The 56,160-nt window shown below is 62.3% G+C and carries 55 protein-coding genes and 1 tRNA gene (1 of these 56 only partly in view); 24 read left to right on the top strand and 32 right to left on the bottom strand.

Going from position 1 to position 56,160, the window contains the following annotated elements; translation table 11 throughout:
- Nucleotides 1–335, bottom strand: the 5' portion of a protein-coding gene (locus VFO93_RS14995) for a hypothetical protein (protein WP_325135203.1). 88 nt of this gene lie to the left of the window's left edge; only the first 335 of its 423 coding nucleotides appear in the window; the start codon lies at nt 333–335; its stop codon lies beyond the left edge, outside the window.
- 66 nt (nt 336–401) lie between these two features.
- Nucleotides 402–1,181, bottom strand: coding sequence for a lipoyl(octanoyl) transferase LipB (gene lipB / locus VFO93_RS14990; protein ID WP_325135202.1), 780 nt, complete (start codon nt 1,179–1,181; stop codon nt 402–404).
- A gap of 129 nt (nt 1,182–1,310) precedes the next feature.
- On the opposite strand from lipB, the gene VFO93_RS14985 reads away from it, so the two are divergent.
- Complete coding sequence (locus VFO93_RS14985) at nt 1,311–1,670, top strand: YraN family protein (protein WP_325135201.1); 360 nt, start codon at nt 1,311–1,313, stop codon at nt 1,668–1,670.
- Between the two features lie 62 nt (nt 1,671–1,732).
- Here VFO93_RS14985 and VFO93_RS14980 read toward each other — a convergent pair whose 3' ends face one another.
- Both VFO93_RS14980 and VFO93_RS14975 read right to left on the bottom strand, forming a co-directional pair.
- Entirely contained in the window at nt 1,733–2,815 is a 1,083-nt protein-coding gene (locus VFO93_RS14980; RefSeq protein ID WP_325135200.1) for a hypothetical protein, read from the bottom strand.
- A gap of 245 nt (nt 2,816–3,060) precedes the next feature.
- On the bottom strand, nt 3,061–3,864 hold the full coding sequence (locus tag VFO93_RS14975) for a cyanophycinase (RefSeq protein ID WP_325135199.1): 804 nt from the start codon (nt 3,862–3,864) through the stop codon (nt 3,061–3,063).
- A gap of 159 nt (nt 3,865–4,023) precedes the next feature.
- Here VFO93_RS14975 and mgtE point away from each other — a divergent pair, with 159 nt between their 5' ends.
- Both mgtE and xrtX read left to right on the top strand, forming a co-directional pair.
- Nucleotides 4,024–5,406: a magnesium transporter gene (gene mgtE, locus VFO93_RS14970; protein WP_325135198.1), complete on the top strand. Its 1,383-nt coding sequence runs from the start codon at nt 4,024–4,026 to the stop codon at nt 5,404–5,406.
- Between the two features lie 73 nt (nt 5,407–5,479).
- Complete coding sequence (gene xrtX / locus VFO93_RS14965) at nt 5,480–6,529, top strand: exosortase X (RefSeq protein WP_325135197.1); 1,050 nt, start codon at nt 5,480–5,482, stop codon at nt 6,527–6,529.
- A gap of 5 nt (nt 6,530–6,534) precedes the next feature.
- Here the strand turns inward: xrtX and arfB are convergent, their stop codons facing one another.
- Both arfB and VFO93_RS14955 read right to left on the bottom strand, forming a co-directional pair.
- Nucleotides 6,535–6,939, bottom strand: a complete 405-nt coding sequence (gene arfB, locus VFO93_RS14960) for an alternative ribosome rescue aminoacyl-tRNA hydrolase ArfB (RefSeq protein WP_325135196.1) — start codon at nt 6,937–6,939, stop codon at nt 6,535–6,537.
- Nucleotides 6,940–7,003: 64 nt separating this feature from the next.
- Nucleotides 7,004–7,951 carry a ketoacyl-ACP synthase III gene (locus VFO93_RS14955; protein WP_325135195.1) on the bottom strand — a complete coding sequence of 316 codons (948 nt, stop codon included), beginning with the start codon at nt 7,949–7,951 and terminating at the stop codon, nt 7,004–7,006.
- Nucleotides 7,952–8,145: 194 nt separating this feature from the next.
- On the opposite strand from VFO93_RS14955, the gene VFO93_RS14950 reads away from it, so the two are divergent.
- Complete coding sequence (locus tag VFO93_RS14950; RefSeq protein ID WP_325135194.1) at nt 8,146–8,628, top strand: hypothetical protein; 483 nt, start codon at nt 8,146–8,148, stop codon at nt 8,626–8,628.
- Nucleotides 8,629–8,646: 18 nt separating this feature from the next.
- Here the strand turns inward: VFO93_RS14950 and VFO93_RS14945 are convergent, their stop codons facing one another.
- The gene (locus tag VFO93_RS14945; protein ID WP_325135193.1) at nt 8,647–8,865 is read right to left on the bottom strand and encodes a hypothetical protein; all 219 of its coding nucleotides are present in this window, start codon (nt 8,863–8,865) and stop codon (nt 8,647–8,649) included.
- A gap of 116 nt (nt 8,866–8,981) precedes the next feature.
- Nucleotides 8,982–9,054 (bottom strand) — tRNA-Phe (locus VFO93_RS14940).
- A gap of 173 nt (nt 9,055–9,227) precedes the next feature.
- Between VFO93_RS14940 and VFO93_RS14935 the strand changes: the two genes are divergently transcribed.
- From VFO93_RS14935 to VFO93_RS14910, 6 genes are all read left to right on the top strand, one after another.
- Complete coding sequence (locus VFO93_RS14935; RefSeq protein WP_325135192.1) at nt 9,228–10,610, top strand: (Fe-S)-binding protein; 1,383 nt, start codon at nt 9,228–9,230, stop codon at nt 10,608–10,610.
- A gap of 32 nt (nt 10,611–10,642) precedes the next feature.
- Entirely contained in the window at nt 10,643–10,981 is a 339-nt protein-coding gene (locus tag VFO93_RS14930; protein WP_325135191.1) for a hypothetical protein, read from the top strand.
- 34 nt (nt 10,982–11,015) lie between these two features.
- A complete protein-coding gene (locus tag VFO93_RS14925; protein WP_325135190.1) occupies nt 11,016–11,924 on the top strand; it encodes a (Fe-S)-binding protein in 909 nt (302 codons plus the stop codon).
- Nucleotides 11,925–12,187: 263 nt separating this feature from the next.
- The gene (locus VFO93_RS14920) at nt 12,188–12,676 is read left to right on the top strand and encodes a hypothetical protein (protein ID WP_325135189.1); all 489 of its coding nucleotides are present in this window, start codon (nt 12,188–12,190) and stop codon (nt 12,674–12,676) included.
- Between the two features lie 120 nt (nt 12,677–12,796).
- Nucleotides 12,797–14,710 carry an OmpA family protein gene (locus VFO93_RS14915; protein WP_325135188.1) on the top strand — a complete coding sequence of 638 codons (1,914 nt, stop codon included), beginning with the start codon at nt 12,797–12,799 and terminating at the stop codon, nt 14,708–14,710.
- A 185-nt stretch (nt 14,711–14,895) separates the two neighbouring features.
- The gene (locus VFO93_RS14910; protein ID WP_325135187.1) at nt 14,896–15,819 is read left to right on the top strand and encodes a DUF4476 domain-containing protein; all 924 of its coding nucleotides are present in this window, start codon (nt 14,896–14,898) and stop codon (nt 15,817–15,819) included.
- Between the two features lie 98 nt (nt 15,820–15,917).
- Here VFO93_RS14910 and VFO93_RS14905 read toward each other — a convergent pair whose 3' ends face one another.
- The gene (locus VFO93_RS14905) at nt 15,918–16,391 is read right to left on the bottom strand and encodes a DUF4293 family protein (protein WP_325135186.1); all 474 of its coding nucleotides are present in this window, start codon (nt 16,389–16,391) and stop codon (nt 15,918–15,920) included.
- Between the two features lie 98 nt (nt 16,392–16,489).
- On the opposite strand from VFO93_RS14905, the gene VFO93_RS14900 reads away from it, so the two are divergent.
- The 4 genes from VFO93_RS14900 (at nt 16,490) to VFO93_RS14885 (ending at nt 21,482) form a co-directional block, all read left to right on the top strand.
- Nucleotides 16,490–17,692, top strand: a complete 1,203-nt coding sequence (locus VFO93_RS14900) for an acetyl-CoA C-acyltransferase (protein WP_325135185.1) — start codon at nt 16,490–16,492, stop codon at nt 17,690–17,692.
- 48 nt (nt 17,693–17,740) lie between these two features.
- Nucleotides 17,741–19,384: a hypothetical protein gene (locus VFO93_RS14895; protein ID WP_325135184.1), complete on the top strand. Its 1,644-nt coding sequence runs from the start codon at nt 17,741–17,743 to the stop codon at nt 19,382–19,384.
- Nucleotides 19,385–19,444: 60 nt separating this feature from the next.
- On the top strand, nt 19,445–20,725 hold the full coding sequence (kynU, locus tag VFO93_RS14890; protein ID WP_325135183.1) for a kynureninase: 1,281 nt from the start codon (nt 19,445–19,447) through the stop codon (nt 20,723–20,725).
- A 79-nt stretch (nt 20,726–20,804) separates the two neighbouring features.
- Nucleotides 20,805–21,482, top strand: coding sequence for a hypothetical protein (locus VFO93_RS14885; protein WP_325135182.1), 678 nt, complete (start codon nt 20,805–20,807; stop codon nt 21,480–21,482).
- 75 nt (nt 21,483–21,557) lie between these two features.
- Here the strand turns inward: VFO93_RS14885 and VFO93_RS14880 are convergent, their stop codons facing one another.
- From VFO93_RS14880 to VFO93_RS14865, 4 genes are all read right to left on the bottom strand, one after another.
- On the bottom strand, nt 21,558–22,220 hold the full coding sequence (locus tag VFO93_RS14880) for a phosphatidylserine decarboxylase family protein (RefSeq protein ID WP_325135248.1): 663 nt from the start codon (nt 22,218–22,220) through the stop codon (nt 21,558–21,560).
- 303 nt (nt 22,221–22,523) lie between these two features.
- The gene (locus VFO93_RS14875; protein WP_325135181.1) at nt 22,524–23,816 is read right to left on the bottom strand and encodes a Glu/Leu/Phe/Val dehydrogenase; all 1,293 of its coding nucleotides are present in this window, start codon (nt 23,814–23,816) and stop codon (nt 22,524–22,526) included.
- A 339-nt stretch (nt 23,817–24,155) separates the two neighbouring features.
- A complete protein-coding gene (locus VFO93_RS14870; RefSeq protein WP_414653594.1) occupies nt 24,156–24,950 on the bottom strand; it encodes a phosphatidate cytidylyltransferase in 795 nt (264 codons plus the stop codon).
- A gap of 204 nt (nt 24,951–25,154) precedes the next feature.
- Nucleotides 25,155–26,123, bottom strand: a complete 969-nt coding sequence (locus VFO93_RS14865; protein WP_325135179.1) for a CPBP family intramembrane glutamic endopeptidase — start codon at nt 26,121–26,123, stop codon at nt 25,155–25,157.
- Between the two features lie 241 nt (nt 26,124–26,364).
- Between VFO93_RS14865 and dusB the strand changes: the two genes are divergently transcribed.
- Nucleotides 26,365–27,354 (top strand): tRNA dihydrouridine synthase DusB, encoded by a 990-nt coding sequence (dusB, locus tag VFO93_RS14860; protein ID WP_325135178.1) that lies wholly within the window; start codon nt 26,365–26,367, stop codon nt 27,352–27,354.
- Between the two features lie 177 nt (nt 27,355–27,531).
- On the opposite strand, the gene VFO93_RS14855 is transcribed toward dusB, so the two are convergent.
- Entirely contained in the window at nt 27,532–27,993 is a 462-nt protein-coding gene (locus VFO93_RS14855; protein ID WP_325135177.1) for a DUF4174 domain-containing protein, read from the bottom strand.
- An 81-nt stretch (nt 27,994–28,074) separates the two neighbouring features.
- Between VFO93_RS14855 and VFO93_RS14850 the strand changes: the two genes are divergently transcribed.
- Nucleotides 28,075–29,079: a DMT family transporter gene (locus VFO93_RS14850; protein WP_325135176.1), complete on the top strand. Its 1,005-nt coding sequence runs from the start codon at nt 28,075–28,077 to the stop codon at nt 29,077–29,079.
- Nucleotides 29,080–29,179: 100 nt separating this feature from the next.
- Here the strand turns inward: VFO93_RS14850 and VFO93_RS14845 are convergent, their stop codons facing one another.
- The 4 genes from VFO93_RS14845 to VFO93_RS14830 form a co-directional block, all read right to left on the bottom strand.
- Nucleotides 29,180–29,707 carry a hypothetical protein gene (locus VFO93_RS14845; RefSeq protein ID WP_325135175.1) on the bottom strand — a complete coding sequence of 176 codons (528 nt, stop codon included), beginning with the start codon at nt 29,705–29,707 and terminating at the stop codon, nt 29,180–29,182.
- Nucleotides 29,708–29,829: 122 nt separating this feature from the next.
- Nucleotides 29,830–32,061, bottom strand: coding sequence for a T9SS type A sorting domain-containing protein (locus VFO93_RS14840; protein WP_325135174.1), 2,232 nt, complete (start codon nt 32,059–32,061; stop codon nt 29,830–29,832).
- Nucleotides 32,062–32,680: 619 nt separating this feature from the next.
- Nucleotides 32,681–32,881: a hypothetical protein gene (locus VFO93_RS14835; RefSeq protein ID WP_325135173.1), complete on the bottom strand. Its 201-nt coding sequence runs from the start codon at nt 32,879–32,881 to the stop codon at nt 32,681–32,683.
- Nucleotides 32,878–33,222 (bottom strand): hypothetical protein, encoded by a 345-nt coding sequence (locus tag VFO93_RS14830; RefSeq protein ID WP_325135172.1) that lies wholly within the window; start codon nt 33,220–33,222, stop codon nt 32,878–32,880. Before VFO93_RS14830 ends, VFO93_RS14835 begins: the two co-directional genes overlap by 4 nt.
- 208 nt (nt 33,223–33,430) lie before the next feature.
- Between VFO93_RS14830 and VFO93_RS14825 the strand changes: the two genes are divergently transcribed.
- Together VFO93_RS14825 and VFO93_RS14820 are read left to right on the top strand one after the other, a co-directional pair.
- Nucleotides 33,431–34,438 (top strand): endonuclease/exonuclease/phosphatase family protein, encoded by a 1,008-nt coding sequence (locus tag VFO93_RS14825; protein ID WP_325135171.1) that lies wholly within the window; start codon nt 33,431–33,433, stop codon nt 34,436–34,438.
- 84 nt (nt 34,439–34,522) lie between these two features.
- Nucleotides 34,523–35,671, top strand: coding sequence for a cysteine desulfurase family protein (locus VFO93_RS14820; protein ID WP_325135247.1), 1,149 nt, complete (start codon nt 34,523–34,525; stop codon nt 35,669–35,671).
- Nucleotides 35,672–35,690: 19 nt separating this feature from the next.
- Here the strand turns inward: VFO93_RS14820 and VFO93_RS14815 are convergent, their stop codons facing one another.
- The 8 genes from VFO93_RS14815 to VFO93_RS14780 all read right to left on the bottom strand — a co-directional run bounded on the left by VFO93_RS14815 (nt 35,691) and on the right by VFO93_RS14780 (nt 44,381).
- Nucleotides 35,691–37,385, bottom strand: coding sequence for an ATP-binding protein (locus VFO93_RS14815; RefSeq protein ID WP_325135170.1), 1,695 nt, complete (start codon nt 37,383–37,385; stop codon nt 35,691–35,693).
- Nucleotides 37,386–37,523: 138 nt separating this feature from the next.
- Complete coding sequence (locus VFO93_RS14810) at nt 37,524–39,095, bottom strand: DndE family protein (RefSeq protein ID WP_325135169.1); 1,572 nt, start codon at nt 39,093–39,095, stop codon at nt 37,524–37,526.
- A 15-nt stretch (nt 39,096–39,110) separates the two neighbouring features.
- The gene (locus VFO93_RS14805; RefSeq protein WP_325135168.1) at nt 39,111–39,893 is read right to left on the bottom strand and encodes a hypothetical protein; all 783 of its coding nucleotides are present in this window, start codon (nt 39,891–39,893) and stop codon (nt 39,111–39,113) included.
- 199 nt (nt 39,894–40,092) lie between these two features.
- A complete protein-coding gene (locus VFO93_RS14800) occupies nt 40,093–41,094 on the bottom strand; it encodes an HNH endonuclease (RefSeq protein ID WP_325135167.1) in 1,002 nt (333 codons plus the stop codon).
- A gap of 9 nt (nt 41,095–41,103) precedes the next feature.
- Nucleotides 41,104–41,352 (bottom strand): hypothetical protein, encoded by a 249-nt coding sequence (locus VFO93_RS14795; RefSeq protein WP_325135166.1) that lies wholly within the window; start codon nt 41,350–41,352, stop codon nt 41,104–41,106.
- Between the two features lie 54 nt (nt 41,353–41,406).
- Complete coding sequence (locus VFO93_RS14790) at nt 41,407–41,835, bottom strand: hypothetical protein (RefSeq protein ID WP_325135165.1); 429 nt, start codon at nt 41,833–41,835, stop codon at nt 41,407–41,409.
- A gap of 11 nt (nt 41,836–41,846) precedes the next feature.
- Nucleotides 41,847–42,323, bottom strand: coding sequence for a hypothetical protein (locus tag VFO93_RS14785; RefSeq protein WP_325135164.1), 477 nt, complete (start codon nt 42,321–42,323; stop codon nt 41,847–41,849).
- A gap of 273 nt (nt 42,324–42,596) precedes the next feature.
- Complete coding sequence (locus VFO93_RS14780; protein WP_325135163.1) at nt 42,597–44,381, bottom strand: amino acid permease; 1,785 nt, start codon at nt 44,379–44,381, stop codon at nt 42,597–42,599.
- Between the two features lie 115 nt (nt 44,382–44,496).
- Here VFO93_RS14780 and VFO93_RS14775 point away from each other — a divergent pair, with 115 nt between their 5' ends.
- From VFO93_RS14775 to VFO93_RS14755, 5 genes are all read left to right on the top strand, one after another.
- Entirely contained in the window at nt 44,497–45,225 is a 729-nt protein-coding gene (locus VFO93_RS14775; protein WP_325135162.1) for a carboxypeptidase regulatory-like domain-containing protein, read from the top strand.
- Nucleotides 45,226–45,248: 23 nt separating this feature from the next.
- On the top strand, nt 45,249–45,737 hold the full coding sequence (locus VFO93_RS14770) for a hypothetical protein (protein ID WP_325135161.1): 489 nt from the start codon (nt 45,249–45,251) through the stop codon (nt 45,735–45,737).
- A gap of 25 nt (nt 45,738–45,762) precedes the next feature.
- Complete coding sequence (locus tag VFO93_RS14765; protein WP_325135160.1) at nt 45,763–46,260, top strand: hypothetical protein; 498 nt, start codon at nt 45,763–45,765, stop codon at nt 46,258–46,260.
- Nucleotides 46,261–46,305: 45 nt separating this feature from the next.
- Nucleotides 46,306–47,400 (top strand): lipocalin-like domain-containing protein, encoded by a 1,095-nt coding sequence (locus VFO93_RS14760; protein ID WP_325135159.1) that lies wholly within the window; start codon nt 46,306–46,308, stop codon nt 47,398–47,400.
- Nucleotides 47,401–47,609: 209 nt separating this feature from the next.
- The gene (locus VFO93_RS14755; RefSeq protein ID WP_325135246.1) at nt 47,610–48,233 is read left to right on the top strand and encodes a superoxide dismutase; all 624 of its coding nucleotides are present in this window, start codon (nt 47,610–47,612) and stop codon (nt 48,231–48,233) included.
- Nucleotides 48,234–48,328: 95 nt separating this feature from the next.
- On the opposite strand, the gene chrA is transcribed toward VFO93_RS14755, so the two are convergent.
- The 3 genes from chrA to VFO93_RS14740 form a co-directional block, all read right to left on the bottom strand.
- On the bottom strand, nt 48,329–49,621 hold the full coding sequence (chrA, locus tag VFO93_RS14750) for a chromate efflux transporter (protein ID WP_414653591.1): 1,293 nt from the start codon (nt 49,619–49,621) through the stop codon (nt 48,329–48,331).
- A gap of 177 nt (nt 49,622–49,798) precedes the next feature.
- Nucleotides 49,799–51,202, bottom strand: a complete 1,404-nt coding sequence (gene aspA, locus VFO93_RS14745; protein ID WP_325135158.1) for an aspartate ammonia-lyase — start codon at nt 51,200–51,202, stop codon at nt 49,799–49,801.
- Nucleotides 51,203–51,345: 143 nt separating this feature from the next.
- On the bottom strand, nt 51,346–52,320 hold the full coding sequence (locus tag VFO93_RS14740) for an isopenicillin N synthase family dioxygenase (RefSeq protein ID WP_325135157.1): 975 nt from the start codon (nt 52,318–52,320) through the stop codon (nt 51,346–51,348).
- A 371-nt stretch (nt 52,321–52,691) separates the two neighbouring features.
- Between VFO93_RS14740 and VFO93_RS14735 the strand changes: the two genes are divergently transcribed.
- Nucleotides 52,692–53,555: a hypothetical protein gene (locus VFO93_RS14735; protein ID WP_325135156.1), complete on the top strand. Its 864-nt coding sequence runs from the start codon at nt 52,692–52,694 to the stop codon at nt 53,553–53,555.
- Between the two features lie 115 nt (nt 53,556–53,670).
- Here the strand turns inward: VFO93_RS14735 and VFO93_RS14730 are convergent, their stop codons facing one another.
- Genes VFO93_RS14730 through VFO93_RS14720 form a run of 3 tightly spaced genes read right to left on the bottom strand, consistent with a single transcriptional unit; the run spans nt 53,671 to nt 55,994 of the window.
- Entirely contained in the window at nt 53,671–55,062 is a 1,392-nt protein-coding gene (locus VFO93_RS14730; RefSeq protein ID WP_325135155.1) for an NAD(P)/FAD-dependent oxidoreductase, read from the bottom strand.
- Between the two features lie 36 nt (nt 55,063–55,098).
- Nucleotides 55,099–55,509 carry a hypothetical protein gene (locus VFO93_RS14725; protein ID WP_325135154.1) on the bottom strand — a complete coding sequence of 137 codons (411 nt, stop codon included), beginning with the start codon at nt 55,507–55,509 and terminating at the stop codon, nt 55,099–55,101.
- A gap of 5 nt (nt 55,510–55,514) precedes the next feature.
- Nucleotides 55,515–55,994: a GAF domain-containing protein gene (locus tag VFO93_RS14720; protein WP_325135153.1), complete on the bottom strand. Its 480-nt coding sequence runs from the start codon at nt 55,992–55,994 to the stop codon at nt 55,515–55,517.
- Nucleotides 55,995–56,160 lie beyond the last annotated feature (166 nt).

Below are 56,160 nucleotides of genomic sequence, written 5' to 3'. Positions count from 1 at the left end.
TTGCGGTCGAAAATCTGGCGGTCGCGGTAGTAGCTCACCCAGTACTGGTTGGTGAGGTGAAACACGGCGGGGTCAATCAGCTCGACGGGCGTGGCCGAGTGCGGGCCAATTTCGGGAAAGTGGTAGCGCAGCGTGGTCGTGCGCACGGCCTGCCCGTCGGGCTGGTTGCCGTAGCCATCGGCCGCGATAATGACATTTTCGAGCGCGAAGTCATTGCTGTTCAGCAAAAACACCTGCCACGTGGGCGGGTTGCCTTCGTCAAACGGCGGGGTAGTGCTAGGCACTACCGCGATGGAAACGCCAACCACGGGCTCAAACGGAATATCCTGCTTCATAAGTAACTGGCTGCTAAAACGCTCGCAACAAGAAAGTTGAAAAATAAGGGCGGCCGCATTCGCGTGCTAGCCAGCCAGCTGCGCTCGCAGGTGCGCCAGCAGGTGCTCTTGCACCTCATTTAGGTCTACGGCGTAGCCTAGTTCAGCCTGCATCGAGGTCACGGCCTTGTCGGCGATACCGCAGGGCACAATGTAGCCGAAGTAGCTCAGGTCGGTGTTCACGTTGAGGGCTAGGCCGTGCAGCGTAACCCAGCGGCTGCACCGCACGCCCATCGCGCAGATTTTGCGGGGATTGGCCGCATCTTCTTCCCAGCCCAGCCACACGCCGGTGAGGCCCGCGATGCGCCCGGCGCGCAGCCCGTACCCGGCCAGCGTTTGAATTACGGCTTCCTCCAGCGCCCGCAGATACCAATGAATATCGGGGCGGAAGTTTTCAAGGTCGAGCAGCGGGTAGGCCACCAGCTGCCCCGGCCCGTGAAAGGTGATGTCGCCCCCGCGATTGATGCGGTGAAATGTGGCCCCGTGGGCCGCCAGGGCGGCTTCATCGAGCAGCAGGTGCTCGGGCTTACCGCTTTTGCCCAGCGTGTAGGTGGGCGGGTGCTGGCAAAAAAGCAGGTGGTTGGGCGTGGGCTGCGGCGGCAGGCCAGCGGCTTCGGCCTGGCGGTTAGTCGCCTTAATAGCCAGCGTATCAGCTAGTAGCTGCTCCTGCAAATCCCAGGTGGGCACGTAGGGCACCAACCCCAGGCGCTGCACCAGCAGCTCGGGCTGCCGCGCAGCGGGCGGCGGGCTGGCGGGTAGCGGCGCGCCGGCAGCGGCCGGGGCCACGCAGGCCGAATAAAATTCCATAGCAATACAGGGCGAAGGGTGGATAGCGAGCACTAATATTATTTTCGCAAAGGTACTTCGCACCGTAGGCTTTAGCTTGCGGCCGTTGCCCACCACTCAGCGGGCGCTTTTTCCACTCGCTGCGTTCGTATGCTCTCCTCTGCCCACGCGCTAGGCCAGGCCGGCGAGGCCGCCGCCGCCGACTTTTACCGGCAGGCGGGCTACACCATCCGGGCGCAGGGCTACCGCCACGGCCGCGCCGAGGTTGACCTCATCGCCCAGCGCGGCCAGGAGCTGCTAGTGTTCGTGGAAGTCAAAACCCGCTCGGGCGGCCAGTACGGCACGCCCGAAACCTTCGTTTCGGCCCGCAAGAAAGAACTGTTTCGGCTGGCCGCCACGCACTTGCAGGAAGAACTGGACTGGCGCGGCGACATCCGCTTCGACATCCTGGCCCTTACCCAGCTCAGCCAGGGCTTCCGCATCGAGGTGTTTGAGGACGCTTTTTATTAAGCTACACCCGTCATGCTTCGCTGCGCTCTGCATGACGGGTGTAGCCATTCACGCATCGCAAACTACCCGCCCGGCGTGGCGGGCACGGGGGGCGGCGTCACGGGCGGCTTGGGGTGGTAGCCGGGGCGGCGCTCAGCGGCTTTGCGCACAGGCGTGCGCGGGGCGGGCGCGCCGTGGCTGCCGGGGCGGCGCGGGTCGTTTTTGGTAGCGTCGGGGTCGGCTTCGGCGCGCTTGTCGAGGTTTTTTTCTTTGTCGTAGATGGGCGAGCCGCCATGGCTGTACTCGCGTATCAGCTCGGGCTCGGCTACTTCGGGCTCGTAGCCGCTTTCGTTGTACTGAAACACGTAGTGGCGGTAGCCTTTGTAGTCCCAATAGTTGGTCCACTCCCCTACCCGGCGGCCGTTTTCGAAGTGGCCTATCCACTCGCGTTTGCCGTCGGCGGTGTACTTCACGTAGTCGCCTTCGAGCTTGCCGTTCACGTAGGGCACCACCTCTTTTATCATGGTGTTGGCCCCGTCGTAATAGCTGATATTAGCATCGCGCGGGAAACCCATTTCGTAGTGGGTTTTGGCCGTGAGGCCGCCCTTGTTGTCGTATTTTTCCCAGCGCAGGTGCTTAGTGCCCATGGCGTAGTAGCCCTGCTCGATAACCTGGTTGTTGACCAGCCGCTTGAAAGGGCCATGCAGCACCTTGTCGGCAGCGGGGTCGAGCTCGCCATTGGCCGCGAAAATCTTCTTTTTCTTGGGATTGAAGTAGTACACGGCCGGCGCCATGGCGCTGGGCTGCTTGAAATTTTTGAGGTAGTAGAAAACGGTAATCACCTGGTTTTTGCCGGTGCCCGTCTTGAAGTAGCCGCGCTTGATGCGCTGGCCCAGAAATATCTTCTTCTTTTTGTTGGGCTTGCGCTGGGCGGCTTTTTCCTCTTCCTTGGCCTTGCGCTCTTCCTCCTTGCTGATAACGGCCTTGCGGCCGGCAATACTCAGCTTCGGGTTTTTCTTTTTGGTGGTCGTCAGGCTGTCGCCCGGTGTGCCGGTGGTAGCCTGCTCCTCCAGGCGCGAATTAAACGACACGGTTTTGCGGGTGCAGGCGGCCCCCAGCACCAGCATCCCCCCCAAAACGGCCCATCGGAACCCAAAGCGTAGCATAGAATACCTTATTAATAATAATCGCCAGCCCAAACGCAAATATATCCTGGTTTGGTGCCCGGGGTGGGGTGAGTGGATGAGTGGATGAGTGGGTGAGCGGATGCGCCTGTCATGCTGAGCGCAGCGAAGCATCTCGCGTGCAGCAGTAACTCATTCAATAACAACGAGGCGAGCGAGATGCTTCGCTGCGCTCAGCATGACAGGCGCACCCGCTCATTCACTCATTCACTCACCCACTCACCCACTCACCCACTCATCGCAAGCGTGTCGCCCGCCACCAGCAAGTCTACCCGCAGGCCGCGGGCGCTGAGGGGCTGGCCGGCAGCCAGGGTAGCGTGGTTGGTAGCCACGCCGTGGCGGACATCTACTACTACTACCACCTCGGTGCCGAATACCTCGGCGGGCTGGCCGGGGCGCAGGATGAGGCCGGTTTCTTCGGCCAAGCCCAGGCCCAGCAGTGCGGGGTGGGCCAGCACAGCGTGCATGAGGCGCGGGTAGCGGCTGCGCTCGATAAAGTGCTGGTCGATAAGCAAATCGGGCAGCAAGCCCAGGCCGGCAATCACTTCCACGCCGCCGCCCAGCAGGCTGCGCCAGCCCCGGCCGGCCACCAGCATTTGCGCGCCCAGCGCCGAGGCCCCAGCGCTGGTACCGGCCACGATAAAGCCGACATCGGCTCGGTGGCGCTGGGATAAAATCTCTAAGAACCGCGTGCCCAGCAGGCGCTCGGTCAGGCGCTCCTGGTCGCCCCCCGTGATGAAAACCAGTGCCGCCGCTTGCAGCCGGGCCAGGGTATCGGGCTCGTCGGCGGGGTGGTAGTCGTCTACCTGCAAGTGGCCTACTTGCGGGCAGCCCAGGTGCCGAAACACGCGGGCGTAGGCGGCGTAGGTCACGTCGGGCTGGTAGGCCGTGGCGGCGGTCAGTATCTCGATGGGGGCCGTGCGCTGGGGCAGCAGGCCGGCCAGCAGGTGCAGGGTCAGGTCGTCGGCACCGCCGCCCAGCAGCACAACGGTACCCTGGGGCGAAGCGACAGGCGCGGGAGCAGAAGTCAAGGCAACAAGGAAAGGAAGATGCGAAAGCGAAGTACGCCAAAAATGCCCGGTACGGCCGGATATGGCGGCGCTTGGCCGTAATTTTGCCGGGCGAACCGCCCCTTTGCCTAGCGAAACACAACCTCCGTTTTATTTAAAACCTCTAACCGGTTTTTACCCATGACTTCGCCCGAGACCGTAGCCCACATTACGTCGCTGATTCAGGAGGGCGAGTTTTTTAAGCTCAAAAAGCTGCTGCGCGGCTTTCAGCCCGCCGAGCTAGTCGAGCTGATTGAAAACGAGGATGAGCGCGAGCAGCTCATTATTTTCCGGCTGCTGCCGCTCACGCTGGCCACGCAGGTATTTGAGTTTCTGGACCTTGAAGTGCAGCGCCACTTCCTCGACAACCTGGCCCAGGACAAGATTACTGACATTCTCAACGAGATGTCGCCCGATGACCGCACGGCGCTGCTGGAGTTTTTGCCGGCCAATTTCGTGGCCGAGCTCGTGCAAAACCTGTCGGAGCCCGAGCGCCGCGTGACGCTGCAACTGCTGGGCTACCCCGAGTATTCGGTGGGCCGCCTGATGACGCCCGACTACATCGCCATCCGCGAAAACTGGACCATTCAGCAAAGCCTCGACTACGTGCGCCAGCACGGCGGGCAGTCCGAAACCCTGAACGTGCTCTACGTGACCGACGCCCGCGGCGTACTCATCGACGACATCCGCATCCGGGAGTTTCTCTTGGCCGCGCCCACTACCCGCGTGCGCGACCTGATGGACCACCGCTTCGTGCAACTCACTGTCAACCAAGACCAGGAAGAAGCCATCGACATCTTCCGGCGCAACGACCGAGGCGCGCTACCCGTGGTGAGCGCCGACCAGGGCATCCTGCTCGGCATCGTGACGCTGGACGACATTCTGAGCATCCGGGAAGAAGAAGACACCGAGGACATTCAGAAGTTTGGCGGCTCCGAAGCATTGGAAGAGCCCTACCTCACCATGCCGCTGCTGCGGCTGGTGCAAAAGCGGGCGGGCTGGCTGGTCGTGTTATTTTTAGGTGAATTGTTGACCACCTCGGCCATGCAGCATTTTGAGGGCGAGTTGGAGAAGACTGTGATTCTATCGCTTTTCCTACCGCTGGTTATCAGCAGTGGGGGCAATTCGGGCTCGCAGGCCACTTCGCTTATTATTCGGGCAATGGCGCTAGGCGAGTTTACGCTGGGCGAGTGGTGGCGCGTGCTGCGCCGCGAGCTGGCCAGTGGCCTTATGCTGGGTATTATTCTGGGCTTCGTTGGGTTTGCCCGCATCGCCATCTGGCAAAGCATCGACCCGATTTATGGCCCACACTGGTTTTTGGTGGCCCTTACCATTGGGGTGGCGCTGGTGGGCATCGTGCTGTGGGGCAGCATTGCGGGCTCGATGCTGCCGCTGATACTGCGCCGGCTGGGGCTCGACCCGGCCACGTCGTCGGCTCCCTTTGTGGCCACGCTGGTCGACGTGACGGGCCTCATCATTTACTTCACGGTGGCTTTGATGATGCTGCGCGGCACGCTTTTATGAGCGTAGCCGCCGGCCGCTGGTTATCTGTTTATTATCTTATTTTATCTAACAATTCATTTACTACCTATTCATTATGGCTGATTCTATTCTTACTGCTACCCCATCGGCCTCAGCGCGGCCGTTCTGGCGTTTTGGGCTCATTAGCGGGGCATTTCTACTCTGCTGGATGATTGGCGCGACCTTTGGCCTGGGCGGCGACAGCCCGCTCGACAACGCGCTGTGCCACCAGCTAGCCGTGGGTAGCACCTGGGCGCTACGCCTGCTGGGCTGGCAAGCCAGCGTGTCGGCTACTACCCCCAACCTCTTGCTGCTGCAAGGGCAGCCCGCCGTTATCGTAGGTGGGCCGTGCGATGGGCTGGTGCTGTACACGCTGCTCGTCGGCTTTGTGCTGGCCTACCCGGGGCCAGCGCGGCGGCGGCTGTGGTTTATCCCGATGGGCATAGTAGTACTGTGGCTGCTCAACGTGTTTCGCATCGTGGCCCTGGCGCTCAACCACCGCTACTCGCCCGATACGTTTGATTTCAACCACCACTACGCCTTCAGCGCGGTGGCTTATTCGGTGCTGGGCGGCCTCTGGCTGCTTTGGACGCGCCAGTCGCTGCCAGTTGCCACCGTGCCGGCCCGCCCCGGTGCCACGCAGCCCTGGCTCACGGGCCGCCTGGCGGCGGGCGGCGGGCTGCTGCTGGCCTTGGTACTGCTGGAAGTCTTCAAGGAACAAGCCATCGCGCGCCTGAGTGCGGCTTGGGCCGCCGGACTGGCCACTGGCCCCGGCTGGCTGCACCGGCTGCCCGGCGCGGCGGCCGGTGAGGTACCTAGCGCCATGAGCCACCTGCCGCTGCCGGTGGGAGTAGCGTACCTAACAATTTTTCTGACGTTTAGCCTATTAGGTCTGGCGCTGGTGCTACCCGGCCGCTCTTGGGCTACGGTGTGGCGCTGCTACGTGGGCATGGCGCTGGCGTGCGGGCTGCTGGCGCTGGCGGGCCGCGTAGGCGGCCTGCCAGCCGCCTACCGCTTGTTTCGGATGGTGCTCGATTTTATGACCTCGCTGCTGCCGGTAGCGGGGCTACTGGTGCTGCTGTGGCGGCCGTTGGCGGCCCCGGCACCCGCGCCTGCGGCCGACTAGCGGCGCTAGTCGAAGCGGCGGCGGTTAGCTTTCTTATCGCTCTGGCGCTTTTTGCCTTCGAGGCGCTGGCGCACGGCCCCGGCGCTGGGCCGGGTAGGGCGGCGCGGCTTGGGGCGGCGCACGCTTTTTTGCAGCAGTTCGTAGAAGCGCGCCAGGGCTATTTCCTTGTTGCGCAGCTGGCTGCGGTCGTCCTGGGCCACTACCAGCAGGTCGCCCTCGGTGGTGAGCTGATTGGCCAGCTTTTCCAGCAGCAGCGCTTTCTGGGTTTCATTTACTACCTGCGAGGCGGGCAGGTTCCAGCGCAGTTCTACCCGGCTTTCAACCTTGTTCACGTTTTGGCCGCCCGGCCCGCTGGCGCGGCTGGTCTGGTACGTGATTTCGGGCGAGAAAGCGGCGGCGGGCGGCAGCATGTGATTAATCGGCAAGTAGCACTGAGCAATAGTACGCGCCCAGTGCCAATGAGTGCAGCGGCTGCTACTTCTCCAGCAGCATGGCCCCGTAGGAGTAGCCGCCGCCAAAAACGGTGACGATAATCTTATCGCCTGCTTGCAGCGTGTGCCACACCTCGGCCAAGCCGATGGCCGAGCCGGCGCAGCCGGTATTACCCAGGCGGTCGATATTGTTGACGGCGCGGGCGGGGTCGAGGCCCAGCTGCTTCACCACGTTGGCCGAGATACGCAGGTTGGCCTGGTGAGGTATCAGGTACGTCAGCTCGCTCACCTTCAAGCTATTATTATCGAGCAGCTGTTGCGTAATGCGCGCCATGTAGGTGCAGGCCTGCTGAAACACGTCGCGCCCGAAGGGCATCACGATGCCTTTGTCCACGGGCTTCAGCGTCACGGCCTCATCGGCCTTGCCCATGGGGGCGGCCCCGCCGGTCATCACCTGCACCACGTGCAGGTCGGCGGGGGCTAGGCGCTCTTTGGTGAAGAGCAGCGCGGCGGCCCCGTCGCCCCAGAGGTGGCCCGCGATGGTATCCTCCTCGTTGTTGTAGGCGGTGTTGTGCTCGGTCACGACCACCAGCGCCCGGCTGGCTTTGCCCATGGCAAAGTAGCCTTCCACAATCTCCACGGCATTAAGCAGCGACGAGCAGGCCGACGAGATGCTGACTGTCGGTATCTCGTTGATGCCGAGGTCGCGCTGCACGGCGTGGGCCGCCGTGTAGATGGTATCGTGCGGCGTGTAGGTACCCACCACAATGAGGTCGATACCGGCCGGGTCGAAGCCGGGCGTTTCGGCCAGCAGGACGCGGGTAGCAGCCACGGCCATCGTGTTGGCGTTTTCACCAGGGGCAGCCCGGCGGCGCTCCCGGATGCCGGTGCGCTCGATTATCCAGTCGGAAGCTAGCCCGTTGAGCCGGGTGAAATGTTCGTTGGTGACAACGGCCGCCGGAATGTAGGCGGCCACGTGATGCAGGTACACGCAGCGGGTAGTGGGTGGTAGAATATCAGGACAAAGGTCCGACCAACAAACGTTCGGGTCCGAATAAAGACGCCAAAAGCCAGAATCTTGTACGTAGCAAAGGTAGGCTTTGGCGTGCGGCCCGGTACTAGCGGCCGGGTTTGCACGTTGGCACTCTACTTGCCGGGGCGGCGGCGGGGCTTACTTTTAGCATTATGCACATACGTTTTTGGAGTGGGCTGAGCGGACTGCTGGTAGCGGCCGCGCTGCCCGCCGCCGCGCAGAAATACAACACGGCCTTAGGTGCCCGCCTGGGCGGGGGCAACTACGGCATCACGCTGCAACAGCGGGTGGCCTCGCGGGTTACTATCGAAGGCATTGCCGGGCTGCGCGAGCGCGAATACAGCGGTACCGTGCTGGGGCAGTACCACTTCGGCATTCTGGGGCCCAGCCTCAATTACTACTTCGGGGCCGGCGGGCACCTGGGGCACAATAAGGACACCGGCAACTTCGGCGGCTTCGATGGCATGGTGGGCGTCGAGTACAAGGTGGCGTTTTTGCCCATCCTACTTAGCTTCGATTTCAAGCCTACCCTCGAAATCAACAGCGATGATTACGCGCGCTTCCCCACTGCTTTTTCGATTCGCTACGTGTTCATCAAGCGCAAGAGCGGGCTGTTCGAGCGCTTTCGCCGCTGAGCACGCAGCAGCCGGCCGCTACTCGCCCTTCGGGCGCAGGGCTGGCTGTAGCTCGTGCTCGTAGTAGCAGTCCCAATGCCCGTTGTCGAGGTGGTAAACGGGCACCTCGTAGGGCTGCCGGCCGGTGACACTAGGCACCAGTTGCCGGCCGCGCCAGACGACGCGCTGCATCGGGCTGCCGGGGGCCAGTTGCACAAAGCTGCCGATGACATACTGGAAGAAGGGACGCGGGCGCATAGGGCAAAGAAAAGCCTTGCTGGCGTGGGTTCATGCCTTTGACAACCCATAACTGCCGCTAAAAAATACCCTAAGATGCAAAAAAGCCTCTAGCGCAATGCTAGAGGCTTTTTTAGTGGCAACAGTTGGAATCGAACCAACGACACCAGCATTTTCAGTGCTGTGCTCTACCAACTGAGCTATGTTGCCGGGGTTTTCCGTGGGCCGTTGGGGTGGCTTGGGGGTGCAAAGGTACGCCAGATTGGTTACGACGCAAGTTTTTGCGTAATAATTTTTCAATGCCTTTCATCCGGCCCCTCTAAAGTAGTCGTCATGCCTACTAAATTGCGGCCCCATCCCACCCGCTAGCTTACCTTTACTTCATGTTGCAACCCATCCTTTTCGCGCTGCTGCTGCTGGCGGCGTTTGGCCTGTTTACCTGGCAGGTGCGCAAAATCCGGGCAAACATTCTCGTCGGGCGCGACCGCGACATGAGCGGCCACTTCGGCGAGCGCCTCAACAAGACGCTACTCGTGGCGTTCGGCCAGCAAAAAATGTTTAAGCGCGTTACGCCGGCCCTGCTGCACTTGGTAGTGTATGTGGGTTTTCTGGTCATCAACGTCGAGGTAATTGAAATTGTCATTGATGGCCTCTTCGGCACGCACCGCTTCCTGAGCTTTCTGGGGCCGGTGTACGATGCCCTAATGGCGACCAACGAGGTGCTGGCCGCGCTGGTAATCGTGGCGGTGGCGGCCTTTTGGTGGCGCCGCAACCACAACCCGCCCGTGCGCCGCTTCACCGGCCCCGAACTGCGGATGTGGCCCAAGCTCGACGCCAATATTATTCTCTACATCGAGGTGGCGCTGATGGTAGCCTTGTTCTTCATGAACTCGGCCGATATCCGGCTGCACCAGATTGAGGGTAAAGACTTACCCGGCACCTTCCCGGTCAGCCAGTTTCTGGCCGGCCTGCTACCTACCACCAGCGTGGGCACGCTGGAAGTGCTGGAGCGCGCCGGCTGGTGGATTCACATCACCGGCATCCTGCTGTTTCTCAACTACCTGCCCAGCTCCAAGCACTTCCACATCATCATGGCGTTCCCCAATGTGTGGTACTCGCGCCTGGTGCCGCAGGGGCAGTTCTCCAACGTGGAAAGCATCACCCACGAGGTGAAGGCCATGATGGACCCAAGCTACGAGGTGCCCGCCCCGCCCGTGGGCCCCGATGGTTCGGCACTGGCTCCTACCCCTTTCGGGGCCAAGGACGTGGAGGATTTGCCCTGGACGGCGCTGATGAACGCGTACTCCTGCACCGAGTGCGGGCGCTGCACTTCGGTGTGCCCGGCCAACCTCACGGGCAAGCTGCTTTCGCCGCGCAAAATCATCATGGACACCCGCGACCGGGTAGAGGAGAAGTACAACTCGCCGCTCATCTTCCATCCCAACGTGTACGGCGAGGAGGCTAAGCACGAGCCCATTACCGACCTGATGGAAGCCACGCTGCTGCGCGGCAAAGTGACGCCCGAGGAGCTCTGGGCCTGCACCACCTGCAACGCCTGCGTGGAAAGCTGCCCGGTGAACATCAACCCGCTGGAAAGCATTGTGGAGATGCGCCGCTTTTTGGTGCTGGAAGAGTCGGCCGCGCCCAACTCACTCAACGTGATGTTTTCCAATATCGAAAACAACGGCGCGCCGTGGGCTTTTTCGCCCTCCGACCGCCTCAACTGGGCCGACGAGCTGTACGTGGCCGAGAAGGCGACTGCGTAATCTTATTTCCTTTTGAAAATCTCCTCTGGCTTATGAAAGGTGAAGACCAAATTTTAGAATTATTGGCTGAAGTATTGCGTCGGCAAGACCAAACGCAGGAAAAGCTGCAGCGCATAACGGAAGAAATGCAGGATGTCAGGCAGGAGGTAAGCGAGGTCAGGCAGGAGGTACGAGAGGTCAAAAGCCAGTTGGGAACGGTGATAGAAAGCCAACAAGGGCATCAGCAAGCCCTGCGCCTTTTAGCTATCAACCAACAAAAGAGCCAGAGCGAGTTACAAAATATTGTGGATATCCTTGACTCTGTGGCGCGTATGCAACGCGATACTAACCGCCGACTCGACCGGCTGGAACACCCTGGCGATTTCGCATAATTCGTTGATTGTATACGCTTAGCTTTTGATTTAAATGACGCCGACCTCCTCCCCCGCCGCGCCCGCCAAGCGCCAGCTTACCGTGCCCACCGTGGCCGACCTCGCCGCGCAGGGCCGCGCGCCCGAAATTCTGTTTTGGGTAGGCTGCGCCGGGGCTTTCGACGACCGCTACAAGCGCGTGACGCGCGCCTTTGCCCGCATTCTGGAGCACGTGGGCACCGACTACGCCGTGCTGGGCCTCGAAGAAAGCTGCACCGGCGACCCGGCCAAGCGTGCCGGCAACGAGTTTCTGTTTCAGATGCAGGCTATGCAAAACATCACGACGATGAACGGCTACGGCATCAAGAAAATCGTGACCGCCTGCCCGCATTGCTTCAACACCATCAAAAACGAGTACCCGGCGCTGGGCGGCGAGTACGAGGTGATTCACCACAGCACGTACCTGCAACAGCTTATCAACGAAGGCAAAGTAGCGGTGAAGGGCGGCGAGAGTTTCCAGGGCCGCCGCATCACCTTCCACGACAGCTGCTACCTGGGCCGCGCCAACGACATCTACGAGGCCCCGCGCGACGTGCTGGCCGCTCTCGATGCCGACCTGGTAGAAATGAAGCGCAGCCGCGCCAACGGCCTGTGCTGCGGCGCGGGCGGTGCCCAGATGTGGAAAGAGCCCGAGCCGGGCAAAAAAGACATCAACATCGAGCGCACCGAGGAGGCCCTGGCTACCCTCGGCGGCCAGGCCGCCGCGCTCGACAACCTGCGCGGCGTCGAAACCGAGCGCACTGCGCCCAGCGAGCACAGCCTGCAAGGCGCCATCATCGCGGTGAGTTGCCCTTTCTGCATGACCATGATGAGCGACGGCGTAAAAAACAAGGAGCAGGAGGCTAACGTTCAGGTATTTGACCTGGCCGAGCTGATTGCCAGCGCCGAAGGCATCAACGCCTAACTGCAGGACATAAATCGCAGATTCAAACGGATTTTTAAGATTTAACGGATACGCCCGCTGCGCGGGCTGACTACCCGGCTGACACTGAATAGGGCGTCTCCCCTACTTTCTCGCACTTCGACTACTTTTACGAAGTAGCACTCGAAATATAAAAGGAAGTAAGATACCCGAACCAGTACCAACCGGGTAGTCAGCCCGCGCAGCGGGCGTATCCGTTAAATCTTAAAAATCCGTTTGAATCTGCGATTTATGTCCTGCGGCTTATGTATGTAGCTTTTGACCACCTGCCGCCCCACGCCCGGGTGTGGATATACCAGGCCAGCCGCCCGCTGGCCGAAGACGAGCTGATGGCCGTGTTGCCGCGCCTAGCCGCCTTTGCCGAGGAGTGGACCAGCCACGGCCGGCAGCTGGCTGCCTCGGCGCAGTTTCTGCACCGGCAGTTTTTGGTGCTGGGCCTCGACGAGGCCGTGGCTGGGGCCAGTGGCTGCTCTATCGACGCCTCGGTGCGCTTTGTGCGCGCGCTGGAGCAACAGCTTGGGATTGACTTGCTTGAAAAATCGCGCATGGCTTTCCTGGCCGATGGGCAGGTGCAGTTACTGACCCGGCCCGAGCTGCGCGCGGCCGTGGCCGCCGGGCAGGTTACAAGCGCCACGCCCTACTTTAATAATACCCTGAGCACCAAAGCCGAACTGACGGAGTGCTGGCCCGCGCCGGCGGGCCAAACGTGGCTGGCGCGCTATTTTGAAAATTGACAGAATAGTAATAATAAGCCTACGGGATAGCCATACAACCCCAAATTGTTGTATTATTGCCCGTCAAAACCTTACTATTCTCTTTTCGGGCGCATGGCTTTCACCTTTACCAATTTGCCAATGAGGAATCTTTCAATTGTGGGGGCGGCCGCCTGCTCGGTGGTGCTGCTGAGTGGCTGTGCTACTTCGGGCGGCCTTACCAAAGCAGACAAGCGCTTTGCGCAGGGTGAATACGAGCCCGCCATCGCGCTCTACAAAGCCGACGTAGCGAAGGGCAAAAATGCCGCCCAAGCCAATTTTCGCATTGGCGAAGCGCTCCGCCTCTCCAACCGCCTCGACCAGGCCGAGCCCTACTACAAGGCCGCCCTCGATGGGGGCGTGAAAAACGGCGACGCGGGCTACCACTACGCTGAAGCCCTGAAAGCCAACGGTAAATTTGAAGAAGCTGCCGCGCAGTTCAGCACCTACGCCCAGAGCGGCGGCAACAGCACCCTGACCGCCCAGGCCGCCAGCCAGGCCCAGAATGCCAGCGCCAGCAAGGCGCTGGCCAGCAAAGCCGCCGCCTACGACGTAGCCCCGCTCGACGCGGTGAACTCGCCCGAGTCGGACTTTTCGGCTTCGCGCCTGCCCAGCACCGGCGAGCTGGTGTTTGCCTCGGGCCGCGACGGCAAAACCTACCTCGGCAATGGCGGCAAGTTCCTGTCGCTCTACGCCCAGAAGTTTGACGACCCGGCGGCCATGACCGGCGGCACGCCGCGCAAGCTCGATGGCCAGTTCAACAACGCCAACGAGCACCAAGCCAGCGCTACTTACACCCCCGACGGCAACACGATGGTGTTTGCCCGCTCGAACGACGGCTCGAAAAAGGGCCTCAAGAGCGTGGATTTGTGGGTTTCGTACTTCCGCAACGGAGCTTGGACCACGCCCGAGCTGGCCAACATCAACGACCGCTCGGCCGATGACTTCGCGCCCGCTTTTGCCCCCGATGGCAAGACGCTCTACTTCGCCTCGGGCCGCCAGGGCGGCGTGGGCGGCAACGACCTGTACAAAGCTACGCTCGACGCCAACGGCCGCTTTACGACGCCCGAAAACCTTGGGCCGGGCATCAATACCGTGGGCAACGACAACTTCCCCGGCATCGCGCCCGATGGCACGCTCTACTTCTCATCGGACGGGCATCCCGGCTTCGGTAAGCTTGACATTTTCAAGGTTGAAGGCAACCAGGTGGCCAACCTCGGGCCAGCCGTGAACTCGGCGGGCGACGACTTCGCGCCTTTCTTCACCGGGCCGGGCATGGGCGTTTTCTCCTCCAACCGCGAAGGCGGCAAGGGCTCCGACGACCTGTACTCGTTCAAGCGCAAGCCGCGCCCCGTGGTGACGTACACGCTCGATGGCACGGTGCAGGCCTTCGACAGTGAAACCAACGCGACTACCCCGCTGGGCGGCGAAACCGTAACCATCACCAGCGCCAACGGCCGCAAGCAGGACGTGACGGCCGGCCCCGATGGCAAGTTCACGGCCAAGCTCGACTCGGCCCAGACCTACCAGTTGTTTGCCGACCGCGACCAGCACTTCATTGCGCGGGCCACGGCTACTACCGAGGGCCGCTACCCCACCGGCACCACCCAGCCGCAAACCGACGTTCGCATCCCGGTAACGCTGACGCTGAACAAGATAAACAAGAAGCCTATCGTCGTGCGCGATATCTTCTACGACTACAACAAGTTTAACATCCGGGCCGATGCCGCCGTGCGCCTCGACACGCTGGTGCAGACGCTGAAGGACAACCCCAAGATTCACATCGAGCTGAGCTCGCACACCGACCAGCGCGGCAAGGACGCTTACAACCTCAAGCTCTCGCAGAAGCGCGCCGAATCGGCCGTAGCTTACCTCGTGAGCAAGGGCATCAGCAAAGGCCGCCTCACGGCTAAAGGCTACGGCGAAACCCAGCCCATCGTGAAGAACCCGAAGTCGGAAGCTGACTACCAGCGCAACCGCCGCACCGAGTTTAAGGTTACGAGCGTAGATAAATAGTGCCTAGCTATTAGTGCTTGATAATTAGCTTTTTATTTACCAAATACCAAAAGCCAAGCACCAAGCACTAACAACTGAACACTACCAAAAAAGCCTCCGCCGTGCGGGGGCTTTTTTGTTGGCACGGCATTTGGAAATGACCTAAGTAACCCGGCGAAATCCCTTGCTGGCCCCAGGCTTATGTCATGAAAACGTTACGCTTTTTGCTCGCTACGGTGCTGCTTAGCTGGGTTGGGAATGCGGCGGCAATGGCCGCGCCGCCGGCCCCGCCCGCCAACGTCAACTTTGCATCGGAGCGCGGGCAGGCTTTTGGGCTGCTCCTCGATGGGCAGCCGCTGACGCGGCCCGTAGCCCGGCAGGTACACGTAGACCGCCTGGCCCCGGGGCAGCACTGGGCCGAGTTCAGCTTGCCCACGGCCTACGGGCCGCCCATGCGCTTCCGCACGCCGGTGTGGCTGGCCCCGGGCCTCGAAACGAGCTACGTGCTGGTGCTGCGCCCTAGCGGGCCGCGCCTGCGGCAGGTGGGCGCGGTGCCCGTGCCGGGCCCAGCCTACGGCGGGGGCTACTACGGGGGCGCTTACCCCGCACCGGGCGTTCCCCCGGGCGGCTACTACGGCAATCAGCCTAGCAACCAGCCTTATCCGAACAACCAGCCCTACCCCAATAACGCGCCCTACGGCGGCTACCCAGCCCCCGGCCAGGGCGGCGCGGCCCCCGCGCCGGGCGCAGGCTACCCCGGCGGCTACGGGCCGGGCACCGCGCCCGACCCCAACGCGGGCCGCTACGACCCTAACGCCCCCGCTGGCAACTACTTGTATCCGCTGCCGGCGGCCGACGTGCAAAACCTGGTGCAGGCCCTGCGCCGCCAGGCTTTCGACGATAGCCGCCTGCCAATCGTGAAGCAGGCGCTGGCCCAAAACAGCGTGCAGGCCGCCGAACTGGCCGAGCTCATCAATACCCTGACCTTCGACAAGACGCGCATCGAGCTGGCCAAATTTGGCTACGGCCGCCTCAGCGACCCCCAGAACTTCTACCGGGTGTACGACGCGCTCCGCTACCCGTCGAGCATCCGGGAAGTGCAGCAGGCTCTGGGCTTGCCGCAAAATTAACGTGACTTATTTTTAGTGCGCAACTGTTAGGTTATCAATAAAAAGCCCCGGCTGCCAGTGAGGCAGCCGGGGCTTTTTACGTGATTAGGTGGCGGCGGCTAGCGCAGGCGGTCGGCGCTGCGCACCAGCTGCTCGTCGCGGCGGATGAAGCGGCTGGCGAGCAGGTTGAGCAGCAGCGCCAGCGTGGGCAGATAGAAGGCGGGCAAAAACTGGCCTTCGAGCTTGGGATTGAGAGCGACCTCGCCCTGGCTGGAGAAGTAGAATTGCAGGCCAAACGCGGCCATGATGAACAGGATATTCAGCGAGCCTATCTGCGCCTGCCGGATGCGGTTGCGAAACTGAAAAATCTGGTACACGGCCACGGCGGCCGCTACCAGCGCCGCCACGGCGGTCAGCAAAACCGGAAACTTCGTCGCCGGGGCGTTCATGCCGACAGCCTGGAAGTTGAAGGCCGTGAGGGTGAGCTCCTGGTGGGTGAGGCCGTCGACCTTGTGCCAGAGCGGCAGCGCCAGCATGCTCAGCATCGACAGGGCCAGCAGCAATAGAAATACGCTTTGGATTCTTTGTATCATCTTTGTGGTTGTGAAAAATGGCCTTGACGCCCGCGCGCAGGCCCCTCAAAATTAGCTTTCAACTGGCGGACTTGCGCCGCCGCAACGATACTACCCGAATGCCGAATGCGTATATCGTGGATGCCGTGCGCACCCCGATTGGAAAATTTGGCGGCGCGCTGAGCAGCGTTCGCCCCGACGACCTGGCCGCGCTGGTGCTGCGCGAGCTGCTGCGCCGCAACCCCAGCGTAGATAAAAACGCCGTGGAAGACGTGATAATGGGGGCCGCCAACCAGAGCGGCGAAGACAACCGCAACGTGGCCCGCATGGCCGCGCTACTGGCCGGCCTGCCCGTGACGGTGCCCGGCAATACCGTGAACCGCCTGTGTGCCAGTGGTCTGCAAAGCATCGTGGATGCGGCTCGCGCTATCAAGGTGGGCGAGGGCGACGTGTATTTGGCCGGCGGGGCCGAAAGCATGACCCGCGCACCCTTCGTGATGGCCAAGTCGGCCACGGCGTTTGCCCGCGACTTTACGGCCCACGACACTACCCTGGGCTGGCGCTTCGTCAACCAGAAGCTGGCCAAGCAGCACTTTCCCTACACGATGGGGCACACGGCCGAAAATGTGGCTGCGCAGTACAATGTGAGCCGCGAAGAACAGGACGCTTTTGCTTTCGAAAGCCAGCGCAAGTACCACCGCGCGGCCGAAAAGGGCCGCTTCCGCAAAGAGCTGGTGCCCGTATTTTTGCCGCAGCCTAAGGGCGATACGGCGCTGTTTGACACCGACGAGCAGCCCCGCGTGTCGACCCTTGAAAAGCTGGGCACGCTGAAGCCCGCCTTCCAGCCCGACGGCGGCACCGTGACGGCCGGCAACTCGGCGGGCATCAACGACGGGGCCGCCGCCGCCCTGCTCGTGAGCGACGACGCCCTGGCGCGCTACAACCTCAAGCCCATGGCCAAAGTGCTGGCCTCGGCGGTGGTAGGCGTGGACCCGGCCATCATGGGCATGGGGCCGGTGCCGGCCATCCGCAAGGTGCTGGAGCGCACCGGCCTCAAGCTGGAAGACATTGACTTGTTTGAGATTAATGAAGCCTTTGCCTCGCAGAGCGTGGCCGTGGTACGCGAGCTGGGCGTCGACGTGAGCAAGCTCAACGTGAACGGCGGCTCCATCGCGATGGGCCACCCGCTGGGCTCGAGCGGGGCGCGCATCGTGGCCACTCTGGTGCACGAGATGCAGCGCCGCGAAGGCGTACGCTACGGCCTGGCGGCCATGTGCGTGGGTGTGGGCCAGGGTGTGGCCGTGGTGTTTGAGAAAATGTAATTTTTGGTACCTGGGCCCGGCGCAAGTCGGGCCTGTTTTTTTTGCTACTTGCCCGCTTTTTCGCTGCCCGCCCGCCTGCTGCCCGATAGGTATCGCCGCCTAATAGTAGGGCTGTTTTTTGGGCTGGTAGTGGCGCTGGGGCTATGGCGGGTGCCCGATTACGGTTCGTTTGTCGATGAAGACTCGTGCCGCGACAGCGGCCAGGTGTCGCTGGTATACCTCTACGGGCTGGTGCCGCCTAGCTGGCTGCCCGCCCGCGCCGCCGCGCGCCTGGCGGCTACGCCGCCCCACGCCCGCCTCGAAAACTACCGCGACCGCGACTACGGCGTGGCCTTTGAGCTACCTCTGGGGCTGCTCGACAAGCTGAGCGGCTATACCGACATGGGCGACATCATCCGGCTGCGGCACCGCTGCGTGTGGCTGGTGTGCTGCGCGGGGCTGCTGGCTTTTTATTGGCTGGCGGCGCACCGGCTGCGCAGCTGGCGCGCGGGCCTACTCGGGGCGCTGCTGCTGCTGCTGAGCCCCCGGCAGCTGGCCGATTTCTTTTACAACAGCAAGGATGCCGTGTTTCTGGCCGCCTACCTGGTGGCGGCGGCCACGGCGGTGGCGCTGGTGCGGCGGCCCACGGCGGCGCGGGCGGCGCTGCACGCGCTGGCCTGCGCGCTGGCCATCGACATTCGCCTGATGGGCATAGTAGTGCCCGCGCTCACGCTGGCGTTGCTGGCCTTGCGGGTGTGGCACGGCGACTACCGGGCCGAGCGGGCCCGGGGCGCGGTGCTGCTGTATGGGCTGCTGCTACCGGCATTGGTAGTGGCGTTCTGGCCCTACCTGTGGGCTGCCCCGGCCGAGCGCTTCTGGCAGTCGCTGCTCAATATGAGCCGCTTTCGCTGGGAAGGCCTCCTGCTATATCGAGGGCAGCTGGTGTGGAGCACCGCGCTGCCCTGGCACTACCCCCTGGTGTGGCTGGGTTTGACCACGCCGCTGCTTTACCTGGCGGGCCTGGGGCTGGCGCTGGGGCTGCTGGGGCAGCAGTTGGCGCGGCGCGGCTGGCGCCTCTATGGCAACGACGGCGAGTGGCAGGACTTGCTGTTGTGGGGCCTGGGCGCGGGGCCGTTTGTGGCTGTCATTTTACTACATTCGGTGCTGTACGATGGGTGGCGGCAGCTGTATTTTGCCTACCCGCCGCTGCTGCTGCTGGCCTTACGCGGGCTGGTGGCGGCGTGGCGCTGGCAGCCGCCCGCCGCGCTGGGCGCGGTGCGCTGGCGCGCGGCGCTGGGGCTGCTGGTGGCTGCCTCGCTGGCTTTCACCACGCGCACAATGGCGCAGCTGCACCCGCTCGAAAATCTGTATTTCAACGCCCTGGCCGGCAGCAACCCCGAGCTGCGCTACGAATACGATTACTGGGGCCTGAGCTTTCGGCAGGGGCTGGCCTGGGTGCTGCGCCACGATGCGCGGCCTCACATTCGGGTGCGTACCAGCCTGGGGGCTACCGATGTGCTAAACTGGTATTTGCTGCCGCCCGCCGACCGGGCGCGGCTTGTCATTCAGCGCGACACAACGGGGCCGGCCGAGTATTTTATGACCAACTATCGCTACCATCCGCAGCCCTACGCCGGCCTCGGCGCGCCCGTGTACTCGCTGCGCGTGGAGGGCGAAGGGCGGCGGGTGTTAGACATTTTTCAACTGCGCTAATTGCTGGTCGGGCGCGGGCCGCGCCCGGCTGCCGATACTTGCATAATTTTTCCCACCTCCATGATTTACGATTCCTCCCCCGCCTTTGCCGCCGCCCAGGACGCGGCCGACCCGCTGGCCCGTTTCCGCCAGGAATTTCTTTTCCCGCAAGGCCCCGACGGGCAGCCGATAGCGTATTTCTGCGGCAACTCGCTGGGTTTGCAGCCCAAGGCTGCCCGCGCCGCCGCCGAGCGCGAGTTTCGGGCCTGGGAAGAGCGCGCCGTGGAAGGCCACTTCACCGGCGAGCAGCCCTGGATGACCTACCACGAGGCTATGGCCGACGCCACGGCCCGCGTAGTCGGGGCCAAGCCCGATGAGGTGGTGGTAATGAACACGCTGACCGTAAACCTGCACCTACTGCTGGTTACGTTTTACCGCCCCACCGCCACCCGCTACAAGGTGCTGATGGAGGCCGGCGCTTTCCCCAGCGACCAGTACGCGCTCGAAAGCCAGGCCCGCCTGCACAACCTCAACCCCGCCGACGCGATAGTGGAAATCGCGCCCCGCCCCGGCGAGCATACCCTGCGCACCGAGGACATCGAGGCCAAAATCGCCGAGCTCGGTGATTCGCTGGCCACGGTGCTGTTTGGGGGCATCAATTACTACACGGGGCAGGTGTTTGACATGGCGGCCATCACGCGGGCGGGGCACGCGGTGGGGGCGATGGTGGGCTTCGACCTGGCCCACGCGGCCGGCAACGTGGTGCTGCACCTGCACGACTGGGACGTGGATTTTGCCTGCTGGTGCAACTACAAGTACCTCAACTCGGGGCCGGGCGGCTCGTCGGGCATCTTCGTGCACGAGCGCTTCGCCGACCGCCCCGACCTGGTGCGCCTGGCCGGCTGGTGGGGCCACGACCAGGCCGCCCGCTTCCAGATGAAAAAAGGCTTCCAGCCAATGCACGGCGCGGCGGGCTGGCAGCTTTCTAATGGTCAGATTATTACCCTGGCTATTTACAAGGCCAGCGTGGAGCTGTTTGAGCAGGCCGGCGGCATGGCGCAACTGCGCGCCAAAAGCGAAAAACTCACCGGCTACCTTGAATTTATCATCGATTCGCTCGGCTTGCCCAAGGAAAAGCTCGAAATTATCACGCCCCGCGACCCGGCCGCGCGCGGCTGCCAGCTCTCGCTGCTGGTGCATGAGCGCGGCCGCGAGCTGTTCGACTACCTGGCCGCGCGGGGCGTCATTGCCGACTGGCGCGAGCCCAATGTTATCCGCCTTTCGCCCGTGCCGCTCTATAATTCGTTTGAGGATGTACGCCGGGCGGGCGCGGCTATTTCTCAATTTTACAATGAGCAGTAAATGATGAGCAAACCCAGCTGAATGGCCTCATCGGTACTATTCAGCTGCTCATTGTTCATTACTAATTGCTCATTACTCTATGGAAGACTACGCGGCCAAGATGGCCCTCAAAACCGACGCCGCGCTGCGCGATTACGTGACGGGCCACGCCCAGTACCGCGAGGATGCCGTGCTGGCCGCCCTCGATGAGCTGGCGCGGCGCGGCCAGCCCGCCCCCGAAGACGCCGAGCTGCGCCCCTCGCTCGAAGCCGTGGTGCGCGAGCAGCAGGCTGCCCAGGCCCAGCGCGAGGCCGCTACCCCCGCCGCCGAGCAAGAGGTGCCCGAAGACGAGCAGCCGGTGCTCTACACGCCGGGCGTCATCGTGCTGTTCTCAGTGCTGTTCAATACCATCGCCGGGGCGGTGCTGCTGGCCATCAACATGTACCAGGTCAGGCGCACCAAGGCTATTTGGGGCCTGGCGGCGTTTGTGCTGGCTTATCTGATTGTGGAATCGCTGATAGTGAACGCTATGGTGCGTAGCGGCCCGCTCAATCCGCTGCTGCTGTCGATACTCAACCTGCCGGCTATTCTGGCCTACGTGCTTTGGTTTTGGCCGCGCTACGTGGGCACGTACCAATTCCAGTCGCGAGGCTGGCTGGTGCCATTGCTGGTGTGCCTTATCATTATGGTGGGGCTAGGGCTATTGGCGCGCTACGCCGTGCAGTTTGTGCCCGGTGCCGAGCAAATGCTGAAGCAGTCGATGCCGCAGCCGCAGTAGCGGCTCCTCCCCGAAAGCAAAAGGCCCGACCGCACTGCGCGGCCGGGCCTTTTGGCATAAAAAACAGTACAGGTTCTACCCTTTCAGTTGGCACAGCACGGTTTCGCCGCCCTTTACTTTCTGGCCCAGCTCTACCTTAATCTCAGCATCGAGCGGCACGAAGACATCGACGCGCGAGCCGAATTTGATGAAGCCGAACTCCTCGCCCTGGCTTACTTCGTCGCCTTCGTTCACGTACCACACGATGCGGCGGGCCATGGCCCCGGCTATCTGCCGGAACAGCACGAGCGGGCCGGCGTCGCTTTCGACCACTACCGTGGTGCGCTCGTTGTCGGTGCTGCTTTTGGGGTGCCAGGCCAGCAGGTACTTGCCGGGGTGGTACTTGAAGTAGCGCACGATGCCCGATACGGGGTTGCGGGTAATGTGCACGTTGATGGGCGACATGAACACGCTGATTTGGCGGCGCGGGGCCTCGAAATACTCGTTTTCGTACACTTCCTCAATCACGACCACCTTGCCATCGGCGGGGGCCAACAGCAAGTCTTCGTGGGTGAGCAGGCGCCTGAAGGGCGACCGGAAAAACTGGAGCAGCGTGAGAAACGCAATGACCGAAATACCGGCAAAAATGCGGTTAAACGCCACGTTGGGGCCGTTGTAGCGGCTCAGCAACAGGTTGAGGGCCAGCAGCACCAGCAGCGTCACAAACAGGATGCGGCGGCCTTCTTTATGTATCTTAATCACTGATTAGCGCGGATTTTAAGGGATTTCACGGATTTTGTGGACGATTCCGCTCTGGTTCAGGGAGCTTTTCCCTGAGTTTACCAACGATACTGCCCAGGCCCAACTAACACGCAAATTAACGGCAACGGTTGCCAATGGCTCTCACATAACCAAAACGACACCAGACCCGCGGGCCTGGTGTCGTCCACAAAATCCACGAAATAGGCACCTTATATCGAATAGCGGACCGAAGTTGGCTACTTGGTGTCGTCCACAAAATCCGCGAAATCCTTTTTAAAAATCCGCGCTAATCAGTGATTTTTAGTAGCCGCCGCGGAACTTGTAGGTCTGGGCTACCTTGTCGATGGCCACCACGTAGGCCGCGATGCGCAGCGAGCAGTTGTACTTCTGGCTCACGGCGTACACTTTTTCGAAGGCATCGGTCATAATGCGGTCGGCGCGCTCGGTTACCATATCGAGGCTCCACTTGAAGCCTTGCTTGTTTTGCACCCACTCGAAGTAGCTCACCGTCACGCCGCCCGAGTTGGCCAGGATGTCGGGCACCACCGAAATGCCTTTGCCATAAATGATGGGGTCGGCCGAGGCCGAAGTCGGGCCGTTGGCCCCCTCCACAATCAGCTTGGCCTTGATGTCGGCCGCGTTGTGCTCCGTAATCACGTCCTCCACGGCGGCGGGCACCAGCACGTCCACTTCCGAAGTCAGCAGGTCGCTGGCATCATCCATGAGGCTAGCGCCCTCAAAGCCGTCGAGGCGGCCGTTGTGGGCGTTCTTGTAGGCAATGGCGGCGTCGATATCGATACCGTTCTCGTTCCAGTACGCGCCTGACACGTCAGAAATCGCCTTGATGGTCAGACCTTTGTCAAACATCAGCTTGGCCGTCCACGAGCCCACGTTGCCGAAGCCCTGGATAGCCACTGAGGTTTCTTCCACCTTCATATCCAGCTTGTTCATGGCGGCTAGGCAGCTCACCATTACGCCGCGGCCGGTAGCCTCGGTGCGGCCCAGCGAGCCGCCCATTACCAGCGGCTTGCCCGTGACCACGGCCGAGGAAGTCTGGCCGACGGTCTTCGAGAATTCGTCCATAATCCAGGCCATTTCGCGCGGGCCGGTGCCCATATCGGGGGCCGGAATGTCGCGGTCGGGGCCGAATACGTCCTTCATGGCCACGGTGTAGGCGCGGGTGAGGCGCTCAATCTCGCCGGGACTCATGGTAGTGGGGTCGCAGATGATGCCGCCTTTAGCGCCACCGTAGGGAATGTCGACCACGGCGCACTTCCAGGTCATCCAGGCGGCGAGGGCTTTCACCTCGTCGAGGTTCACGTTTTTGTCGTAGCGAATGCCGCCCTTGCTGGGCCCCAAAATGGTGTTGTGCACCACCCGGTAGCCCTCAAACACGCGCACCTCACCGCTGTCCATCGACACGGGCAGGCTCACGGTAACTTGCTTGTCGGGTGCCTTCAGCACGGCATAGGTAGAGGGGTCGAGCCCCAGGATTTCGGCCGCGACATTGAAGCGCGACATCATGGACTCAAGCGGATTTTCGGTGTGGCCTACCTTGGGGGCGGGCTCTTTGTACACAGTGGTGGCTGCCATCTGAGATAAAAATGGGGTGAGGGTGGGTGGGAAGAGAACGAACTATTAGGCGTGGCTTACGAAAACGTGCCGCAAAGGTACGCTAGCTTCCACGGGGGCCATTTTTGCTGGTTTAGCAAGCAAACCCCTTAAATTCCGTTCATCTAGCGTAGTTTTTTATCATCCAATCTCTCTTTACATCCCTTTTTTAGCGAGTTATTGCTTTTTAGTGAAGCTTTTTAGCGATTCACCCCTTTTTGCACCATACGCCAACGACGCGCGCAGACTATCCCACATTTTACCGCGATTCTGGTAGTTCGCCGAAATATCCAGCCCGCGCCTCCAAATACTACCACGCCCCTACCCCACCAGCACTTGCAGCAGCGCCAGCACCGGCAGCACCAGCAAAAAGGCGTCGAAGCGGTCGAGCAGCCCGCCGTGGCCGGGCAGGAAGGTGCCCGAGTCCTTCACGCCCGCGCTGCGCTTGAGCATCGACTCGGCCAGGTCGCCAAGCGGGCCGAACACGGCCACCACGCCTGCCGCCATCAGCCGGTGGCTCAGCGGAATATCGGGCAGGAAGTAGCCCGCCGCCCAGCCCACGGCCAACGTCAGGAGCGCGCCGCCGGCCCAGCCTTCCCAGGTTTTGCCGGGCGAGATGCTGGGGGCTAGCTTGTGCTTGCCGAGGTTTTTACCGGCGAAGTACGCACCCGTGTCGGCCGCCCAGATGAGAAAGATGAGGAAGAAGATACGTCGGGGCACGTACTCGGTATGCTCAAACGCAATGACGTTAAGCAAAGCCATTGGGAGGCTTACATACAGGAGACCGATGAGCGTAGCCCCAACATTTGCGAATGGCTGCCCATGCTTTGGCCAAAGTATTATCTCACGGAGCATAAGCACTACCAATAGCACAATAGCTCCACCTATCCATACAGGAGTAGAAAGCAATGCGGTCCATGCTGTTAAAAGTGCAGATGGCTGACCTGGTATTGCTTGCGGCAGTGCTGATAAGGGCGGATAAATAGTCCACCCCGTGGGCCAACCAAATTGCTTTGCATAGGCAAAATACCCCTTGACGTAGTGCAATGCACTAAAAATAAGCACCCCAAAAATCCCTCCTGCCCAACTAGCTGGCCGGTAGCCCTCAGCGCGCATTATCCGGTAAAACTCCTTGAGCATCACGGCCTGCACGGCGGCAAAAAACACCCCGAACGAGATAGGCCCGCCGAAGGTGCAGCCGAAGAGCAGGGCCGCCGCGAGCGCGCCCCAAATGGCGCGCAGGCGCAGGTTGCTGGGGCCTTTTTTGGGCTGCGGTTCGGGCGTGGAGTCGAGGGTAGGGTTCAAGGAGCGAAGGAAGGATTAGGGCTGCGGCGGGGCGGCCGGAGCGGCAAGGGTATCGGTAGCCGGGGCGGCGTGGGCCGTCATACGCTGATGCAGCCAATAAAGTAGCCCGATGCTGAGCGCGGCCGACAGCAGCACGGTAGGCCAGGGCAAGGTTTGGTTGGCGTCGGGGTCGAAGGTAGCAGGCAGGTGCCGGCCCTGCGCCAGGTACAGCAAGACGAGTTGAAAGGCATTTTGGGTGAAGTGCGCGGCCATCGACACCAGGATGTTGCCGCTCCACTCGTATAAGTAGCCCAGCACCAGCCCCAGCACAAAGCGCGGCACGAAGCCAAAAAACTGCATGTGCACGGCCGAGAACGTGGCCGCCGTCAGCCAGATGCCCAGGTGCCGCGACCCGAACCAGCGCTGCAAATTGGGCTGCACCACGCCCCGGAATACCAGCTCTTCGGCCACGGCCGGCACTACCGCGATGGCCAGCAAGCCCGCCAGCAGCCGGCCCGGCGAGGTGAAGTTGGTGAGAAACTTGGTGAGCTCGGCGGCCTGGTCTTCGCTGGCACGCGCCCACTGCTCGAAGCCGTGCAGCGCGCCCGGGAAGTGCGCGCCCGCGTTCCAGGCTACTACCGCCGACAGCGCGGGCACTAGGCAGAGTATCAAGAGGCCGGCCGCCAGCGGCCACCAGCCCGCGCCCAGCCGGCGCGGGGCAAAATACCGCCCTACCGGCTGCCGCAGTACCAGCGGCAGCACCAGCGCCCCCGCCCCAATACCAGCCAGCGACAAGCCCTGAAACAGCGTCAGCGCGGCCCAGCCCTGCGCATGCCGGCCGGGATTGGTAGTCAGCGTGCCAAAATCGGTGGCCGACACCCCGAAGAGCACCTGCGCTCCCACCAGCGCCAGAAAGCTCGCCAAACTCACGCCCGCGATGGCCAGCCCCACCAGCAGTAAGAGTTGCAGGAGCGGATGCATGGAGCGGGCGGGCAAACCTTTCATAAGCGCGGAGGTGTTCAAGGGGGTGTAAATTTGCATGATAAATTCTGCCTGTCATGCAGCGCGCAGCGAAGCATCTCGCGTGGCGCAGTAACTTCTGGCGTCTGTCATGCTGAGCGTAGCGAAGCATCTCTATCGCTTCGTTGCTGGCGTTGGGGGTTAGTAGTGAGGTAGAGATGCTTCGACTCCGCTGCGCTCCGCTCAGCATGACAGGTGCTTTTAAACCTAAACTACCCTATCTCCCGTGCCCAACATTCGCAATATCCAACTGCCCGACTTCCCGCTACTACTCGCCCCGATGGAGGACGTGAGCGACCCGCCCTTCCGCGCCGTGTGCAAGGCCAACGGGGCCGACCTCATGTACACCGAGTTTATTTCGAGCGAGGGCCTGATACGGGCGGCGGCCAAAAGCCGGCAGAAGCTCGATGTGTTTGATTATGAGCGCCCCATTGGCATCCAGCTTTTCGGCTCCGACGTGCACACGATGGGCGAGTGCGCCGCCATCAGCACCGAGGCCGGGCCGGATTTGATTGATATAAATTACGGCTGCCCGGTGAAGCAGGTGGCCCTGCGCGGCGCGGGCGCGGCCCTGCTGCGCGACATCCCCAAGATGGTGGCCATGACCGCCGCCGTGGTCAAAAACACGCCCCTGCCCGTGACCGTGAAAACCCGCCTGGGCTGGGACGACGACACCAAAAACGTAGAAGAAGTAGCCGAGCGCCTGCAAGACGTGGGCATCGAAGCCCTCACTGTGCACGGCCGCACCCGCGTGCAGCTCTACAAAGGCGAGGCCGACTGGCGCTTGATTGCCAAAATCAAGGAAAACCCGCGCATCAAAATCCCGATTTTCGGCAACGGCGACATCGACTCGCCCGAAAAGGCGCTCGAATACAAAACCCGCTACGGCGTGGACGGCGTGATGATAGGCCGCGCCGCCATCGGCTACCCCTGGATTTTCCGGGAGGTGAAGCACTACGTGGCCACCGGCCAGAAGCTGGCCCCGCCCACGCTGGAAGAGCGCCTGGCCATGTGCAAGATGCACTTCGACAAAAGCTTGGAGTGGAAGGGCCCCAAAGCCGGCATCTTCGAGATGCGCCGGCACTACGCGCACTACTTCCGCGGCCTGGAAGGTGCGAAGCAGTGGCGCACCCGCCTGGTCGACGCCGATTTTGCCGAGCAGGTGTACGCCATTTTGGAAGAAATCGCGGCCAGCGACGCGGTGCTGGTGGGATAGTTATTTGTTCACGTCCGTCATGCTGAGGGCAGCGTAGCGGAGCCGAAGCATCTCTATCGGTAAACTAACTCTTACGCTTAGGTTAGTCGTGCTAAAGAGATGCCTCGACTCCGCTGCGTCTCTGCTTGATGCGCAGAATGCTCAGCATGACGGATGGGGCGTATCAGCGCAACTACCTTACTTCTTCGCGCCCTTGGCCTCCTGCTTGCGCATGGGCATCTTATCAACCACGCCAAACAGCTCGGCCGGGGCCACGGGCTGTAATTGATTGAGCTTCACGCCGCCGTCCTTGCCGATGAGCGCCACCGCGAAGCCGTTGAGCGGCAGTTTTAGCTCCTGCGTCCAGTACTGGCGGTCGGCGGGCGCGAGCTGGCTATACACCAGCTGCAATACCAGGAAATCGCGCTTTTGGAGCTCGGGGCCAGCCGAGGCGAGCAGCTTCTTCTGCTGCGCCAGCTCGGGCGCGGTGGCGGCGGGCGCGCCCACCAGCAGGATGCGCTTTTGCCAGCGGCTGGCGCGCAGCGTTTGGGCCAGGGTGGGCGCAGCGGCGGCCGGGGCGGGCGGCGTTTTTTGGGCTGCTACGGGGCTGGCCGGCAGCAGCAGGGCGGCCCCGAGCGCGAAGTTTTTCCAGAAAGTCATCAAAGCTGGCGAATGCGGATGGACGGCGAAGGTAGTGCCAGCCGCCCGGCGGGCCGGGGCCGACCGCCGTAATTTTGCCGGATGCCCGACCGCCCCGTTTCCTCCTTTGCTACCCCACCGCCCGCTAGCCTCCCGGCCGCCATGCCCCCGGCCGTGGCCGCCGCGCCCGAGGTAGTAGCCGCGCCGCCGGCCCCGGTACCACCGCTGGCCTGGGGGCTGCTGGTGGTGCTGTCGCTCATCTGGGGCACGTCGTTTATCTTGATGAAGAAGGGCTTGGTCGTGTTTTCGGCCATGGAGCTGGGCGCTACCCGCGTGGCCGTGGCGGCGGCGCTGCTGCTGCCCTTTGCACTGCGCGAAATCGGGCGCGTCGAGCGCAGCCACCTCAAGTGGCTGGCGCTCAGCGGCACGGTGGGCACACTCATTCCGGCCTTCTTATTTGCGTATGCCGAAACCAAGCTGGCCTCGGGGCTGGCGGGCGTGCTCAATGCCCTCACGGCGGTGTTTGTGCTGCTGGTGGGCGCGCTGCTGTTTGGGCAGCGCCTCACGGGGCTGCGGGTGCTGGGCATCGTGCTGGGCCTGCTGGGCACGGTGGTGCTGATGCTGCTGGGCGGCAGCGGCGGCGAGGCAGCCACCCCGGCCGGCGGCGCGGGCAATGCCTGGTACGGCCTCTACATCGTGGCGGCCACGGTGGGCTACGGCCTCAGCGTCAACGTTATCAAGCACCGGCTGCATACGCTCACGCCGGTGGCCGTTACGTCGCTGCTGCTGCTCATCATTGGCGGGCCGGCGCTGGCGTATTTGCTGCTGGGCACGGGCTTCGTACACAAGCTGGCCACGGTGCCGGGCGCGTGGCCAGCCTTCGGCTACATCGCGCTGCTGGCCACCTTGAGCACGGCCGTGGCCACGGTGCTGTTTAATATGCTCATTCAGCGCTCTACGGCGCTGTTTGCGGCATCCAGCACCTACCTCATCCCGATAGTGGCGCTGGGCTGGGGCGCGCTCGATGGCGAGGCCTTCAACCTGTGGCACGCGCTGGGCATGGCCGTTATTCTGGCCGGCGTGGCGGTTATCCACCGGGCGAAGTAACGTAAGCTTTAGCTTGCGAGCGAGCGCAGCGAGCAATTGCGTTTACTGGCGTCCGGCTACGCAGTTGCTCGCTGCGCTCGCTCGCAAGCTAAAGCTTACGCTACATCTGAAAGGGCCACGGCTGCCGCGTTTGCCTGGCCATATAAGCCAGGATGCGTGCCAGCTCGGCCGCGTCGGCCACGGCGTAGTCGTGCCAGCCGACTTGCCAGAACGGCGCCTCGGGCGGCAGCTTGGGGCGCACGAGGCGGCGGCAGGCGGCCTCGGTGCGCTGGTGCAGCAGGTCGATGGCCGGGGCAAACGACAGGCGGCTACTCGCCGGCAAATGCAGCACGAGGTGCGCGTGATTGGGCAAGATGGCGAAGCCGTGCACCACGAAGCCGGTTTCCTCCAGCATTATGATTTCGCCAGCCAGCACGTCGGCCATTTTTTCGCTTTCAAAATACCGCTGGCCGATGGGCATGCGGTCGAGCACGGCATCGAACTTGGCGAAAAAGCTTTTCCGGGCGCGGCGGTGGTCGAGGCCGGCCGCGTGGGCGGCGGCAAGGTCGGCCTTGAGCTCGCGGGCGGTGGCGGCTGGCACGGTGCCGTGCAGCCGGAAGGTGATGAGCGCAGTTTCGCCGGGAGCCATGCGGATGAGCGGATTATAACGGGTGCAAAATATAGCGCGCAGTTTATTTGTGCCTGCCAGGCCCAGCAAAAAAGGCAACCCGCCAGCGGGTTGCCTTTTTTACTCAGCTTACTAAGTACCTCCTACTGCTTCAGCAAGCGCAGGGTAGTAGTGCCAGCCGGGCCGAGCAGCTGCACCAGGTACACGCCGGCGGGCTGCGCGCGCAGGTCGAGCGGCAGGCTGGCCGGGCCGGCGGGCAGCTGCTCATTCAGCGTCAATACGCTTTGGCCCAGCATATTTACCACGGTGCCGCGCAGCGTGGCGCTAGCCGGGATGTTAGTGAGCAGTGCAAACTGGCCGGCGCTGGGGTTGGGCACGGCCGTGATGGTGGCGGCTACCCCGGCCAGCTCGCCGGCCTCTACGGTGGCCACCGGCGCGAAGCTAGCCGTGCCATCGGTATCGACCTGCCGCAGGCGGTAGTAGGCCGCGCCGGCCACCGGGCGCGCATCCACGAAGCGGTAGGTGTGCGCGGCCACGCTGGTGCCAGCGCCGGCCACCGTGCCCAGGGCCTCGAAGCTGGCCCCATCGAGGCTGCGCTCGACCACGAAGTGGCTGCTGCGCAGCTCGCTGGCCGTAGCCCAGGCGCAAGCCACGGTAGCGCCCACGCGCCGGGCCTCAAACGACACCAGCACAACTGGCAGCGGGGTGGGCTGGCTGGAGGTGATAGCAAACGGCGAAAACTTGCTGACGCCCTGGCGCTTCACGCCGCGCCGGCCGTTGTTGCTGGCCTGCGGGGCGCTGCCTTCCGATGTGGCATCCCACTTGTTGGTGCTAGAGTCGTAGTGGTCGAGAAAGCTGGTGGCGGCCACAAAGCGGCTGCCTTCGCGGCTGGCGGCCCAGTCCATGCCCAGAGTGGCCGACACGGGCGTGCTGGTTTCGTGGCTGATGTGCCAGGTAGCGTTCACGTTGCCCGCGTAGGTGCTGGGGTTCGAGCCCGCGCCGGTAGCCGAGTAGGTGTTGTACACGCCGCTCACCAGGCGCACCCGGTACATTTCATCTTTGTCGTTGCCCTTCGAATTGACGCCCGCCGTTATCGACACGGGTAGGTAGTCGGCCGCCGCCGCCGACAGCGCCACCGGAAACAGCACCGCCGTGCTACTGCTGCCCGCCCCGATTACCGTGGCCCGGTACTCGCCCGCGCCGTTCGTTATGACCTGGCCGCCGCTGGTGCGCGTGAGGGTAGCGTTGCGCAGCAGCGTCAGGTCATTGTCGTTGAGTTGCGCGGCCTGGGGCGTGCTGGTGCTGGTGCTGCTCAGGGTCAGGGCTTCGGCCACGGTTACGTCGCCGGTCAGGCTTTTCAGGCCGAGGCCACTGAGCGCGAGCTTGGCGTAGGTGGCGGGCAGCACGGACTGCGTGGTGCCGGTGGCATTGCCCACGTAATGCACGGTGCTGGTGGCGGCCAGGGTGCCCAGCGCGAGGCCGGCGGGGGTTTCGGCCAAACTCAGGGTCGAGTTTTTGGCTACGTCGACGGAAGCCGCGAGCTGGTCGCCGGGAGCCAGGTAGAGCGTGGCCGGCGCGGCATCGGTGCCCACCACCACCCGCGAGCCAGCGCCCGCCACAACCCAGCCGCCGCTCAGGCGCGAGGCAGTATTGGTGCCCTGCACGTAGTAGGTCACGTTGGGGGCCGCAAAGTCAATATCCGACCCCGGCGCGCTGCTGCCGTCGGGCGTCAGGCTCCAGGTGCCGCCGGCTACCTTGTTGCCGAGCTGCCCCGTGGCTTTGGAATACAAGATATTGGTTTCGGGGTAGATAACGATGTCATCCATGCTGATGCCGTTGCCGTTGGTGGCCGAGTTAAAGGCATACGCAAAGCGAATGACGATTTCCTGCCCGGCCCCCAGGTTCACGCCGTTGAGGCGGTGCTGCGCCGTGCGGCGGTAGGTGGCCGAGTTGCCGTTCACCTTGCCCAGAATGCCGCCCGTGGCCGGGGCCTGCAAGTCGAGCGCCGGGGCGGCCGTCCAGCCGTTGGTGCCGGTCGCCTGCACGATGTCGTTGTTGTTGAAGGTCGAGGTCGTGCCGTTGTACACCCGGTATGCCGCCCGGAAGTAGGCCTCGCTCGCCAGCGACGAGTTGTACCACTGCTCGATGGCGTAGCGCACGTCGAGGTTACGAATGAGCGTAGTGGTCGTGTTTTTGAGCCGCACCGAGATGTAGCCCACGCCGCTGTTGCCGCTGAGGCCGCCCGCGATGCCGCCCAGCGCCCGGTCGGTGGCCCCGCTGCTGCCAAAGTTGTAGGCTGCGCTGGAGCTCGCCGAGCCATCGTTGGGCACTAGCGTGGGCACCGGCGCAAAGTAGCCGCCGTAGTTGTATCCCACAATAATACCAGGAATTGAAGCATTCGTACCATTGCTACTGAATAGTACATTTCCTTGGCCCATGCTGTCAAAATCCTGCTTGTAAGCCCCCATGTTGGCGCTTGTGAACTGGTACTGTGCTTGCGCCACACTACCGCATAGCAGTAGCAGGACTACAAGCAAATGCTTGTAATTTGGGTACATAAAAAGGTAACGGAAGAAAGGAGAGTGATGTAATTGCTGCTAATTATCCAATAGTTGCATAATTATCAGCTCACAAAACTATCCAGCCTCTTTTACTCACAACTAATTTTCTAAGAAAGATGCAATAACAAATTTTAGCTTCCCTCGTCAGAATCAGCGCAAAATCATTTATTCTCAACCATTTACGATTTATCTATCTGACTATTAGATAAGTGCAATGGAATGTGCTCACTACCCGATAAAACTGCCTTTCACCGCCTGGCCAAATTCTTTCGGCAAGCTCTTTTCAGGTAAGTATCGACTAGGCAAGCATCTACCATGTCTACAGAAGAGTTATAGCGAGTTTGCTCTCGTGCCTAACGATGGGTAGCGTGTAGGGCTTTACCCGGTGGCCAGCGCCTCGCCGGCCTGTCACCCCAGCTTTCGCCGTCCGCCGCTACCGCCGCAGTTGCCACCGCTGCACTACCCGCACCCCGACGAGCAGCGCCAGCAGCCCCGGCAGCAGCAAAAGCAGCACCCAGGTATTGGCCTCCTCATAAGAGGTGTGGGTACGGTTGGCGAGGTTCACCATAAAATCGCAGCAAAACCAGTAAGCGAAGTGAACCAGGCGGGCCAGCAGGTGAAGCAGGGCACTCATGCGCGGTTTTTGAGCTGCCGCAGGCGGGTTGCATCGCGCAGGGCACCATAGGTTAGCCACAGCAGCAGGCCGGGCACGAGCCCCAGGTAGAACGCCACGTTGACAGTCGCGTAGCGCGCCCGGCCGCCCAGCAGCAGCCCGCGCACAGTGGCCGCGTACAGCGGCCGCAGTTGAAAGTAGGCCGGGCTGTTGGCGCGGGTGGCGTGGCGGCAGCCGTGCAGGGCGCAGTAGCGGGTGCAGCGGGCGGGCACATAGGCGCGGGTGGGCGGGTGCGGGGCCGTAGCGTTGACCCACAGACCAAAAAGCATGGGCAGTGCCGCGAGGCAGAGCAGCAAAAGCATACGAGGTACCATCGGGCAGCGGTGTTTTGCACGCTATACGGCGGCCAGCGCGGCAAGGCGTTCGTCTAGGCTGCGTGCTGGTATGGTAAAGGACCACGCTTTTGCTATAGCCCGTAGGTAGTGTCACGGCGTTGCCTCACGCCCGCAGCCGCCAGGGGCGCGGGGCTGGCCGGCAACGCGGCAGCCGACTGGGCCGTTTGCCCCGCACATGAACCACTTGTTGAGCTTTTTGCGCTACCTGCTGGTAGCATTAGGTGCGCTGGCGCTGCTGATTACGCTGCTTTCGGGGCTGCCTACGGCCGTGTGGTGGGTGCAGGCGCTGGGCTTTCCACGGCTGCAAGTGCTGGCGGTGCTGGTGCTGGCCCTGGCGGGGCTGCTGTGGCTGGGGTGGCCGCGGCACCCGCGCCTGCTGCGGCTGGGGCTACTGGCGCTGGCGGCAGCGCTGCTGGCGCAGGCCAGCTACCTGTGGCCCTACCTGCCCCTTATGCCCAAGGCCGTGGCCGATGCTACGCCAACCCAGGCGCAGGACTCGGCCAGCCGCGTGCGTATTCTCGTTATCAATGTATTAATAAAGAACCGGCAGGATGCCCGCCTGCGCCGGCTGGTGCAGGCCACCAACCCCGACGTGGTGCTGGCCCTGGAGCCCGACGACTGGTGGGCGCGGGCGCTGCGCCCGCTGCACGCCGCCTACCCCTACCGCATCGAGCTGCCCCGCGCCAACGCCTACGGCCTCATCCTGTACTCGCGCCTGCCGCTGCTGCACCCCCAAACCCAGGACCTGGAGCAGCCCGGCGTGCCGTCCGTGCTCACGGGGATGCGGCTGGCTGATGGGCGCACGTTCACGTTTTTCGGCATTCACCCCACGCCCCCCATCCCCGACAACTACCCCGATGGGGTGGGTTTGCGCAACATCGTGCTCAATAAGGTGGCGCGCATCCTGCGCCGCACGCCCGGGCCCACGCTGGTGGCCGGCGACTTCAATGACGTGTCGTGGTCGAAAACTACCCATCAGCTCGTGGCCGAGGGGCCGATGCGCGACGTGAGCGTGGGACGGGGGCTTTTTACCACCTTCGATGCCCGCGTGCCGCTCATGCGCTGGCCACTCGACCACTTTTTTGTGTCGCCGCAGTTTCGGGTGGTGTCGCTCACGCGCGCGCCCGACGTGGGCTCCGACCACTTTGGGCTGCTGGCCGAGCTGGCGCTGAACAAGGAGTAGCCTTATTGATGTACATTCAACGCACACCAGCTGCTTCGGCCCTGTTCTGTATGGCCGGTACCTTTGCCGCTCAAGTACGCCGCCATGATTTACCTCGATAACAACGCCACTACCCGCCTCGACCCGCGGGTACTGGATGCCATGCTTCCCTTCTTCACCGAAGACTACGCCAACGCGGCCAGCACGCACCCCTTCGGCCTGCGAGCGCACGAGGCCGTGAAGCTGGCGCGGCAGCAGGTTTCGCAGTTGCTGGGCTGCGACCCCACCGAGTTGGTTTTTACTTCCGGTGCTACCGAGGCCATCAACTTAGCCATGAAGGGCGTGGCCGACAGCTACGCCAGTCGGGGCCGCCACATCATCACGGTGCAAACCGAGCACACCGCCGTGCTCGACGTGTGCCGCTACCTCGAAACCCAGGGCTACGAAGTAACCTATCTGCCCGTGCAGCCCGATGGCCTGCTTGACCTGGCCGCCGTGCAGGTCGCCATCCGGTCCGATACCATTCTGGTGTCGGCAATGGCGGTCAACAATGAAACCGGCGTCATCCAGCCTATTCAGGAAATTGCCGAGCTGGCCCATGCGGCCGGGGCGCTGTTTATGACCGATGCCACCCAGGCCGTAGGAAAGCTACCCATCGATGTGGAAGCGCTGGGCATCGACCTGCTCACTTTTTCGGGCCACAAGCTCTACGGCCCCAAAGGCGTGGGCGGCCTCTACGTGCGCCAGCGCCGGCCGCGCCGGGTGCGGTTAGCGGCCCTGCTGCACGGCGGCGGCCACGAGCGAGGCTGGCGCTCGGGCACCCTCAACGTGCCTGGCATTGTGGGCCTCGGCCACGCCGCCGAGCTGTGCCGCCAGAGTATGGCCGCCGAGGCCGCCCGCCTCGGCGCGCTGCGCGACGAACTGGAAGCCAACCTACTCGCCATCCCCGGCACCCGCGTGAATGGCAACCGTGCCCACCGCCTCTACAATACTACCAACCTTCAATTTGAGGTCTGCGACTCCGACGCCCTCATCATGGGCCTCGACGGCATCGCCGTGTCCAATGGCTCGGCCTGCACCGCCGCTTCGCTCGACCCCTCGCACGTGCTACTGGCAATGGGGCTGGATGAAACGGCCGCCTTTTCGTGCCTGCGCTTTAGCCTGGGGCGGTTTACGGACGTGGCCGAGCTACCCGTGGTGCAGCAGGCCGTGGCCGAGGTAGTGCAGAAGCTGCGGGCGTTTGCGGCGGTGTAGGCGCTGAAAGTAGTGAAGCTTATTCTTCTGCCAACGTGTAATACGACCAGCGTCGGTTAGACACTAGGCGTAACTGCGCTTGCTGTATCATTCGCTGCAAAAGGCTCTTAGCATCCGCATCGCTTATCTGGCACAAATCGCACACCTGCATACGGGTAATTTGCCCGTGCGAACGCACGTACTGCAAGACCATATGCTCCTGCTGAATGGGCTCGAAGCCACGCACCCGTGTGTAGGCAGCAGGCTGCCCTAGTGCCCGGTAGGTAGCCGCCGAAAACTGATATTCACGGCGCGCACGTGTACCGCGCGATTCCAGAATACCTTGCTCGACCAGGCGTTCCAGCAGGGCGCGGGCCGTTTCATCCGAGCGCTGCATCAGCCGGGCAGCCACGGGTACCGACAAGCAGCGCTCATGCTCCAAGGCGTTGATGACGAGCATTTCATCTACCGTCACGGGCCGGCGCAGCTGGTCGTGCTCCACTATCCACTGAGCCAGTTCCAAGTTGGCTTCCCCACCGTGTAGTAGCACATGCACCCCTTGCTGGGTGGTGCGCGAGTAGTCGGGCGCGGGGCGGCCGTAACGAAGCTGCCCTTCATAAATCGTATCGACCCCGCGGTCCGTTCGCTCTACCAGCCCCAGGCGCTTGAAGGCATCCGCCAGAATAGGATTGCGCGGCCGGGGCGGTGTCACCAGCAGGTTTTCAATAGTAATACCTTCTACGAAGCCCCCTGGGTTACTGATTTCCAATTGGTTTTCGCGCCATTGCACATGCACCGCGCCCAGGCTGCCGTAATCCCGGTGCACCAGCGCATTATGCAACGCCTCCCGAAACCCCGCCGGACTATAGTCGGGAATACCCATCCTGACAGCTCCCAGGTCAACTTCCTGCTCTTGGTTGCGCGCCACAAACCGGCTTTGCAGGTCTTCTACGGCCCGCAGCAAGGGTACCCGCATAAAGTCGTTCACCTGCACCTGCGTACCGGCCAGCACTTGAAAACTCACTTCGTGTGTGGGCACCAGTTGGCGCAGTGCGGCCTCCCGGCCCAGCAACAAGAGCCCTGCCAGCCGGATGCGCTCTACCCGCGTTGTACCTTCTCCCAGGCCTAAGGCCGTAAATAAGTCTTCGTCAGATAGTTCCAGCAGTGCCGCGTCTGCCCGGCCCCGGTTGCGATTGATGGTTTGCCGCAGGCGCTCAAATTCCAATGGGTCCAAGTCTTCCCAGCGCGCTTCGGGCAACACTTGAGCCGACGGGTCGAATAATCCCCGCCCGGCGGCGCGGGCCTGCATTTCGTGGTAATGAAAGGGCACGCACGCCGGGCGGTTGTCGCCGCCCCAGGCCCGGCGCTTGGCCACGCCGCTGCGGGTGGCCGTTATTGGCAGTCCTTCTGGCACTTCGATGGCGACTACCGTCAGCCCATCCAGTTCCAGCATCTGGCACCTGGTAGGGCAACTAGGCACCGTGTTATTGGCCAAAAAAGCTTCCAGCTGGCGCGGGGTAGCCGGTGCCCCGCTGGCCCCGCGGGGCCGCGCCCCCGTTATGCGCCCGTCGTCCTCTACGCCTAGCAGCAGCCATCCTCCCCGGCCATTGGCCAGGCATACTACTGTTTCCAGCAAATCCTGGTCTGGCAGCTTTTGGCGCTCTTCCCCTTTGAATTCTACCGTAAACTGTTCCCCTTCGGCAATGAGTGCCCGCAGGGATTCCTCTGTAAGCATAAACATCTGTTGAGTTTCACCGCTAAAGATAGTAGCGCCCCAACCTCCACATGCCCGGCCATAGGCTATGGCATTTTTCCATAGGCTATGGAAAAATGCCATAGCCTATGGAAAAATGCGTCATTCAACATGACCGCTTTATTTCCAATACTGTTCGACCTCAAACAACTCGCCCCGCCTAAATTCTTTTACATTCGCCACGGCCTGGCCCTTCTGAATCTTGCCCATGCTGCTGCCCAGCAGGCGGGCTTCGGCTTCGTTGAAGCCCAGAAACTTGGCCATTGCCTTCGTGTTCATGCGGTCTTTTATTTCCAGCAGCACGGTGTTTTCGCAGAGGCTCGAAAAGTCGAAAGTGGGCTGGTTGAACTCCTCGATGCCCTGCGATAGCAGCACCACGGCCACGCCTTTCGAGCGGATTTCGCGCAGCATGCGCTCCAGCAGCTCCTGCGACTTTTTGTCTTTGAACAGCACGTGGGCCTCGTCTATCAGCAGCACGTAGCGCATGGCTTGCAGCCCATTGGTGATGGGCGCGTTTTCCATGTTCATAAACGTGTTGTAGATGTAGTAGATGGTGAGGAAGGTGGCCGTGAATCGGATGGTTTTGTCGAGGTCGCCGGAAAGACTGAAATAGTAATTCTGGTTGAGGAAAGTATTTTTCGCGTCGGTCTTGCCACTGAACAGCTCGTACTCGCTCAGGCTCTTCATGATTTCGGTGAGCGTGTCCGGCTTGCCGCCGGTGGCCTCAAACAGGCAGTCGCTCACGTCGCGCATCGACGGGTATTTGCCGCCCTTCTGGCGGGCAAAGGCTTCCCGCGTGGCATCCTTGAGCAGCTGGGTTTGGGTGGCCCCCATGCGCGGGGCGTAGGTCGTGATGATATCCACGAACTTGCTGATGCCCATGAGCCGGCTCTTCTCGTTCACGTTGTCGATGAACATGAGCGGGTTGAGCGGAAACGGCTTCTGGGGGGCGTTGATGAACGTGGTATTGGTGCGGTCGAAAAACGGCTGCATACCCTTCACGTCGTCGTTTTTGAGGCCCTTGAAGTCGAGGTACAGGAAGTTGAGGCTACCCCCGGCGTTTTCGGCAAACTGCCGCAGCAGGTCCAGCGCAAACTGCGTTTTGCCGGTGCCCGAGCTGCCGGCCACGGCCAGGTGGGCGTTGTTGCGCGCGGCGGTATCGTTCAGCACCAGCCTGATGGGCGTGCGGGCCTCATCGAGGGTGAGGCCCAGCAGCACGGCGAGCGGCCCGGCAAAATGGGCCTTGCTGGGGGTGGGGTTCTTGTCGTTGATAATGGCCCCCACCGTCACGTCTTCCAGGGCTTCGGAGCCGCGCTCGATATGCTCAATCAAGAAGTCGAGGCCCGAGTAGCTGCGGTTGTCGGCAAAGAGCTTGTGCAGCCGCTCCAGGCCGTCGTCCATGTGCATTTTGAGGTAGCGCGGCAGGTCGGCGTTGGTCTTGTGGATGCCATAGTGCTGGCACACCAAGGCCGCGTAGTAGCTGCGGTTGGCCCCAAACAGATTGTCTTCCTTATACTCCTTGCCCTTGCTGTCGCGCAGGTCGCGCAGGTCGAGATGCACGCCACGCGAAATGGAAAACGCTATGGCGATGCGCGAAATAACGTTTTCGTACTGCCCCTGCGGAAACATCCGCTTGGTTAATTCTGAAACTACGGCCTTGTTGGCCTCCGAAGTTCTTAGGTTGAGTAGCACGGCGCTTGAATCGGCTTAGGCAGAATGATAGAGGGCCGCGTAGCGGGTAAACAACTGGTCGGGCACTACTTCCTCGAAGCCCGACTGGTCGGCGTCCTGGTTCACGATGAGGTAGGAGCGGGCCACGCGGGGACGTAGCATCTCGTATTCGCGCTGCGTCAGCTCCTTGTTGATGAGCGGAAACAGGATGACCTGGTGGGCAATGCTGGGGTAGAAATGCTTGACGATGTTTTCGGCGTGCTGGTCGTCGAACTTCTGCATGGGCGAGTCGATGAAAACCGGAAAGTCAAACTCCGACTCTTCTACCAGCCCATACAGCAGCGCGGTAGCGTACAGCTGCTGCTCGCCTTTCGAAAGGCCCTCTTTCAGAATAACCTCATCGCGCTTGTTGAACAGCTCAATCTCAATCAGGTCGCCCATGATGCGGACTTCCACCCGCTTGATGAAGTTCTTCTTGTGCATCAGCATCTTGAGGCCCTTCTTAATCTGCTCTTCCAACGACTTCTTCTTGCGCTGCTTGTAGAGCACGATGTACTCTTTCAGGCGCTGGGCCAGCACTTCGGTAAGGGCATCCTTTTCCTGGTCCTGCTCCGTCGATTTCAGCTTTTTCTTGAGGTCTTCGAGCTGCTTGGTTTTCTGCACGATGCCTAGCTGGTGCTGGCCGTTGCTGTGCTCCAGGCCCCCGACCTGCTCCGTGAGGCGCTCCGTGTGGTCGTCCAGCTCGCGCTTGCGCTGCCGGTCAGCCTTCACCACGGCATCTTCGGCCAGCGACTCGGCATCGGCAATCTGCCGCTTCACCGTGGCCAGCTCGTTGCGTAGCTGGTTGTACTCGAAGTGTAAGCGCTTGAACTGCTCCCAAAAGGAGTGGCGCAGGTTATCGACCAGCGCCTGGAGCTGCGCCTGTTCCGATTCGGTCAGGTCGTGCAGCAGCCGGAAATCGGCCGGAAACTCGGACGCATCCGGTGCCCGTCGTTTCCCCGTGGCTATATGCTACATGCTACCTCTGAAATACCTGCGCCCGGTGCCACGCAAACGCCTCCAATGAGGGCAAATGGTGGCTTGGCAGCGTCAGCGCAACGCCGGCTAGCTGCCGCAGGTTGAACGGGCTGGCGGCATTTTCGATGAACGCGCCCGACAGCACTACCCGGTAGTTGTCGTCCACCGTCAGCAAGCCCCGGTCAAAGGCGCGGTGCAGGTTGGGGCACAGCGCGATGCCATTGGTGAGGGTATTATCGAAGCCCAGGGCGAAGGGCTTGATGTGGCAGGCATCTACCAGCGTCACGTTGGACGTGGCCGACACGCGCAGGCCGGATATACAGCAGGTTTCCTGATAAAGCCGGATGACTTCGCGCCGGAATACGGTACCCCGGTTATACACCTCAATTTCGTATTTCTCCGGGTCCTGCTTAGTTCTGGCGGTTTTTGCGGCGGCTTGCAGCCCTTCAATTACGGCCTTGTACTCGGCCTGGCTTTCATTGACAACCTCGTTTTCCAACCCCTGCACGTAGCCGGCGCTGTCGTCGTCGATGCGCGGCGCGACCTGGCCGGGAAAGTAGGTCGCCAGCAACTCCTGGCGCAGCGCCTGTCGGCTCTCCGGCTGCATCAGCAGCGCCGCCAGGCCGGCATCTATTTCCGCGCAAGCCACAGCGGCCGACAGGTTGGCAAACGTCCGCATCGACCCCGCGTTTTGCAGCCATACTTCGCAGCCCGGCACCGGCCGCAAGCGCCACCAGTTACCCTTCTCATTGGCCAGATGGTAGAACGGCAGCGCAAACCGCTTTTCGTGCCCACTCGTCACCAGCACGTTCCAGTAGGTGGCAAACGTGCGGGTTAATTCCGGCGTGATAAAAACTTGATTACCAATGACGCGCCCAGCCGCGAACTCATGCAGCACGCTCAGCAGCAGAACGGGCTTGTGCGGGGCCGCGCCTTTGCTTTTGTCACGCTTCAGATGATTGAAAGCGTAGCGGTAGTAATCCAGAATTTTGGAGCTGTCCATCGGGCTAAGTTAGGCAGCCTCCTTCTCCCGCAGGTAGTTATCCAGCACTTGTTCAATATCGTCGTACAGACCCCGCTTGCGCCTCAGCAACGATTTAGTTTTGACGACTTTCACTGCTTGCTGAATCAAGTTGAAATGGTCAGGATTATCCTGGCACACCTCACGTAGCAGGCTTTCCTCCTCCCGAATTTTAGCGGTGCGCTTATCCAAGCCCAAATCCAGGTGGGTGTTGAAAATGGCATTGTAAATCTCGGCCACCTCAAACCCGAAAATTTCATTCCGATACCACGGCACTTGCACCGCTACCAGTTCCTAGTGGGTGATAAAGGTCATGGTTTCATCGTATTCCTGGCGAATATCGAATTGGGCCTGCAATAAACGGCGCAAAATCTCGGCCCGCACCTGGGGCAGGTACGGCCCCCAGGCATCTTCGCGCACCACACCGCTACGCAGCCGCTTCTGGCGGTAGGTTTCGGGGTTGTCGCGGGCTTCTATCAGGAAGTCACGCAGGTCGGAGAGCGGCTCCATCCAGCTTTCGCCATTCTGGATGAGGCCGTCCATCGACTTGTCTTTCACCACCACCGTGCACACCCAGCAGCCAAAGCGGCTTTTGCCGCAGGAGGGCGTTTCGTCGTCAATCACTAGCGGGCAGTCGGCCTCGGTGCTGGCGTTGCGGTACAGCGTTATCAGCTCCTTGTGGGTGCCGCCCCAGGGCGGGGGCACCTGGCTCAGGACTGCCACAGCTCGTTGGTTTATAGGTTCTTGATGGGCGCGTACACGTAGGCATTGGGCAGCACGTGCTTGCGCAGCCGCTGCCCATGCACGGCGTGCTTGGCCATCGAGCGCGCGCGGCGCGAGCTTTCGGCCGAGCGCGTGCCCAGCAGGATAATCACCTCGCCCGCATCGCTGATTTTGGTGCGGATGAACTGCGTGGCCGGGTTTATTTTGAGGCGCTCGGTACACCACCGGAAGGTGTTCGACGGGGCCGGGTAGCCCTTGCCCAGCAGGTTGGTCCAGAACGTATCTTCGAGCCGGGGCGTGGTGCGATGCACGTGAAACGGCATACTCTGCGCGGTCGCCGCTGCCTCAATTCGATACAGCGTGTCCTCGATGAAGCGCACGATGCGCGGGTTTTCCACCATCGTATCGTTGCAGACCACGTGGACCGGCCGCCACCGCAGCTGCTCGGGCAGCTTCTGCACGGCTTTCCACACCAGCTGCAAAAGCATGGTGGAGTCTTTGCCGCCGCTAAAGCCTACTATCCAGGGCCGGGCGTTGTCCTCAGCCTAGTACTGGTCTTGTATTTCGGCTTCGATAAAAGGAAGAAAGAGTGCCATTAGACGAAAATAAGCCAGCGGCCAGCCAGCGGGCGACGCCCCAAAGCTGGCATAGGTATTAAGCATTGGCTAACAGTCGGAAAGCAAGAATGGCTTAGGCCGCCGTTTTTCGGCGCTGGCTTCGCCCCACCTTCTCCCCACTCTCACCCCACCTTCGCCCTACCCTCACCCCAGTTTCAACCCACCCTTGTTCAGCCGCGAGTGCTTGTAGCCATACCCAAAATAGATGCCCAGCCCCAGCACCAGCCAGCCCGAGAACATGGCCCAGTTGCGGATGCCGAGCTGCGTCATCAGGTAGAGGTTAATGATGAGGCCCAGCACCGGCAGCAGCGACAGCTGCTTGCGGAACGTGACCACGGCCAGCGCCACGGTAGCCAGCAGGAAGGTGAGGTAGGGAATCTGGTGCGCGAAGCCGCCCGTGATTTTGCCCTCGGCATCTTCGACCAGCCAGCCGTGCTGCCCGCTGATGTCGAGCCAAAACTCGTGGTTGGCGGGGCCGTTGTACTGGTAGAGCGCGCCCGCGCCGAGGGCCAGTAGCAGCAGCATCAGCCAGCGGCCGTTGATGTAGGGCACCGTGAAGCGGGCGTTGGACTTACCCTTGGGGTCGATGATGAGGATGCCACCGCAGACGAGTGCGAAGGCGAACAGCGTGCCGATGCTGGTGAGGTCGACTACCATGTCCATATTCACAAACAAGGCCGGCACGCCCACGAACACGCCCGTGATAATGGTGCTGAACGAGGGCGTGTGAAACTTGGGATGCACCTTCGAAAACAGCCCCGGCAGCAGCCCGTCGCGGCTCATGGTGAGCCAGATGCGCGGCTGCCCCAGCTGAAACACCAGCAGCACCGAGGCCATCGCAAAGACGGCGCTCACGGCTACCAGCTTGGAAAACCAGGTGAGGCCCACCCGCGCAAACACGAAAGAGAGCGGGTCGCCCACGCCCAGTTCTTTGTAGCTCACCATGCCCGTGAGCACCAGCGTAATAAGCACGTAGAGCACCGTGCAGATGATGAGCGCCCACATCATAGCGCGGGGCAGGTCGCGCTGCGGGTTTTTGCACTCCTCGGCGGTGGTCGAAATGGCATCGAAGCCGATGTAGGCGAAGAACACGGCCGACACGCTCTTGAGCACGCCGCCCAAGCCGTTGGGCGCGAAGGGGTGCCAGTTTTCGGGCTCCACGTAGAAAACACCAACTACGATGACGATGGCCACTACCGCCAACTTCAACGCTACCAAGAAGTTAGAGGCATTTTTGCTTTCCTTGATGCCCACGTACACCAGCGCCGTGATGGCCACGGTGATGAGGAAGGCCGGCAGGTCGATTACCAGCCGCAGACCGTCGGCCAGCTCGGGGGCTTTGGTCCAGGCGTAGTAGGCGTCGAGCTGCGCGGGCGTGGCGGCGCTCAGGGGCTTGCCGCTTTGCATGAGGGCCAGCACGGCCTCGTAGCCGCTGTGGGCGCTTTGGGTGCCCATCGTGAGCCAGGCCGGGATGTGCAGCCCGATGCCATCGAGCAGGCCGGTGAAGTAGTCGCTCCACGAAATGGCCACCACGATGTTGCCCACCGCGTATTCCATTATCAACGCCCAGCCGATAATCCAGGCCGCGAGCTCGCCAAACGAGGTGTAGGCGTAGGTGTAAGCCGAGCCGCTGACCGGAATGGTAGCCGCAAACTGCGCGTAGCACAAGGCCGAAAACGCGCAGGCCACGGCCGTAAACACGAACAGCAGCGACACGGCCGGCCCGCCATTGAGGCTGGCCTGCCCGATGGTCGAGAAGATGCCCGCCCCGATAATGGCCGCGATGCCCAGCCCCGTGAGGTCGCGCACGGTGAGGTGGCGGGCCAGGCCGCCGCCCCCGCCGCCGTGGCCTTCGGCATCGGCGGGCGGGTTGGCCAGGATAGATTCAATGGTTTTGCGGCGGAAGAGCGAGGTATTGGAGGGGGGCATCTGGCCAGGAAAAAATTGGAGCGGCAAAATAGCAAACGGCCAAGTTACGGCGGGGCCGTGTGCAATCGGGCGCGGGTCGGCATCAGGAAGAAAAGCGGCTTCTTCTTTCTGAGTTATGACCCCACGCGCTACTACCCTTCGCATCCCGCAGCCCTGCGCCGAAAGCTGGGCCGCCATGACGCCCGCCGCCAGCAGCCGCTACTGCGCCACGTGCACCAAAACGGTAGTTGATTTCACCCGCATGACCGATGCCGAAATTCTAACCTACCTGGCGCAGGCGGGCCGGGCCGGTACTTGCGGCCGGGTGCGGGCCGACCAACTGGCGCGGCCCCTGCGCGCTGCCGCACCACGGCAGCCGTGGCGCGCCTGGTTGGGCGCGCTGCTGGCCGCCATCAGCCTAGTGCCGCTGGGCGGGGCGCGGGCGGCAGGCCGCACCGCGCCGCCCGTGAGCCTGGCCGCGCCGCCCCCAGGCCAAGAGCCCGCCGCGCCAGTGCGGCTGGCCGGGCCGCCGCCCAGCGGCAGCTACCACCTGGAAGGCGTAGTGCTCGACAGCCATACCAACGCGCCCATTGCCGGAGCTACCGTGCTACTGGACGGTAGCGATAACCAGGTTGCCACCGATGAGCACGGCAAGTTTGTTTTCCCCATCGTCACCACGCAGGCTCGCATCGTGCTGCTCATCAGCGCGGTGGGCCGCGAAACCTACCGGCAGGAAGTAGCCCTGCGCGCCAAGCCCGGCCCACTCACCATCCGGCTGGCTACGGCCAGGGTTTTTCTGGGTGGGCTAGGGCTGGTGAGCCCGCCGCCTACGCTGTGGCAGCGGGTGAGTCGCTTTTTTGCCTGATTCTGAAAAACGCTAGGCTATTTATGATGAATCTTATCCAAAAACAACCCTGCCGCTGGGTACTGCTGCTGGCAGCCAGCCGCTGCCTGGCGGCGCAGGCGCAGCTGCCCGCCGGCCAACCAGCGCCCCGGCCAACGGGACCGATAACTATCAGCGGCACGGCCATCGACGACTCGCTAAATGTGCCGATACCCGACCTGTGGCTGTACCTCAACGACACCAAATACGGGGCCGTGACCGACGCGCAGGGCCGTTTCACCTTCAGCTTTCCGGCCGAGTGGAAGCCGGTGCGCGGCGGCGAGCTGCGCATTTCGGTGGTGCCGGTGGGCTACACTTTCAAGCCCCTGCGCCGGCGGCTCGACTGGCGCACCTACGACCCCGCGCACCCGCTGGTGCTGCGCCTGGCCTCGGCCCCCGGCCGCGGGCGGCCCAACCTGCGCGGCTTCCGGCTGATGACCCCGCCCGCGCCGCCGCCCGTGTACCCGGCGCGGGCGCACAGCATCCGGCCGTAAGTCGTTGGCATCCTATTTTTAAGCCATGAATTTCAGCATCAGTATTCCCCGGCCCTGTGCCGAAAACTGGGGCGCCATGACGCCCGCCAGCGGCGGCCGCCACTGCGCCGCCTGCCAGCAAACAGTGGTTGATTTCAGCCAGCAAACCGACGCCGAAATTCTAGCTTATTTCCAGCGAGCGGGTGTGGGCGGCACCTGTGGGCGATTTCGCGCTAGCCAGGTAGGGCGGCCTTTAGCGGCCCGGTCTACCCAGCCGCCACGCCAGTGGCAGCCGTGGCTAGCGGGCGTACTGGCGGCCGTGCTGGTCCTGCAAGCCTGCGACCCGGCCACCCGCGTGGCCCCACGCCCGCCTTTAGCACATGCACAGCCGCCGACGCTCACTAGTGCGACAGTTACTCCGGCTGAGCTGCTGGCTGGCGATACCACGCTGGCAGTGAACTGCCCCACGGACTCGCTTTTGGCTGAACATATTAACAACCTTGTTCAAGGCTTCACCGTCACCCCTGAGGCTGGCTCAAAATAGCAAGCAGGCCAAACTTTTCGGCCTTCAAAACCTTTGTAGCGGGGTATGATGCGACTACCCATTGCGCTGCTGCTGACGCTGCTTTTTACCGCCTGCTCCACCTTTAAGCCGGTACCCACTACCCGCTTTAACCCCACCGCCACTCGCGCTGAGCTGCCCCGCGAAGAGGCCGTGCACCCGAAGAACTCGCTGGAGTGGTGGTACCTCACCGGCCACCTGCGCGACCAGGCCAGCGGCGAGGAATTTGGCATCGAGTATGTCTTTTTCCACTTCAACCTGAAGGATGGCAAAGACGACTACCAGATGGTGAACGTGGCCATCACCGACCCCAAAGGCCAGCATTTCAACTACGACTACAAGCTCGGCAAGCTGCCGCGCCTGCTTTCCGACTCGCTGCCGCTGCGCCTGCGCGAGCACAAGGATGGACAGGTCTGGACGTTTGACGGGCAGGAAGGCAAGTACCAGTTTGCCGCCGCCCTCACCGGCAAAGACAACGCCGGCTATGCCCTGAACCTGAGCACCACGCCCACCAAGCCCGTGCTGCTGCACGGCGGCACCGGCTACGAAAACTACGGCGGCGGCGTGCTGGCCGGCTACTACTCATACCCGCGTCTGGCTACCACCGGCACGCTCACGGTGGCCGGCAAAACCCACCAGGTAAGCGGCGACCTGTGGTATGACCGGCAGTGGAACTGCACCAGCATCGTGGCCAAGGGCGTGGGCTGGGACTGGCTCAGCATCCAGCTCGACGAGCAGCCCCGCGCCGAAGTGCCGCAACGCAGCGAGCTGATGCTGAACACGCTGCGCAACAGCGAAACCGGCCAAAGCCTCAACAATGGCTCGTATTTCAGCGCCAGCAATGAGAACCTGCACCTCGCGGGCAATGACTTTACGCTGACGCCCCTCACCTACTGGACCAGCCCCAAGTCTAAAAAGAAGTACCCTGCCACTTGGCGCGTGCAGGTGCCCGCCCAGGGCTACGACCTGGTGGTAGAGCCGCTGGTGCCGCAGCAGGAGCTGGCGCTGCGCTTTTTCCACGCCTTCACTATGTATTACTGGGAGGGCATGTGCAAGGTGAGCGGCACCCACCACGGCCAGCCCGTGACGGGCAAGGCCTACGTGGAAATCACGAACAAGTAGCGCGGACTTTCAGTCCGCGCGTGCAACGCGCTACCGGCCTTACCTTGCCCTCGCGGACTGAAAGTCCGTGCTACCCTACTCCTTACCCCATGCTAAAACGCGATTTTATCAAGAACGCCGCCGCGTTCGCGCTCAGCGCCTTAGTTAGCCCTGCCGTGCTGGCCCGCGCCCAGGAAGAGCGCTTTTTGCGCGATGCCCGCGCCCTGCCCATGGCCGACGGGCCGTTCACGCTGCCGCCGCTGCCCTACGCCTTCGCAGCGCTGGAGCCGCACATCGACGCCCGCACGATGGAAATTCACCACGACGCGCACCACAAAACCTATGTCTCGAAGCTGAACGAGGCCGTAGCCGGCAAGCCCGAGGAAAAGCTGCCCCTGGCCGACCTGCTCGCCACCGCCAGCAAGCAGCCCGACGCCATCCGCAACAACGCGGGCGGCCACTACAACCACTCGATGTTCTGGACGCTGCTGGCCCAGAAGGGCGGCGGGCAGCCCACCGGCGCGCTGGCCACGGCCATCACCAAGGACTTCGGCTCGTTCGACAAGTTTAAGGAAGAATTCACCAAAGCCGCTACCTCGCGCTTCGGCTCGGGCTGGGCCTGGCTGAGCGTAGACAAGGCCGGCAAGCTCTTCATTTCCAGCACCCCCAACCAGGACAATCCGCTCATGGACCTGCCCGGCATCCAGCGCGGCACGCCCGTGCTGGGCCTCGACGTGTGGGAGCACGCCTACTACCTCAAGTACCAAAACAAGCGCCCCGACTACGTAGCCGCCTTCTGGAACGTGGTGAACTGGCCCGAAGCCGACCGCCGCTTTGCCGGGGCGAAAAAGTAGTGTAGGGTAAGCTTTAGCTTGCCTTTTTCGCGATTGATAAGTAAAATCTTACTTCATTCAGACGCGGAAAAGGCAAGCTAAAGCTTACCCTACATTCAGCCCACCAGCCACCCCGCCGCCAGCGCCGCGCCGATGATGAACACGCTCGGCACGCGCTCCCAGAGTAGCAGCAGAAACGTGAGGCCCACCAAGAGCGGGTTGAGGGGAAACTGCCAGCCGGGCGGGCAGCCGGGCAAGGCCAGCAGGCGGTCGGGCAGCGGGTGGTAGAGCAGTAACGCGGCGGCGCAAACCAGGCCGGCGCTCACGGCGTTCACGCCTTCCAGTGAGGCCTTTACCACGCGGTATTGGCGCAGGCCATCCCAGAAGCGGATGGCGAAGAATATCAGAAACAAACCGGGCAAAAAGATACCCAGCGCGCCTACCAGCGCGCCCACCAGTTGCCCGCCCACGCCCAGGCCGGTGGGCCGCATGGCCAGCGCCCCGATGTAGGAGGCAAAGGCAAAATTGGGCCCCGGCAGCGCCTGCACCATGCCCAGGCCCGACAAGAACTCGGCACTCGTGAGGTAGTGCTTAAACTCCACGAACTCCGCAAAAAGCAGCGGGGCCAGCACTTGCCCGCCGCCGAATACCAGCGAGCCGTTGCGATAAAAATTCTCGAATAAGCGCACCGGCAGCAGCTCGGTGTAGTGCCCCAGCAAGGCTGCCCCCAGGAAGATGCCGAGCCACAGCCCAAAGTTGGCCCATTCGATGTGCAAGGGCTTCTTATCCTGCACGATGGTGTGCTTGCGGTAGCGCAGCGTAGTGACGCTGCCGCCCGCCAGCAGCAGCACCGGCAGCACCCACGGCAGCTGAAAGAAGTAGGCTATCATGGCGGCGGCTACCATCAAAGCCACCGAAGTTTTGGTGTGAATGACCTTTTCGGCAATGCGGTAGGCCGAAAACGCCACGAAGCCCACCGCCACCGGCTGCACAAACTGCACCACCTGCGCCGTGCGCCCGCCATCGACGTGGCTCAGCAGCAGCCCCGCCACGGTCATTATCACTACCGCTGGTAAGCACCAGATTATCAGGGTTAAATACGCCAGATTGGGCCCGCCCAGCCGCAGCCCGATGGCCGTGATGGTCTGGGTCGAAGTGGGCCCCGGCAGCAACGCGCACAGGGCTTGCAGCTCCAGCAGCTCGGCGGCGGTGAGGTAGCGGCGCTTGGCCACGAGCAGGCGCAGCATCATGGCCACGTGGGCCTGCGGACCACCAAAGGCCGTGAAGGCCAAGCCAGCTACATCTTTGAGAAAGATAACGTTGCGGGTGCGGCGCATCCGGCGGCCCGCCCGCCGCAGGGGCGCCAGGGGCACGGCGGGCGTAGCACGAATGGAAGACTTGGAAAGCACGAAATGGCGGGAGTTACCTGCGCCGAAGATAGGATAATTTCGGTGTAGGGTAAGCTTTAGCTTGCCAGCGCGTAGCGCATAAACGATTGTGGGGCAAATTTTACCGCGCTTCCATTTGCTCAACATGCGTTTATGCGCTACGCGCTGGCAAGCTAAAGCTTACCCTACACTGACTGCTTACTGAATAAACACCGGCCGAATCAGATTCTCAAACGTGAAAATCTCGTCCCACTTCGCCTGAGTCAACAATCCGCGCTCGGTCACGGCAATATCGTGCACCGACTTGCCGGTGGCCAAAGCTTCTTTGGCAATACTGGCCGAGGCCTCGTAGCCCAGCACGGGGTTGAGCTGCGTCACGATGCCAATGCTGTTGTAGACCATGTTGGCGGCGTGCGCGGCGTTGGCCGTGATGCCGAGCACGCACTTGTCGCGCAGGGTGTGGCATGCGTTGGTGAGGTAGCTGATGCTGGTGAAGAGTGCAAACGAGATAACCGGCTCCATGACATTGAGTTGGAGCTGGCCGGCCTCGGCGGCCATCGTCACCGTGAGGTCGGCCCCGGCCACGTAGAAGGCCGTTTGGTTAACTACCTCCGGGATGACGGGGTTGACCTTACCGGGCATGATGCTGCTGCCGGGCTGCAAGGCGGGCAGGTTTATTTCGTTGAGGCCGGTGCGGGGGCCACTGCTGAGCAGGCGCAGGTCGTTGCAGATTTTGCTGAGCTTCACGGCCGTGCGCTTGAGTACACCCGAGAGCTGCACGTAGGCCCCGGTATCGTAGGTAGCTTCGATGAGGTCGCCGGCCAGCAGCAAATCCAGTCCCGTTACCTGGCGCAGGTGCTGGGTTACGAGGCCCGCGTAGCCGGGCGGCGTATTCACGCCGGTGCCGATGGCAGTAGCGCCCATGTTAATTTCGGAGATGAGCCGGCGCGAATCATCTATGCGCAGCAGCTCCTCACGCAGGTTGGTGGCGAAGGCGTGAAACTCGTCGCCCATGCTCATGGGCACAGCGTCTTGCAGCTGGGTGCGGCCCATCTTGAGCACGTTCTTGAACTCCTCGCCTTTTTGGGCGAAGGCATCGGCGAGGGCACCTAGGGCCTGGCGGTAGCCCACGAGCTTGTTGTTGAGCGCGATGCGGAAGGCCGTAGGGTAGGCGTCGTTGGTGCTTTGCGAGCAGTTGACGTGGTTATTGGGGTGGCAGTAGTCGTAGTCGCCTTTCTGGTGGCCCATCATTTCGAGGGCTACGTTGGCGATTACCTCGTTGGCGTTCATGTTCACCGAAGTGCCCGCGCCGCCCTGTATCATGTCGGTCAGAAACTGGTCGTCGAACTCGCCGCTCGCTACTCGGTCGCAGGCCGCCACGATGGCATCGGCAATGTTAGCGGGCAGCACGCCAAGCTCTTTATTGGCCAGGGCCGCGCCCTTTTTCACGTAAGCCAGTGCCTGCACGAATAGCGGCTCATTCTTAATTGGAATGCCCGTGATGGCGAAGTTTTCCATCGCCCGCAGGGTTTGGATGCCGTAGTAGACGTTGGCGGGGATGTGGCGTTCGCCCAGAAAATCGTGCTCGATGCGGGTGGTCATTTAGGAAGGAGTGTTGCGCGGACTTTGTAGTCCGCGTATGAATTAACCGAATTATTTACTGCTAACGCACGCGGACTACAAAGTCCGCGCAACGAAAAGCGGCTGACCTTTTCAGGCCAGCCGCTTCTCAAACTATCAATCACTTACTTCTTCTTCAACCCCAGCTCAATCAGCCGCTCGTTCAAGAACTCGCCGGCCGTGATGTCGGCTTCCTTCTTCGGGTTGTCGGCCGTGACGAGGTGCGGCAGAGCCGCCAGGCTCATCTCGGAGCGCGGGTGCATGAAGAACGGGATGCTGTAGCGCGAGGTGTTCATTTTCTCGCGGGGCGGGTTTACCACGCGGTGAATGGTGCTCTTGAGCACGCCGTTGGTGAGGCGCTGGAGCATGTCGCCCACGTTCACCACAATCTGGTCGGGCAGGGCCGTGATGGCAATCCACTGGCCGTCGCGGCGCTTCACTTGCAAGCCGTCGGCGCTGGCGCCCATCAGCAGCGTGATGAGGTTGATGTCGCCGTGCTCGGCAGCGCGCACCGCATCGGCGGGCACCGCGTCGGGGTCTTCGATAGGAAAGTAGTGGATGGGGCGCAGGATGCTGTTGCCGTTCACCACTTTATCGTCGAAGTAGTTCTCAGGCAGCTCCAGGTACAGCGCGATGGCGCGTAGCACGTCTTTGCCCGCACTTTCGAGGGTGCGGTAGGCCTTCATGGTGCTTTGCGCGAAGCGGGGCACCTCATTGGGCCAGATGTTGGCGGGATACTGCTCCTTTACCGGGTCTTCGCCCTCGACCTCCTGGCCCACGTGGAAAAACTCCTTCAGGTCGCCGGTGTTGCGGCCCTTGGCGTGCTCCTTGCCCTTGCTGATGTAGCCGCGCTGGCCGGCTAGCTCGGGCACTTCGTAGGCCTGCTTGGCCTGGTCGGGCAGTTGGAAAAACTCCTGCACGTCGGCGTACAGGGCCTTTGTTTGCTCCTCGTTGAGGCCGTGGTTTTTGAGGGCGATGAAGCCGATGCTTTGGTAGGCATCGCCGAGTTCTTGCACGAACTTGGCTTTGCGGGCGGGGTCGCCGGAGCGGAAATCCGCCAGGTCGAGCGAGGGGATGTGGTCAGGCAGGTTATCAGCCATGCTAAAAAAGTAATTGGGTTAAGAATTACTTGCTGATTGGTTCTACAACCAATAACCACTGGTAGCGAATCGACTGGCCGGCCGCGCTTGCGAGCCAGCCGCCCGCGCCAACCCGCCAGCAGCAAACCAATGGTTACCTGGCCCAAAGGTACGGCAAAACCCTGGGGCGGGTTGGTGCCGTATTGTACGGGTTAAGCAATGGTTTTAATCGACCGTTTCTATTGATTTTACTTAGACATGAGACGTTAGACACGAGACACGAGAACTGCTCTACTAAGCTTTCTCATGTCTCGTGTCTAACGTCTCATGTCTAAGTAAAATCAACTCACGCAGCTTAGCAGCGCTTTCTTTTCCACCTTTCCTTTCACCTTATGAAATCTGCTCTTGCCCCGTTTGGCGGCACCCTGGCGCTGGCCGCCGCCCTGGCCCTCGGCAGCTGCAGCACCTCGCAGCAAGCCGAAACCGCCACTACCGCCCCCGCCGAGCGCGACACGGCCCTCGGGGCCCAAACCACCACCAACACGGTAGCCGGCGCGGCCCAGACTAAAAACGGTATCACGCTGACGCCCTTCGACGACTCGCCCAAGTTCCCCACGGCGCAGCTGCGCCTCAACCAGCCCGTAGCGGGCTCGTCGGTGCCCAGCCCGGTGCCGTTCAGCTACGACCTCACCAACTTTCAGCTGACCAAGATGACGGGCGGCGACCACGCCCAGCACATGGCCAACTCGATGAAGGGCCAGCACATTCACCTCATCATCGACAACAAGCCCTACATCGCGCAGTACGAAACCAAGTTTTCGCAGCCGATGGAGCCCGGCCAGCACGTGATTCTCTCGTTTCTATCACGCTCGTACCACGAAAGCCTCAAGCATCTGGGCGCGTATGACTTGCGCACCATTACGGTGGGTAATAACGTAGATACCACCAGCGCCAAAGTCGATTTGAAAGCCCCGCACCTCTTCTACAGCCGCCCCAAAGACACCTACGCGGGCGCTGATGCGAAGAAAATCATGCTGGACTTCTACCTCGTCAACACTACCCTGGCCCCCGACGGCAACAAGGTGCGCGCTACCATCAACGGCACCGAGTTTATGCTCGACCAGTGGCTGCCCTACATGATGGAAGGCCTGCCGCCCGGCCAGGCCACCATCAAGCTGGAATTAGTCGATAACGGCGGCAAGCTGATTCCGGGGCCGTTCAACTCGGTTACGCGCACGATTACGGTGCAGCCGTAATTTCAAATTTTCCGCGGAGTTTCGCAGGGTTAAAAACGCAGGGTCTCGCAGGGTTCGTCCAATTGGCACCCTGCGAGACCCTGCGTTTTCAACCCTGCGAAACTCTGCGGGAAACTTATCCTACCAAGCGAGCAACCAATGCTTGCACCTCCGCATTCTCATAGTCAGCTTCACTTTGAATATGCGGCATGAGTTGCTGCATAATGGCGTCTTGCTTTTGCCCGGCGGCCCAGGCCTCAGCATAGGGGGTGTCGGGCGAGAACGTGACGCGCGAGTACAGCGGTAGCCACTTGTCGGGATATTGGGCGGCGATTTTGGCCTCGATGCGCTTTTGCAGCAGGAAGCGCGGGTCGGCCACGCGGTCGCGCATTTCCACGAAGTTGTAAAGCGCGAGCTCGGCCATGGCATCGGTGTTGGGCTTGCGCAGGCGCTCAAACTCATCCATAATGCGGCCCCAGTCGCCTTCGCCCAGGTCGTCGAGCAGGCGGTCGAGCACGGTGCAGTCCTCAAAGCCCGCGTTCATGCCCTGGCCGTAGAAAGGCACGATGGCGTGAGCCGCATCGCCGAGCAGCAGCACCGAATCCTGGTAGCTCCAGGGCCAACACCGGATGGTGACGAGCGAGCCCGTGGGGTGGTCAAAGAACTCGGTATCAAGCTCCGGCATCAGCGGCACCACGTCGGGAAATACCTCGCCGAAAAACCGCTCTACCTCCTCGGGCGTGCGCAGGCTGTCGAAGGATAGCGGCCCTTCATAAGGAAAGAACAGCGTAGCATTGAACGACCCGTCGAGGTTGGGTAGCGCAATCATCAGGTAATTGCCCCTGGGCCAGATATGGAGGGCGTTTTTCTCCAGCTGCCAGGCACCATTCGGCCCCGCCGCGATGGTCAATTCCTTATAGCCATACTCTAGGTACTGCTGCGAGTAGTCGGCCCTATCGAGCCGCTGCATGGCCCCGCGCACCGCCGACCACGCGCCATCCACGCCAAAGAGGCGCTGGTAGGGCACATCGTATTCGCGGGCGCTGGCCACGTCGCGCAGGTGCAGGCGGCGGGCGGGCAGGTCGAGTTGGGTCAGTTTCTGCCCGAAGGTAATTTCGACGCCCGGCTTGGCCTCGGCCAGGTCGAGCAGGGTGCGGTTGAGGCTGTCGCGGCTCACCGAAAAAATAGCCTGGCCCTCCTGCCCGTAGGGCTGGTAGGTGAGCTGCCCGCGCTGGTCGTGCATCACGCGCCGGTACATCGGGATGCCAACCTTCTGAATATCATCGGTAACGCCCACGCCCGCCAGCCCGCGCCAGCCCCGGTCGGAGAGGGCTAGGTTGATGGAGCGCGCCTCGCGCAGGCTGCCCCGGCGCGGGTCGGGCAGGCGCTCGTAGAGGTGCACCGGGTGGCCGCGCCGCACCAGGTACAGGGCCAGCAGCGTGCCCACCAGGCCCGCGCCCATTATCACGAGCGGCTCGGCGGCGGCAGGAGTAGCGGCGATAGGCGAAGAGGAAGAAGGAGAATCCATGCGGTGAAGGTAACGGCGGCAGGGCCCGGCAGGGCGCTATTTCAGGCTGGCCAGCGGGTAGATGAAGGCTAGTGAGCTGGTGTTTTTGTCCTTGGCCAGCAAGCCGGGCTTGAACGTAGCCTGGGCGTTTACTACCTGGTAGTCAGCGGGATTTTTCAGGTCGCTCACCAGCAGGCGGGCCAGCTGGCGCATCCGCTGCTTCAGGGTATCGGGGTGCTGCTCGGGCGCGGCCTGGGGGTTCAGCACTTCCAGGCTGAGCACGGCCGGGCCGGAGCCGGCGGCCGGGGCCGACACTTTCAGCTGCTCGGCTTGCAGCAGCTCTATCTGCCGCTGAATGGCCGCGTCGTGCTGGTGCCGGATGGCGACGCCAGGCGCTACTTCTACCTGCTTGCCGCAGCCGGCTACCGCGCTGCCCAGCAGCAGCAGCCACATCTTCGATACGTTCATAGTCTTTAAAACCAAGCGCTTGCCAGGGCCATCAGTTGCTCCAGCGCCGCCTGGTCGTCGGCGTCGAAGTCGTTGAGCTGGTCGCTGTCTACGTCGAGCACGGCTACTACGGTGCCTTCTTTAATAACCGGCACCACGATTTCCGACTTCGAGTCGGAGCTGCACGCGATGTGGCCCGGAAACGCCTCCACGTCGGGCACCAGCACCGTGCGGGCTTCGGCCCAGCTGGTGCCGCACACCCCGCGCCCCTTGCGGATGCGCGTGCAGGCTATCGGCCCCTGAAACGGCCCGAGCACCAGCTCCTCATTTTTCACCAAGTAAAAGCCGACCCAGAAAAAACCGAACGCCTGCCGCAGCGCGGCGGCCGTGTTGGCGAGGTTGGCGGTGAGGTCGGGCTCGGCGCTGGTGAGGGCTTCGATTTGGGGTAGCAGCTCGGCGTAGCGGGCGGCTTTGGTGTCGGCGGTGAGAAAGAGGTTTTCGGCCATTGAATTGATACTTACTGAATAATGTCAGCCGTTGGCAGCGCCGCTGCCGCTGGCCGCCGTTTAGCGCGCAGCGCGTAACGGCAGGCCAACCAGTGGGGCGAGTCTCCAGACTCGCGAAATAGCTTACGCGCCGCCTTTACTTCGGTACGCGAGTCTGGAGACTCGC

Source organism: Hymenobacter sp. (assembly GCF_035709525.1).
Lineage (GTDB): Bacteria > Bacteroidota > Bacteroidia > Cytophagales > Hymenobacteraceae > Hymenobacter.
Note: the sequence above shows the minus strand (reverse complement) of the source record. Positions and strands in the feature narration are given on the sequence as shown.

Bases quoted from the DNA above. Each gene is read 5' to 3' on its own strand.
- VFO93_RS14910 (WP_325135187.1), top strand. From the start codon at position 14,896: ATGAAAACGTTACGCTTTTTGCTCGCTACGGTGCTGCTTAGCTGGGTT.
- VFO93_RS14835 (WP_325135173.1), bottom strand. From the start codon at position 32,881: ATGAGTGCCCTGCTTCACCTGCTGGCCCGCCTGGTTCACTTCGCTTAC.
- lipB (WP_325135202.1), bottom strand. From the start codon at position 1,181: ATGGAATTTTATTCGGCCTGCGTGGCCCCGGCCGCTGCCGGCGCGCCG.
- VFO93_RS14985 (WP_325135201.1), top strand. From the start codon at position 1,311: ATGCTCTCCTCTGCCCACGCGCTAGGCCAGGCCGGCGAGGCCGCCGCC.
- VFO93_RS14800 (WP_325135167.1), bottom strand. From the start codon at position 41,094: ATGGACAGCTCCAAAATTCTGGATTACTACCGCTACGCTTTCAATCAT.
- VFO93_RS14785 (WP_325135164.1), bottom strand. From the start codon at position 42,323: ATGCTTTTGCAGCTGGTGTGGAAAGCCGTGCAGAAGCTGCCCGAGCAG.
- VFO93_RS14855 (WP_325135177.1), bottom strand. From the start codon at position 27,993: ATGACTTTCTGGAAAAACTTCGCGCTCGGGGCCGCCCTGCTGCTGCCG.
- VFO93_RS14770 (WP_325135161.1), top strand. From the start codon at position 45,249: ATGATGAATCTTATCCAAAAACAACCCTGCCGCTGGGTACTGCTGCTG.
- mgtE (WP_325135198.1), top strand. From the start codon at position 4,024: ATGACTTCGCCCGAGACCGTAGCCCACATTACGTCGCTGATTCAGGAG.
- VFO93_RS14720 (WP_325135153.1), bottom strand. From the start codon at position 55,994: ATGGCCGAAAACCTCTTTCTCACCGCCGACACCAAAGCCGCCCGCTAC.
- VFO93_RS14850 (WP_325135176.1), top strand. From the start codon at position 28,075: ATGCCCGACCGCCCCGTTTCCTCCTTTGCTACCCCACCGCCCGCTAGC.
- VFO93_RS14980 (WP_325135200.1), bottom strand. From the start codon at position 2,815: ATGCTACGCTTTGGGTTCCGATGGGCCGTTTTGGGGGGGATGCTGGTG.
- VFO93_RS14735 (WP_325135156.1), top strand. From the start codon at position 52,692: ATGAAATCTGCTCTTGCCCCGTTTGGCGGCACCCTGGCGCTGGCCGCC.
- VFO93_RS14885 (WP_325135182.1), top strand. From the start codon at position 20,805: ATGGAAGACTACGCGGCCAAGATGGCCCTCAAAACCGACGCCGCGCTG.
- VFO93_RS14815 (WP_325135170.1), bottom strand. From the start codon at position 37,385: ATGCTTACAGAGGAATCCCTGCGGGCACTCATTGCCGAAGGGGAACAG.
- xrtX (WP_325135197.1), top strand. From the start codon at position 5,480: ATGGCTGATTCTATTCTTACTGCTACCCCATCGGCCTCAGCGCGGCCG.
- VFO93_RS14725 (WP_325135154.1), bottom strand. From the start codon at position 55,509: ATGAACGTATCGAAGATGTGGCTGCTGCTGCTGGGCAGCGCGGTAGCC.
- VFO93_RS14845 (WP_325135175.1), bottom strand. From the start codon at position 29,707: ATGGCTCCCGGCGAAACTGCGCTCATCACCTTCCGGCTGCACGGCACC.
- VFO93_RS14765 (WP_325135160.1), top strand. From the start codon at position 45,763: ATGAATTTCAGCATCAGTATTCCCCGGCCCTGTGCCGAAAACTGGGGC.
- VFO93_RS14905 (WP_325135186.1), bottom strand. From the start codon at position 16,391: ATGATACAAAGAATCCAAAGCGTATTTCTATTGCTGCTGGCCCTGTCG.
- VFO93_RS14780 (WP_325135163.1), bottom strand. From the start codon at position 44,381: ATGCCCCCCTCCAATACCTCGCTCTTCCGCCGCAAAACCATTGAATCT.
- VFO93_RS14730 (WP_325135155.1), bottom strand. From the start codon at position 55,062: ATGGATTCTCCTTCTTCCTCTTCGCCTATCGCCGCTACTCCTGCCGCC.
- VFO93_RS14755 (WP_325135246.1), top strand. From the start codon at position 47,610: ATGGCCGACGGGCCGTTCACGCTGCCGCCGCTGCCCTACGCCTTCGCA.
- VFO93_RS14930 (WP_325135191.1), top strand. From the start codon at position 10,643: ATGAAAGGTGAAGACCAAATTTTAGAATTATTGGCTGAAGTATTGCGT.
- VFO93_RS14820 (WP_325135247.1), top strand. From the start codon at position 34,523: ATGATTTACCTCGATAACAACGCCACTACCCGCCTCGACCCGCGGGTA.
- VFO93_RS14900 (WP_325135185.1), top strand. From the start codon at position 16,490: ATGCCGAATGCGTATATCGTGGATGCCGTGCGCACCCCGATTGGAAAA.
- VFO93_RS14760 (WP_325135159.1), top strand. From the start codon at position 46,306: ATGATGCGACTACCCATTGCGCTGCTGCTGACGCTGCTTTTTACCGCC.
- VFO93_RS14830 (WP_325135172.1), bottom strand. From the start codon at position 33,222: ATGCTTTTGCTGCTCTGCCTCGCGGCACTGCCCATGCTTTTTGGTCTG.
- kynU (WP_325135183.1), top strand. From the start codon at position 19,445: ATGATTTACGATTCCTCCCCCGCCTTTGCCGCCGCCCAGGACGCGGCC.
- VFO93_RS14935 (WP_325135192.1), top strand. From the start codon at position 9,228: ATGTTGCAACCCATCCTTTTCGCGCTGCTGCTGCTGGCGGCGTTTGGC.
- VFO93_RS14775 (WP_325135162.1), top strand. From the start codon at position 44,497: ATGACCCCACGCGCTACTACCCTTCGCATCCCGCAGCCCTGCGCCGAA.
- VFO93_RS14875 (WP_325135181.1), bottom strand. From the start codon at position 23,816: ATGGCAGCCACCACTGTGTACAAAGAGCCCGCCCCCAAGGTAGGCCAC.
- VFO93_RS14950 (WP_325135194.1), top strand. From the start codon at position 8,146: ATGCACATACGTTTTTGGAGTGGGCTGAGCGGACTGCTGGTAGCGGCC.
- VFO93_RS14915 (WP_325135188.1), top strand. From the start codon at position 12,797: ATGAGGAATCTTTCAATTGTGGGGGCGGCCGCCTGCTCGGTGGTGCTG.
- VFO93_RS14925 (WP_325135190.1), top strand. From the start codon at position 11,016: ATGACGCCGACCTCCTCCCCCGCCGCGCCCGCCAAGCGCCAGCTTACC.
- VFO93_RS14945 (WP_325135193.1), bottom strand. From the start codon at position 8,865: ATGCGCCCGCGTCCCTTCTTCCAGTATGTCATCGGCAGCTTTGTGCAA.
- VFO93_RS14870 (WP_414653594.1), bottom strand. From the start codon at position 24,950: ATGCGCGCTGAGGGCTACCGGCCAGCTAGTTGGGCAGGAGGGATTTTT.
- VFO93_RS14865 (WP_325135179.1), bottom strand. From the start codon at position 26,123: ATGAAAGGTTTGCCCGCCCGCTCCATGCATCCGCTCCTGCAACTCTTA.
- VFO93_RS14825 (WP_325135171.1), top strand. From the start codon at position 33,431: ATGAACCACTTGTTGAGCTTTTTGCGCTACCTGCTGGTAGCATTAGGT.
- VFO93_RS14920 (WP_325135189.1), top strand. From the start codon at position 12,188: ATGTATGTAGCTTTTGACCACCTGCCGCCCCACGCCCGGGTGTGGATA.
- arfB (WP_325135196.1), bottom strand. From the start codon at position 6,939: ATGCTGCCGCCCGCCGCCGCTTTCTCGCCCGAAATCACGTACCAGACC.
- VFO93_RS14740 (WP_325135157.1), bottom strand. From the start codon at position 52,320: ATGGCTGATAACCTGCCTGACCACATCCCCTCGCTCGACCTGGCGGAT.
- aspA (WP_325135158.1), bottom strand. From the start codon at position 51,202: ATGACCACCCGCATCGAGCACGATTTTCTGGGCGAACGCCACATCCCC.